This window comes from Paenibacillus sp. lzh-N1 (assembly GCF_002872435.1).
Classification (GTDB): Bacteria; Bacillota; Bacilli; order Paenibacillales; family Paenibacillaceae; genus Paenibacillus; species Paenibacillus polymyxa_C.
Map to the genome: position 1 here is coordinate 288357 of NZ_CP025696.1, position 57671 is coordinate 346027.

General features: G+C 44.8%; 56 protein-coding genes, 6 tRNA genes and 2 riboswitches (2 of these 64 cut by a window edge). Of the genes, 19 read left to right on the forward strand and 43 right to left on the reverse strand.

All coding sequences use genetic code 11. The annotated features are described in order from the left end of the window. The 4 genes from kdpB to C0638_RS01405 form a co-directional block, all read right to left on the reverse strand. Positions 1-913 carry the 5' portion of a potassium-transporting ATPase subunit KdpB gene (kdpB, locus tag C0638_RS01390; RefSeq protein WP_025679881.1) on the reverse strand. Its footprint begins 1118 nt before the window's first position, so only the first 913 of its 2031 coding nucleotides appear in the window; the start codon lies at positions 911-913; its stop codon lies off the left edge, out of view. A gap of 53 nt (positions 914-966) precedes the next feature. Further along, the gene (gene kdpA, locus C0638_RS01395) at positions 967-2643 is read right to left on the reverse strand and encodes a potassium-transporting ATPase subunit KdpA (protein WP_058711854.1); all 1677 of its coding nucleotides are present in this window, start codon (positions 2641-2643) and stop codon (positions 967-969) included. Positions 2644-2788: 145 nt separating this feature from the next. Beyond that, on the reverse strand, positions 2789-2866 hold the full coding sequence (gene kdpF, locus C0638_RS26120; RefSeq protein ID WP_080567893.1) for a K(+)-transporting ATPase subunit F: 78 nt from the start codon (positions 2864-2866) through the stop codon (positions 2789-2791). A gap of 183 nt (positions 2867-3049) precedes the next feature. Further along, complete coding sequence (locus C0638_RS01405) at positions 3050-3445, reverse strand: hypothetical protein (protein ID WP_025679877.1); 396 nt, start codon at positions 3443-3445, stop codon at positions 3050-3052. 113 nt (positions 3446-3558) lie between these two features. Continuing rightward, a riboswitch (cyclic di-AMP (ydaO/yuaA leader) is annotated at positions 3559-3730 on the reverse strand. Between the two features lie 464 nt (positions 3731-4194). Here C0638_RS01405 and C0638_RS01410 point away from each other — a divergent pair. Next, positions 4195-4680 carry a glutathione peroxidase gene (locus C0638_RS01410; RefSeq protein ID WP_025679876.1) on the forward strand — a complete coding sequence of 162 codons (486 nt, stop codon included), beginning with the start codon at positions 4195-4197 and terminating at the stop codon, positions 4678-4680. Between the two features lie 148 nt (positions 4681-4828). Here the strand turns inward: C0638_RS01410 and C0638_RS01415 are convergent. Further along, positions 4829-4911: transfer RNA gene (locus tag C0638_RS01415), tRNA-Leu, on the reverse strand. Positions 4912-5174: 263 nt separating this feature from the next. Here C0638_RS01415 and C0638_RS01420 point away from each other — a divergent pair. Next, complete coding sequence (locus C0638_RS01420; RefSeq protein WP_013369936.1) at positions 5175-5912, forward strand: urease accessory protein UreF; 738 nt, start codon at positions 5175-5177, stop codon at positions 5910-5912. Positions 5913-6203: 291 nt separating this feature from the next. Then, on the forward strand, positions 6204-6425 hold the full coding sequence (locus C0638_RS01425) for a Rha family transcriptional regulator (RefSeq protein WP_013369935.1): 222 nt from the start codon (positions 6204-6206) through the stop codon (positions 6423-6425). Between the two features lie 121 nt (positions 6426-6546). Here the strand turns inward: C0638_RS01425 and C0638_RS01430 are convergent, their stop codons facing one another. The 6 genes from C0638_RS01430 to C0638_RS01455 form a co-directional block, all read right to left on the reverse strand. Continuing rightward, positions 6547-6930 carry a helix-turn-helix domain-containing protein gene (locus C0638_RS01430; protein WP_058711855.1) on the reverse strand — a complete coding sequence of 128 codons (384 nt, stop codon included), beginning with the start codon at positions 6928-6930 and terminating at the stop codon, positions 6547-6549. 88 nt (positions 6931-7018) lie between these two features. After that, positions 7019-7393 carry a helix-turn-helix domain-containing protein gene (locus C0638_RS01435; RefSeq protein ID WP_013369933.1) on the reverse strand — a complete coding sequence of 125 codons (375 nt, stop codon included), beginning with the start codon at positions 7391-7393 and terminating at the stop codon, positions 7019-7021. 190 nt (positions 7394-7583) lie between these two features. Then, positions 7584-8039 (reverse strand): MarR family winged helix-turn-helix transcriptional regulator, encoded by a 456-nt coding sequence (locus tag C0638_RS01440; protein WP_014599548.1) that lies wholly within the window; start codon positions 8037-8039, stop codon positions 7584-7586. Positions 8040-8204: 165 nt separating this feature from the next. After that, positions 8205-8287, reverse strand: a tRNA-Leu gene (locus tag C0638_RS01445). 15 nt (positions 8288-8302) lie between these two features. Then, positions 8303-8378 (reverse strand) — tRNA-Lys (locus C0638_RS01450). A gap of 86 nt (positions 8379-8464) precedes the next feature. Next, a tRNA-Glu gene (locus C0638_RS01455) sits at positions 8465-8536 on the reverse strand. Between the two features lie 246 nt (positions 8537-8782). Here C0638_RS01455 and C0638_RS01460 point away from each other — a divergent pair. Both C0638_RS01460 and C0638_RS01465 read left to right on the forward strand, forming a co-directional pair. Beyond that, positions 8783-9544 carry a DeoR/GlpR family DNA-binding transcription regulator gene (locus C0638_RS01460; protein WP_025679874.1) on the forward strand — a complete coding sequence of 254 codons (762 nt, stop codon included), beginning with the start codon at positions 8783-8785 and terminating at the stop codon, positions 9542-9544. 74 nt (positions 9545-9618) lie between these two features. Continuing rightward, positions 9619-10494, forward strand: coding sequence for a Cof-type HAD-IIB family hydrolase (locus tag C0638_RS01465; RefSeq protein WP_013369930.1), 876 nt, complete (start codon positions 9619-9621; stop codon positions 10492-10494). A gap of 106 nt (positions 10495-10600) precedes the next feature. Here C0638_RS01465 and C0638_RS01470 read toward each other — a convergent pair. The 3 genes from C0638_RS01470 to C0638_RS01480 all read right to left on the reverse strand — a co-directional run bounded on the left by C0638_RS01470 (position 10601) and on the right by C0638_RS01480 (position 11323). Next, positions 10601-10689: transfer RNA gene (locus C0638_RS01470), tRNA-Ser, on the reverse strand. 1 nt (position 10690) lies between these two features. After that, positions 10691-10766: transfer RNA gene (locus tag C0638_RS01475), tRNA-Asn, on the reverse strand. Between the two features lie 44 nt (positions 10767-10810). Continuing rightward, positions 10811-11323, reverse strand: coding sequence for a SprT family protein (locus C0638_RS01480; RefSeq protein WP_013369929.1), 513 nt, complete (start codon positions 11321-11323; stop codon positions 10811-10813). 143 nt (positions 11324-11466) lie between these two features. Here C0638_RS01480 and cmpA point away from each other — a divergent pair, with 143 nt between their 5' ends. Then, positions 11467-11601 (forward strand): cortex morphogenetic protein CmpA, encoded by a 135-nt coding sequence (gene cmpA / locus C0638_RS01485; protein WP_013369928.1) that lies wholly within the window; start codon positions 11467-11469, stop codon positions 11599-11601. Between the two features lie 104 nt (positions 11602-11705). Here cmpA and C0638_RS01490 read toward each other — a convergent pair whose 3' ends face one another. From C0638_RS01490 to C0638_RS01515, 6 genes are all read right to left on the reverse strand, one after another. Then, entirely contained in the window at positions 11706-13922 is a 2217-nt protein-coding gene (locus tag C0638_RS01490) for a Tex family protein (RefSeq protein ID WP_199771164.1), read from the reverse strand. A gap of 178 nt (positions 13923-14100) precedes the next feature. Beyond that, positions 14101-14451 carry a type II toxin-antitoxin system PemK/MazF family toxin gene (locus C0638_RS01495; RefSeq protein ID WP_007429335.1) on the reverse strand — a complete coding sequence of 117 codons (351 nt, stop codon included), beginning with the start codon at positions 14449-14451 and terminating at the stop codon, positions 14101-14103. Positions 14452-14457: 6 nt separating this feature from the next. Continuing rightward, positions 14458-14739 (reverse strand): CopG family ribbon-helix-helix protein, encoded by a 282-nt coding sequence (locus C0638_RS01500; RefSeq protein ID WP_007429334.1) that lies wholly within the window; start codon positions 14737-14739, stop codon positions 14458-14460. Between the two features lie 293 nt (positions 14740-15032). Continuing rightward, positions 15033-16229, reverse strand: coding sequence for an alanine racemase (gene alr, locus C0638_RS01505; protein ID WP_058712319.1), 1197 nt, complete (start codon positions 16227-16229; stop codon positions 15033-15035). A 268-nt stretch (positions 16230-16497) separates the two neighbouring features. Then, a complete protein-coding gene (locus tag C0638_RS01510; protein WP_013369922.1) occupies positions 16498-17775 on the reverse strand; it encodes an outer membrane lipoprotein-sorting protein in 1278 nt (425 codons plus the stop codon). A gap of 110 nt (positions 17776-17885) precedes the next feature. Continuing rightward, positions 17886-18518, reverse strand: coding sequence for a LysE family translocator (locus C0638_RS01515; protein WP_058712320.1), 633 nt, complete (start codon positions 18516-18518; stop codon positions 17886-17888). Positions 18519-18752: 234 nt separating this feature from the next. On the opposite strand from C0638_RS01515, the gene C0638_RS01520 reads away from it, so the two are divergent. From C0638_RS01520 to C0638_RS01525, 3 genes are all read left to right on the forward strand, one after another. After that, positions 18753-19766 carry an ABC transporter substrate-binding protein gene (locus tag C0638_RS01520; protein ID WP_058712321.1) on the forward strand — a complete coding sequence of 338 codons (1014 nt, stop codon included), beginning with the start codon at positions 18753-18755 and terminating at the stop codon, positions 19764-19766. Between the two features lie 110 nt (positions 19767-19876). Further along, a complete protein-coding gene (locus C0638_RS25490; RefSeq protein WP_233902266.1) occupies positions 19877-20137 on the forward strand; it encodes a hypothetical protein in 261 nt (86 codons plus the stop codon). 55 nt (positions 20138-20192) lie between these two features. Then, a complete protein-coding gene (locus tag C0638_RS01525; protein ID WP_233902267.1) occupies positions 20193-21599 on the forward strand; it encodes a helix-turn-helix domain-containing protein in 1407 nt (468 codons plus the stop codon). A gap of 31 nt (positions 21600-21630) precedes the next feature. On the opposite strand, the gene C0638_RS01530 is transcribed toward C0638_RS01525, so the two are convergent. The 5 genes from C0638_RS01530 to C0638_RS25495 form a co-directional block, all read right to left on the reverse strand. Next, entirely contained in the window at positions 21631-23262 is a 1632-nt protein-coding gene (locus C0638_RS01530) for a formate--tetrahydrofolate ligase (RefSeq protein ID WP_058712322.1), read from the reverse strand. 254 nt (positions 23263-23516) lie between these two features. Beyond that, the gene (locus tag C0638_RS01535; protein WP_013369916.1) at positions 23517-24020 is read right to left on the reverse strand and encodes a DUF6933 domain-containing protein; all 504 of its coding nucleotides are present in this window, start codon (positions 24018-24020) and stop codon (positions 23517-23519) included. A 468-nt stretch (positions 24021-24488) separates the two neighbouring features. Beyond that, on the reverse strand, positions 24489-24713 hold the full coding sequence (locus tag C0638_RS01540; RefSeq protein ID WP_013369915.1) for a hypothetical protein: 225 nt from the start codon (positions 24711-24713) through the stop codon (positions 24489-24491). Positions 24714-24830: 117 nt separating this feature from the next. Next, positions 24831-25088, reverse strand: coding sequence for a matrixin family metalloprotease (locus tag C0638_RS26125; protein ID WP_102163316.1), 258 nt, complete (start codon positions 25086-25088; stop codon positions 24831-24833). A 146-nt stretch (positions 25089-25234) separates the two neighbouring features. After that, complete coding sequence (locus C0638_RS25495) at positions 25235-25750, reverse strand: hypothetical protein (RefSeq protein WP_025679856.1); 516 nt, start codon at positions 25748-25750, stop codon at positions 25235-25237. A gap of 1045 nt (positions 25751-26795) precedes the next feature. Between C0638_RS25495 and C0638_RS01560 the strand changes: the two genes are divergently transcribed. The 6 genes from C0638_RS01560 (at position 26796) to C0638_RS01585 (ending at position 33821) form a co-directional block, all read left to right on the forward strand. Then, positions 26796-27503 carry a response regulator transcription factor gene (locus tag C0638_RS01560; protein WP_058710876.1) on the forward strand — a complete coding sequence of 236 codons (708 nt, stop codon included), beginning with the start codon at positions 26796-26798 and terminating at the stop codon, positions 27501-27503. 1 nt (position 27504) lies between these two features. Continuing rightward, positions 27505-28449 carry a sensor histidine kinase gene (locus C0638_RS01565; RefSeq protein WP_058710875.1) on the forward strand — a complete coding sequence of 315 codons (945 nt, stop codon included), beginning with the start codon at positions 27505-27507 and terminating at the stop codon, positions 28447-28449. Between the two features lie 102 nt (positions 28450-28551). Beyond that, entirely contained in the window at positions 28552-29475 is a 924-nt protein-coding gene (locus tag C0638_RS01570) for an ABC transporter ATP-binding protein (protein WP_058710874.1), read from the forward strand. Then, a complete protein-coding gene (locus C0638_RS01575; protein ID WP_058710873.1) occupies positions 29468-30160 on the forward strand; it encodes an ABC transporter permease in 693 nt (230 codons plus the stop codon). Before C0638_RS01570 ends, C0638_RS01575 begins: the two co-directional genes overlap by 8 nt. Before the next feature lie 124 nt (positions 30161-30284). Then, positions 30285-30429, forward strand: a riboswitch (FMN riboswitch). A gap of 170 nt (positions 30430-30599) precedes the next feature. Then, a complete protein-coding gene (locus tag C0638_RS01580) occupies positions 30600-31547 on the forward strand; it encodes a DMT family transporter (protein ID WP_058710872.1) in 948 nt (315 codons plus the stop codon). Between the two features lie 243 nt (positions 31548-31790). Continuing rightward, on the forward strand, positions 31791-33821 hold the full coding sequence (locus C0638_RS01585; RefSeq protein WP_058710871.1) for a methyl-accepting chemotaxis protein: 2031 nt from the start codon (positions 31791-31793) through the stop codon (positions 33819-33821). A gap of 139 nt (positions 33822-33960) precedes the next feature. On the opposite strand, the gene C0638_RS01590 is transcribed toward C0638_RS01585, so the two are convergent. Continuing rightward, positions 33961-35442: a carboxylesterase/lipase family protein gene (locus tag C0638_RS01590; RefSeq protein WP_058710870.1), complete on the reverse strand. Its 1482-nt coding sequence runs from the start codon at positions 35440-35442 to the stop codon at positions 33961-33963. 152 nt (positions 35443-35594) lie between these two features. Next, complete coding sequence (locus C0638_RS01595; RefSeq protein ID WP_013369906.1) at positions 35595-36158, reverse strand: GbsR/MarR family transcriptional regulator; 564 nt, start codon at positions 36156-36158, stop codon at positions 35595-35597. A 514-nt stretch (positions 36159-36672) separates the two neighbouring features. On the opposite strand from C0638_RS01595, the gene C0638_RS01600 reads away from it, so the two are divergent. Both C0638_RS01600 and C0638_RS01605 read left to right on the forward strand, forming a co-directional pair. After that, entirely contained in the window at positions 36673-37896 is a 1224-nt protein-coding gene (locus tag C0638_RS01600) for a quaternary amine ABC transporter ATP-binding protein (RefSeq protein WP_014599546.1), read from the forward strand. Then, entirely contained in the window at positions 37871-40462 is a 2592-nt protein-coding gene (locus tag C0638_RS01605; RefSeq protein ID WP_058710869.1) for a glycine betaine ABC transporter substrate-binding protein, read from the forward strand. Before C0638_RS01600 ends, C0638_RS01605 begins: the two co-directional genes overlap by 26 nt. 83 nt (positions 40463-40545) lie before the next feature. Here the strand turns inward: C0638_RS01605 and C0638_RS01610 are convergent, their stop codons facing one another. The 6 genes from C0638_RS01610 to C0638_RS01635 all read right to left on the reverse strand — a co-directional run bounded on the left by C0638_RS01610 (position 40546) and on the right by C0638_RS01635 (position 47269). Continuing rightward, entirely contained in the window at positions 40546-41769 is a 1224-nt protein-coding gene (locus C0638_RS01610) for an ABC transporter permease (RefSeq protein WP_013369903.1), read from the reverse strand. Between the two features lies 1 nt (position 41770). After that, entirely contained in the window at positions 41771-43135 is a 1365-nt protein-coding gene (locus tag C0638_RS01615; RefSeq protein ID WP_058710868.1) for an HlyD family secretion protein, read from the reverse strand. 28 nt (positions 43136-43163) lie between these two features. After that, entirely contained in the window at positions 43164-43748 is a 585-nt protein-coding gene (locus C0638_RS01620) for a TetR/AcrR family transcriptional regulator (protein ID WP_013369901.1), read from the reverse strand. 255 nt (positions 43749-44003) lie between these two features. Continuing rightward, positions 44004-45368, reverse strand: a complete 1365-nt coding sequence (locus C0638_RS01625; RefSeq protein ID WP_058710879.1) for an ABC transporter substrate-binding protein — start codon at positions 45366-45368, stop codon at positions 44004-44006. Positions 45369-45485: 117 nt separating this feature from the next. Next, positions 45486-46307 (reverse strand): carbohydrate ABC transporter permease, encoded by an 822-nt coding sequence (locus C0638_RS01630; protein WP_013369899.1) that lies wholly within the window; start codon positions 46305-46307, stop codon positions 45486-45488. Continuing rightward, the gene (locus tag C0638_RS01635; protein ID WP_040101879.1) at positions 46304-47269 is read right to left on the reverse strand and encodes a carbohydrate ABC transporter permease; all 966 of its coding nucleotides are present in this window, start codon (positions 47267-47269) and stop codon (positions 46304-46306) included. The genes C0638_RS01630 and C0638_RS01635 overlap by 4 nt, the downstream gene beginning before the upstream one ends. 193 nt (positions 47270-47462) lie before the next feature. On the opposite strand from C0638_RS01635, the gene C0638_RS01640 reads away from it, so the two are divergent. Continuing rightward, positions 47463-47783 carry a hypothetical protein gene (locus tag C0638_RS01640; RefSeq protein WP_040101880.1) on the forward strand — a complete coding sequence of 107 codons (321 nt, stop codon included), beginning with the start codon at positions 47463-47465 and terminating at the stop codon, positions 47781-47783. Between the two features lie 113 nt (positions 47784-47896). Here C0638_RS01640 and C0638_RS01645 read toward each other — a convergent pair whose 3' ends face one another. Next, positions 47897-48274, reverse strand: coding sequence for a PH domain-containing protein (locus C0638_RS01645; RefSeq protein ID WP_058710867.1), 378 nt, complete (start codon positions 48272-48274; stop codon positions 47897-47899). 299 nt (positions 48275-48573) lie between these two features. On the opposite strand from C0638_RS01645, the gene C0638_RS01650 reads away from it, so the two are divergent. Continuing rightward, complete coding sequence (locus tag C0638_RS01650; RefSeq protein ID WP_058710866.1) at positions 48574-49362, forward strand: polysaccharide deacetylase family protein; 789 nt, start codon at positions 48574-48576, stop codon at positions 49360-49362. Positions 49363-49525: 163 nt separating this feature from the next. On the opposite strand, the gene C0638_RS01655 is transcribed toward C0638_RS01650, so the two are convergent. The 9 genes from C0638_RS01655 to tatC all read right to left on the reverse strand — a co-directional run. After that, positions 49526-50857 (reverse strand): prolyl oligopeptidase family serine peptidase, encoded by a 1332-nt coding sequence (locus tag C0638_RS01655; RefSeq protein ID WP_058710865.1) that lies wholly within the window; start codon positions 50855-50857, stop codon positions 49526-49528. Between the two features lie 100 nt (positions 50858-50957). Continuing rightward, on the reverse strand, positions 50958-51839 hold the full coding sequence (locus tag C0638_RS01660) for an AraC family transcriptional regulator (RefSeq protein WP_058710864.1): 882 nt from the start codon (positions 51837-51839) through the stop codon (positions 50958-50960). 261 nt (positions 51840-52100) lie between these two features. Further along, a complete protein-coding gene (locus C0638_RS01665; protein WP_324912059.1) occupies positions 52101-52286 on the reverse strand; it encodes a LysE family transporter in 186 nt (61 codons plus the stop codon). A gap of 173 nt (positions 52287-52459) precedes the next feature. Next, positions 52460-52588: a phage terminase small subunit-related protein gene (locus C0638_RS25500; protein WP_267893736.1), complete on the reverse strand. Its 129-nt coding sequence runs from the start codon at positions 52586-52588 to the stop codon at positions 52460-52462. 161 nt (positions 52589-52749) lie between these two features. Beyond that, entirely contained in the window at positions 52750-53511 is a 762-nt protein-coding gene (locus C0638_RS01675; RefSeq protein WP_058710863.1) for an adhesin, read from the reverse strand. A 346-nt stretch (positions 53512-53857) separates the two neighbouring features. After that, complete coding sequence (locus tag C0638_RS01685) at positions 53858-54481, reverse strand: LysE family translocator (RefSeq protein ID WP_058710862.1); 624 nt, start codon at positions 54479-54481, stop codon at positions 53858-53860. Positions 54482-54802: 321 nt separating this feature from the next. Then, positions 54803-56431, reverse strand: coding sequence for a chaperonin GroEL (gene groL, locus C0638_RS01690; protein ID WP_013369880.1), 1629 nt, complete (start codon positions 56429-56431; stop codon positions 54803-54805). Positions 56432-56504: 73 nt separating this feature from the next. Continuing rightward, the gene (gene groES / locus C0638_RS01695; protein ID WP_007429271.1) at positions 56505-56786 is read right to left on the reverse strand and encodes a co-chaperone GroES; all 282 of its coding nucleotides are present in this window, start codon (positions 56784-56786) and stop codon (positions 56505-56507) included. A 291-nt stretch (positions 56787-57077) separates the two neighbouring features. Then, positions 57078-57671, reverse strand: partial view of a twin-arginine translocase subunit TatC gene (tatC, locus tag C0638_RS01700; RefSeq protein ID WP_058710861.1) — the 3' portion only. Its footprint extends 174 nt past the window's final position; the window shows 594 of its 768 coding nt (coding positions 175-768); its start codon lies beyond the right edge, outside the window; it ends in the stop codon at positions 57078-57080.

Sequence of the window (57671 nt, forward strand, 5' to 3'; positions counted from 1 at the left end):
TTTTATCGAGAATCATCGTGTTGATGTCCCCGGATGCTTCTACCGCCTTGCCTGACATGGCCAGCACGTTAAACTGGGTAACCCGGTCCATACCGGCAATCCCAATAGCCGACAAAAGCCCGCCAATCGTGGTCGGAATCAGACAGACTAACAACGAAATCAGCACGGGAACAGGCAAATCAATCTTAAAATGACGGGCTATCGGAGCCAGCGTCACCACCACAATTAGAAAAATAATCGTCAAACTAATCAGCAATGTATTCAGTGCAATTTCATTTGGCGTTTTTTGCCGCTGTGCACCTTCCACGAGCGAAATCATTTTATCAATAAACGTCTCACCCGGCTCAGTTGTAATCCGCACCTTAATACGGTCACTGACTACCCGCGTCCCACCGGTTACCGAGCAAAAATCACCGCCCGATTCCTTAATGACCGGAGCTGATTCTCCCGTAATCGCAGATTCATCCACCGAAGCCAGACCTTCAATGACCTCACCATCACTTGGAATCATTTCGCCCTGAGAGACGATTACCACGTCACCTTTACGCAATGCTGTGGAGCTGACCACCTGAATCTCATTCCCGACGAGCTTATTAGCTTGCGAGTCCTGCTTGGATTTTTTCAAGGAAGCAGCTTGTGCCTTCCCCCGTCCCTCCGCGAGCGCTTCGGCAAAGTTAGCAAAAAGCAGCGTGAACAACAGAATAATAAATACAGCCAAGTTAAAGCCCATTTCCTTGCCGACTCCAAAATAACCGGGAAGCAGCAGCATGAGCAACACAACCAATGTACCGATCTCTACGACGAACATGACAGGATTTTTCATCATGATCATCGGATTTAATTTTATAAAGCTATCCTTTACCGCCTGCTTCAAGATGCTTCTATCCAGCATGCGTTTGCGTTCTTCCTTCATGATCAAGCACCCCGTTCATCCATTCTCATTTTCTTCTTCATGCTCATTCTTCATTACATGGTCAAAAATTCAGCTACAGGTCCTAATACGATCACTGGTAAAAAGGTTAACGCACCAATCAACAGAACAACCCCGATGAGGATGGCTCCAAACAGCTTGTTGTCCGTGCGCAGTGTACCCGTCGTCACCGGGGTCGGTGCTTTGGCATTCAATGAAGCCGCTACAGCCAGCAATGCAATCATGGATACATATCGTCCAAAGAACATAACTGCTCCGGTCGTTACGTTCCAAAACACGTTGTTATCTGCAAGACCTTCAAACCCCGAACCGTTATTTGCCGCAGATGATGCATATTCATAAAGCACCTGAGTCAACCCGTGGTATCCGGGATTAGAGACTGCATCGTATCCCCAATGGCTCATAAACGCAAGCGCAGTTGGAGCGAGAATGAGAAACGGATGTACCAAAATGGCAAGCGCAATCAGCTTCATTTCCTTGCCTTCAATTTTCCTGCCCATAAATTCCGGGGTTCTTCCAACCATCAGTCCACATATAAACACCCCCAGAATCGCATACATCAGCATATTCATCAGCCCGACGCCCTTGCCGCCAAAAATGACGTTTAGCATCATTTCTCCCAAAGCAGCCATACCACCTAGCGGGGTCAGTGTATCATGCATATTATTGACCGAACCTGTCGTTGCCGCCGTTGTGACCGTAGTGAACAATGCCGATTGTCCAATGCCGAAACGAACCTCTTTCCCTTCCATGCTTCCCTGAGATGCATCCATCCCTAGTGCCTGGATTAACGGATTACCTGTCTTCTCCGACACATATGTAATGGATAGAAAAATAAGAAACAATACTATCATCGAGCTGAAAATAATCCAGCCCTGCTTACGATTACGGGCAAACAATCCAAAAGTATACGGCAGCGAAGCCGGCATTACCCACATTGCCAGAATTTCCAGTACGTTCGTCCAAGGACTTGGATTCTCAAAAGGGTGTGCAGAATTAGCTCCCGCAAAACCGCCCCCGTTCGTGCCCAAATGCTTGATGGATTCCAATGAGGCAATAGGTCCCATAGCAATCTGCTGCTGTGTACCGCTTAAAGTCGTAATATCCGCTGTAGGCTGTAGCGTCTGTGGTACTTTTAGTCCCACCAGCACCAGCGTAAGTATAAAGGCAAGCGGCAGGAAAATCCGTATGTTGGCTTTAATAAAATCTTGAAAAAAATTACCCAGCCCTTCACCGCGCCGCGTCAATCCCCTCATAAAAGCCGCAGCAACCGAAAACCCCGAAGCAGCCGAAGTAAACATCATCATCGTGATGAACGCCATCTGTGTCAGATACGTAAGCCCGCTCTCACCGCTATAATGTTGGAGATTCGTATTGGTCATAAAGCTGATTACCGTATTAAAGGCCAGTGTTGCTTCCATATTACTGTTTCCAACCGGATTGCCCGGGAGTATCGCCTGCAAGCGCAATAGCAGGTAGCTGATCCCCACAAGCACCACATTGGTTGCAATGAAACTCATAGCATACGTGGTCCAACGCATGCTGTCCTGTTTCTTCAAGCCTACAGCCTTATAAATCAGCTTTTCCGTCCCACCAAAAATCCGATCCGTCCGATTCGGTTCATTCGAAAATACGTGATACATATAGGTACCCACTGGCTTAACCAAGAGCAGCAATATGACGATCACAATTCCAATTTGCAGTAGCTCCATCCTCTATTCCTCCTTAAAATGCTCCTGCATTTGGAACAACAGACCTGCTTCAGACCATCCATTGAGTGCACACGTTTGCGAAAATGTGCCCCTCTGATGCTTCATTCTTGATCTGCTGTTCCCGCCTGCTCGATCCTATAGTTGACTAGAACTTTTCAGGATTCAGGAGTGCGTAGATTAAATACACGAACACAATAACCGTGAGCCCTAGCACAACGATCATCTTCTTCGCCCTCCTTTTGAGGTCTGCGCATCACACCAGCGTATAAACAGTAATATCACTCCATAACTCACAGCCATTACGAGCAGCATGTATAAATCCATCATGTTCCTATCCTCCGTATCGCTCCTCAGATTGTCCTTTTGATTCCATCATAAAATCATAAACCAGCTATGTTATAAGTGCTTATCCGTTCAGCAGGAAACCCACCTCTCCGTTCAATGTGTAGATCACATGGTCCGCTCCCAATCCCCGATAAATTCCTTGCGGATTACAGCCGTGCGTAATAACATAGATCGATTCTGATGTTAGTGGCCGACATATTTGCAGGAAACGGCAAGTCAAATTCAAGCTGTTTTCGAACAAATACACACTCCCAATTTCTTTACTAGGAAAATTCCATTTTCCCGCTTGCATCGTATTGATGCGCACAATGTGCTCCACACCCATTTTTTTGAGCTGTCGTTCCTCCTGAGTGCTATTTGTGAGAACTGCAAACGCCAATTTTTTGAACATAAGCAATTTCACAAAACTTCTGCCCGCTTCATTCGGTGCAGTGACAATAATTAACCGACCTTCCATCAGTAGCTCCTCTCCCGGTATAAAAAGACAACAAAAAGAAGCCGAAGGAAAAAGGCTTCCTCCGGCTTCATACATTCCATGATAAAATAAACCATGGCTGCACACGGCGGTTTGTTGCCTCTCCCTGTACGCTTACGAGGTTAGCTGTCGGATTCGGACGTGAGAGTCGCCCTATTTACGGCACTTGACCGGAAAATTCACCCCATGAGACACACGGCTTTCAAAGCCGTACATACTCGTTGGTTCCCCCGTTTTTGCAACTGCAAAATTCAGCGCTTTAGACAATTCGTTGTTGCTTCATTGGTGTTAATTTGAAATTACGTCTTGAATCATACACCCGTGCAAGGAAGACTGTAAAGCTCAACGGCGGGGCTATAAACCACCCTTTAGAGCATAGGAGATTAAGAATAACGCTTACAAGGCATCTATGCTTCTCGTATCTCTTTAAAACTCTGTATTTCACCCCTTTTTGAAAATGAAAGGCATGTCAATATTGGCGTAGGGTATGGCTTAGTTACTCCTTATTTGCAAAAAGGAAAGAAAATACGCTATACGTGCCAGATAATTACCGATTGAACCCGTTTTTATGAGAAGAAACACCTCAATTAGCTCCATTTGAAGTGCGATTTACCGTTTTGAACAAAAGACGATTTTACAATGGTCCAATGCCCGTATACTCTTCCGGACTTGCAACCCCTTGTTGAGTTGCTTACAATTTAATTGCAGAATATTGAATGAGGAGGGATATCATGAGCGTATATAAATATGATGCACAGACCCTACAAGGGGTACAAATTCCGTTATCCACATACGAAGGGAAAGTTCTACTTATCGTGAATACTGCCAGCAAATGTGGGTTAACCCCCCAGTACAAGGCGCTACAAGAGCTATATGACCAGTATCATGAACAGGGGCTCGAAATTTTGGGATTTCCCAGCAACCAGTTCGCCAAACAAGAGCCGGGCTCCAGCGAGGAGATCTCTGAGTTTTGCCAAATCAATTACGGTGTGACCTTCCCCATGTTCGCCAAGACAGATGTCAACGGTGATCAGGCACATCCTCTATTTCGCTACCTGACCCACACTGCTCCGGGAGTATTAGGCTCCAAAGCGATCAAATGGAATTTCACTAAATTCTTAATTACACGAGAAGGTAACGTATTTAAGCGTTATGCGCCGCAAACCACTCCAGATAAGCTTATAGGAGATATAGAGAAGCTTTTGCGGAAAAACTGACATCTTTCTTCATTACAGTTAACGAGCGGTCCGCTGTCCATATGACCGCTTCTGTAACAGAATGATATAACGAAAAATATTTAACAAAAAAAGCACCCCTTCACGTAAAACGTGTCAGGATGCTTTTTCAACTGGGTATTACACATAATGCGGTCGAGAGGACTCGAACCTCCACGGGCGTACGCCCACTACCCCCTCAAGATAGCGTGTCTGCCATTCCACCACGACCGCATGTCATAATGTATTGAGGCAACAGATTTATTATACTCTCTCAGCAACAATTTGTAAACAATAATATTATAATTATTTTTAGTGTAACTTTATATAACATATAGAAGCAATAAAATTATTTAATTTGACATGAAAGAGCTCAAAGTGTAAATATATATTACATAAATAATTGAATTATTATTATATAAATAAGATTAGAGTCAAATAAACTGACACAAATATTCACCTCAAGGAGGCGAACCATCCTGCATAAAGGTAACCGATTGCTAAACTACGCATTGTTGTTGGACCCTTCCCTACCCATTGGTGGTTTTACCCGTTTCTACGGACTGGATGAACGTTTCCGTAACGGAAACTTGAACAGTCTACAGGATCTGAAACATTTTATGCGAGACGATTGGTATCCTCAAATTACAACCCTTGACGGCATGGCCATCAAAAGTCTGTATGCAGCCATCCAGCAGAATGACGGTTGGCGGATCGCCCTTATTGATAAAATGCTGTACACCCAACATCCTTCCTCGCAGTATGTGAAAAAATCGCGACTTTCTGGCCAGCGTCTGCTCAAGCTCACCAAGGCTCTTTATCCTTGGCTTGCATTTGACCAACTGGAAGACACACTCACTCAATACAATGCAATTGGCACACTCGCTACTGTCCACACTTGGATTAACTTCCTTCTCGGAACCGATATAGAACAGACCATTCACGGCTATTTTGCCACAGCGGTATCCTTCTGTATCGAAGATGCCTTCAGACTGCTCAATCCTCCTTACGAGGAGAAGAATCCTCTTATCGATCACATGACCAGCGAGTTGCTCACCACCTGGAAGAAATTTAACGAACCTACGCCAAGCTTATTTCAGCCTCACCTTTTCCATAGCCATCAGACCAGTTCCTACATCACTCAGCCACCCTATATGAGCCATAGTAGCCAATTGAATGCATCCAGGCCCTTTTCCTCCTCCATCCTATTCAAACGCCTTCCAGCCTCCCTCTGATGCGTCGTTTTACCAGTCTAGCAGTCACAATAAAAATACTCTGCCCTTTTCTCAAGCGGCAGAGTATTTTTAATTCATGTATCCAAATTCATACCACTCACAGACTATAGTCGGATTATTTTCACTTTTTGCACTTAATTAAGTAATTATTTTAATAAAATAACGCATTTAAGATTGTATAAACACGTATAAAAGTGTATCATAGTTTTAGATGGTTAATTCTAACATGTTTACTGATGATTATTATATCACACCAATTATTCTGCAAGAATCCGTAAGGGGCGATTTCTCTTGAACAACAAAATGCCTGTCACCTCCTTCGGGTGGGCCATCAAACAAAGGCTTGTCGAGCTTCGACTGGATCAGAAAACATTTTGCGAGACACACAATATCCCGCCTTCACGCTTGTCCAATCTGATTCACGGCACCCGTAAAGCACAAAGGTACAGAAAACAAGTTGCTGCAATTCTGAATATCGACGATAACGATTATAAGGAGGCGACACCACACTAAACCCAACAACAAGCATTCCAGCATCCGACGCGCCGCCATATTATCAGGAAATCAAATAAACCCGTAAACCGAACCCCTTAGTCCGTTTTACGGGTTATCCACCCAGGCGTTTAGCCATAGATTATTCAAGTTTCGCTTTGTTCTTCTCCCTTTTTTGCTTACGGTATTTCGCAAATTCAACATATTCTAAAATAAAGTTCTGTTCTTCTGTCTCAAGATCTTCAGCCTGGCAATTCAATGGCCCCATCACCCCAAAAAAATAAGCAGCCTTCTGCTCCTGAAGCACGCCTTCCCCCGGCTTAATTCCTTTCATCAACCAGTCGAGCGATACATTAAAAAAGTCCGAAATCTGAATCAAATGGGCGGTACCTGGCGTTGTTTTTCCTCTTCTCCAATCACCGAGATTCCCTGAGCTGATTTTAAGCTTTTCACAAAATGCCTTCTTGGTCATTCCCCGATCCTTAATTAAAGCTTCAATCCGCTGATAAATAGTTTGATCTCCCAAAACGTTTCCCCTCCGACACTGTAGCTTTTTTCTAATTATTTTTCAATTGTACACATTAGAACATCCTTATCAAACCTCACAGCAAACATTAATCAGTAGTTGAATTATGCTGGTTTTTCTCTTTACGAAAGCGGGTAAATTCAATATACTCAAGTATAAAATCTCTTTCCGCCTCACTTAGCGATTCCCCCTGGCAATTCAGTTGCCCTGAAGCTCCAAAAAAATAAGGGTCCTGCGACTCCTTTAGTACTTTACTCTGCACATCTCGACCCAGCATAATCCAATCCAGACTAGCATTAAAAAACGAAGCGATTTCAATGAGTTTATTCGTGCCCGGTGTCGTTTTTCCTCTTTTCCAATCTCCAAAGTTTCCTGTACTAATGCCCAACTGCTGGCAAAACGCCTTTTTCGTCATACCTCGTTCCTTAATGAGCTCCTCAATGCGTTGGTAAATAGATTGCATAGAAGTTCCTTCCTCCCTAGCAGGCTCTCCAAATAACGATATCATGTACCCTGTTCCCATTTCAAAGATCACGTATGCTAAAATTACCGAATTATGTATGTTGGTTTTCATTATACCACAATATGCAACAAAAACCGCCTGTTTTCCGAAGAAAGGGCGGTCTTTAAGTCAGTTCGCTTACGCCAATCAATCACGTAGCAGAGTTGTCGATTTTAAGTAAAATCTGCTTCAATTCGTTCAACGTTTCACTCAAGTGCAATAATTCTTCTTCTGGCAGATACACCAGTCTCTCTTGAATTTTATTAGAGAAGGTATGAAATACCTGTTCACAAAAAGCGTCGCCTTCTTCTGTAATGGCTACGTTCACGACTCTACGATCCGAGTCACACGATTGGCGGTCAGCCAACCCATGCTCCACCAGCTTATCCAGAAGAGGAGTCATATTCGGGCGTGAGACATTAAGTTGTTTGGACAAATCGGATACTGTAGACGAACGCACTTCACGCAGAAGCATGAGCACCTGAAAGTTATTAGGCGACAAATGCAATGGAAAATCAAGCGGACCGTAGGTGAAAAATTTCTTCTTCACAATCGGAAACAAGCCCAAAATATTTTCTGATATATTTCCTAACAGTTGAGTGTCCATATTTTTCACCGTCACTTCATAAGTTTATATATTTATTATTCTATAACATTATGGCGTCATATTATACTATGGAATCATTATTTCATCATAATCATTGTTTAATTGCATCAATGCACAAATAAAAAAAGCCTCTAACGCGAGAGACTTTTCCGTTTATTCCATTGATGCGGTCGAGAGGACTCGAACCTCCACGAGCGTACGCTCACTACCCCCTCAAGATAGCGTGTCTGCCATTCCACCACGACCGCATAACAAAATATAAATGGTGAGCCATGAAGGACTCGAACCTTCGACACCCTGATTAAAAGTCAGGTGCTCTACCAACTGAGCTAATGGCTCATGCTATTCATCCAAGCTGTCCGCCATTAGACCAGACCTCAGGAATTCCCCTTAAGCATGCAACATGTAGTCTATAAAGACAACAATGACCCGTAGGGGATTCGAACCCCTGTTACCTCCGTGAAAGGGAGGTGTCTTAACCCCTTGACCAACGGGCCTTATTAATGTACACCAACTTGGCGACAAGAAAGAGTATATCAAATAGAATAGTAAATGGCAATACTTATTTTTAAAAATTTTAAAAAAGCTATTTTATATAATTATAAAATGCATGTTCACTTACATTAACTTATCTATAATCATCTAACCCCTGAAAAATCATGATAAATGATTGCAATATCACTTATATTTACTTATAATCACTTACGAGATACCGAAATGATTATATATCAGAGGAGCTTTCTATGTATCAGGAAGAACGAATGTTAAAAATCGTTGATTACTTACAGCTTCACAAGCGTATTTCGGTGGATGATATTTGTGAAATTTTTAATGTTTCACGGGATACGGCCCGTCGAGACCTGGTAAAACTTGAAGAGCATCAAAAAATTATTCGCACCCGCGGCGGCGCCCTACTCCCTAAACTGCATCACGATCCAATTGGAAATTATAACGAAAGACTACTTACTGTATCAGAGGAGAAACAAGTGATCGGACAACTGGCTGCCAGCATGGTACGAAATAGGGATCGTATTATATTAGATTCCTCGACCACCGTACAGGCGTGTGCAGAAAGACTGAATGTGCAGGAATGTTCGGTTATCACCAATTCAATTAATCAGGCTGACGTACTATCTGGAAAAGACGGTGTCTCCATTCATCTGTTGGGAGGCCGCCTGCAAAAAGAGCACCGATATGTATATGGCTCGTCCGTAATCGCCACTTTGTCTCACTATTTTGTAGACAAAGCTTTTATCGGGATTGGAGGCATATCAGCTCACGGACTAAGCCTGATTCATGAAGAAGACGGTATGCTGAAGCATCAGATGATGAAACAGGCGGATCAGGTGATCATCCTTGCGGACCATTCGAAATTCGGAATCAATTTCCCCTATCGTTTTGCTGATTTGTCTGAAGTTAATATCGTGATCACCGATCGCTTGCCAGAACCAGCAATGCTGGAAATTTTGCAACATCATGATATTGAAGTTGTTGTCCCCTCATAAATTTGAAGCCAATTGCTCTAACTAGAAGCAATATTTGTATAAGAGAGAGATCAAAAGACAGGAGCTGGAGAGAAATGAAACTGTTTGCGATTGATATGGATGGAACGCTACTGAACGAGGAAGGAAAAATAAGCAAAGCAAATGCAGAGGCAATCCGCAAGGCACAGCAGCAAGGTGTTCAAGTGACAATTGCCACTGGCAGAGCCGCTTATGACGCCTGGACAAAGTTAGAGGAAGCAGAGCTGGTTACTCCCGTCATTGGAGCAAACGGCGCCACTGTACACGATGCGCATCGTCGCCAGTTAACCTCTACTCCTATGGGCCGGAGCGAAACATTTGAAGTGCTGAGCTGGCTCGAGGGTAACGACTTCTACTATGAGGTCATGACAGACCGGGCCATTTATTCTCCACAAAAGGGACATCAGCTACTTGCTGTTGAAATGGACCGTTTGCTGAGCGCCAACCCAGATATTTCACTGGATACTTTATTACATGCAGCTGAAAAGCAATATGAACAGACCGGGCATACCCGCATCGCTTCATATGAGCAGATTCCACTGGATGTAGAGATATATAATGTGCTCTGTTTCTCCTTTGATCAAGCCAAATTGGAATGGGGGCGTGAACGTTACCGAGATTTTCAAGGTCTGAACATGGTCATTTCCTCAGATCGTAACTTTGAAGTCGAGCATAAGGATGCGTCTAAAGGTAATGCATTGCGCTATCTCGCGAATCATCTGAGCATCCCCATGCAGGAAGCGGTAGCGATCGGAGACAGCTATAACGATATTTCCATGCTGACGATGGCTGGGAGAGGTATCGCCATGGGCAATGCAAAAGACGATATAAAGGCAGTCTGCTCCGACGTTACCCTGACCAATGTGGAAGATGGCGTTGCTCATGCTCTGTTGAACTTACTCAAAACCGTCAAGGCTGACACTGTGAAATAGAAGGGATTGGCTGCTACGTTACTTAAAAAGCAGATCTAAACGAAAAGGACGCTCGCAAGCATCATTACCATGCATACGAGCGTCCTTATTCTACTTAAAATACCAACGGAGAGAGAGGGATTCGAACCCTCGCACCGCTTACGCAGTCTAACCCCTTAGCAGAGGGTCCCCTTATAGCCACTTGGGTATCTCTCCATGGCTCCCCGAACAGGACTCGAACCTGTGACAACTCGATTAACAGTCGAGTGCTCTACCAACTGAGCTATCAGGGAACATTACTGTAAATTATCATACAGTATGGTTAATTTACCATGAATCAGGGGGTTACGTCAAGTGTCAACAAGCGAAGTTTACCTCCACATTTTCCACAGCGATATCGCTGTGGGTTCATTTTACGCTTGCGCATATACTCCTGTTGACAGGAAACACACACCAGCTTGTAACGATAAGGCTGAGGTTTTCTTCCCACTCTTCCCGGCAGAGTCTGACAATGCCTGCTCCCTCCTACACGGGCCAGCCATGCTTTGAAATCAGCATCACGATGCTGATAGCCCATTCCGCGCAGATGTAGATGATAATGGCACAGCTCATGCTTTATTATTTTTTCCACTTCAGAGCGTCCATAAGCGGCGAGTTGATGTGGATTAATTTCAATATGATGACTTTTCATAAAATATCGACCGCCTGTAGAAGACAGGCGCGAGTTAAAGGTGGCTTGATGCTGAAACGGCACGCCAAAGCTCTCCAGCGAGATGCGCTCTACCCATTCTTGAAGTTCTTTATTACTCATGGAAGGGTTCATTGAATTGCTCAGAGACTCGGACTCCATCTTTATGGTTTCCCTCCTTTGCTCCATACTGACAAGCATATTATAAAATAACGGCCGAAGTCTAACCCTGGTTCATTAAGCACACTTTAGGTATCCACCCCATATGCTAAACATACAGATGTAACGCAGAGGAGGAGATCGGCTTGCCTCAATGGCTTAGTAACCAGCTCATGCGGGCCTTTTACAAGAAGGACCGACGCCAAATTAGACTGTTGAATGATTGTTGGTTTTTTTATCATAAAGCACCTGGTATAGAATTTGATGCCAACAACGGATAGAATCAGAAACATCCAGAAATGGAAAACCGGAGTCTCCGATATGATTCGGAGATTCCGGCTTTTTTTATACCCTCACAAAATGTCATATAGCTTTATTTATAGCACTATGCCTGTGCATCTGCGGGAGGTTTCATGGTCAGACCTACCCTGCCTTTTTTCAAATCAACATTCAACACCCACACCGTTACGTTATCACCAACAGATACAACATCCATCGGATGCTTAACAAAACCACTGCGCAGCTGTGAAATATGAACCAGACCGTCACTTTTAATACCGATATCAACAAACGCACCAAAATCAATGACATTGCGGACAGTTCCTTGAAGTTCCATACCCGGTGCCAGATCCTCGATCTTCAACACGTCCTTGCGGAATACAGGCAATGGCAGCTCGTCACGCGGGTCACGCCCCGGCCGCTGGAGGCTGTCCAAAATATCCCGCAATGTTGGCACACCAACTTCCAGCTTCGCTGCCAACTGCTCAATATTAGACACATTCAGCGCTTCTGTCGCAGCTTTCGAACCCAGATCATGGGCACTGATGCCCAGTTCCGCCAGCAGGCGGTCTACGACAGCATACGATTCAGGGTGGATCGGCGTGCGATCCAGTGGATTTTCGCCACCTGGTATACGGATAAAACCAATGGATTGCTCGTAGGTTTTTGCACCAAGACGCGGCACCTTCTGCAACTGACGACGGTTGCTGAATTTACCGTTTTCCTCACGGTACTTAACGATGTTCTTAGCAATGGTCGCGTTGATCCCTGCTACGTAGGACAGCAGCGCCGAAGAAGCTGTGTTCACATCCACACCAACGTGGTTAACAGCCGATTCTACAACGTCCTTCAAACTTTCATCCAGATGTTTCTGCGACACATCATGCTGGTATTGGCCTACACCAATGGCTTTCGGCTCAATTTTGACAAGCTCAGCCAGCGGGTCCTGCACACGACGCGCAATAGACGCCGCACTTCGCTCAGCTACGTCCAAATCAGGGAATTCTTCCTGTGCCAGCTTGGAGGCAGAGTATACGCTCGCACCTGCCTCATTGACGATCAGATACGCGAGACTGCTGTCACCAATATCCGCGATAACTTCGGCTACGAATTGCTCTGTCTCACGTGATGCAGTTCCGTTACCAATGACAATCAACTCGATATCGTATTTGGCAATCAGCTGTTTGAACGTTTCTGCAGCTTCACGTTTCTTGTTGTTTGGCGGTGTCGGATACGTCACAGCCACTTCCAGCAGCTTGCCTGTGTCATCGACAACAGCCAGCTTGCAGCCTGTCCGATAGGCTGGATCGACTCCAAGCACACGACGCCCCTTAATCGGAGCCTGTAGCAACAGGCTGCGCAAATTGCCTGCAAAGATAGAGATGGCCTGCTGCTCGCCCTTCTCTGTCATTTCAGCACGCACTTCACGTTCGATAGATGGCGCGATAAGCCTTTTGTATGCATCCTCAATGACACTGCGCAGCAGGTCTTCCACCACAGACGATCCTTTAATCACTTGACCTGCCACATAAGTGTAAATGGAATCTGGCGCTACCTCCAAACCAACCTTAAGAATACCTTCCCGCTCCCCGCGATTAATCGCCAGAATACGGTGAGGTGGCATTTTCTTAGCCAGCTCACGATAGCTGTAGTAATTTTCATACACAGACTCTTGCTCGGTGTCCTTTGCTTCAGAGGTCAACATTCCATGATCCAGCGTATATCGGCGCACCCATTGGCGAATAGCCGCATCATCAGCTATATTTTCGGCCAAAATATCCATGGCTCCTTGGATGGCGGACTCAGGGGTTTCGACTCCCAGCTCAGCATTCACATAGGATTCAGCTTCTTTCAAAGCATCACCCTGCTTCGGCTGACCCCAAATCCAGATGGACAGCGGCTCCAACCCCCGTTCCTTTGCCACACTGGCGCGAGTCTTGCGCTTTTGCCGATATGGACGGTACAGATCCTCCACTTCCTGAAGCTTAACCGCAGAAGTGATAGCAGCCTGCAGCTCTTCAGTCAGCTTGCCCTGTTCATCAATAATGCGGATGACCTCTACCTTACGATCCTCCAGATTACGTAAATACAGCACACGATCTTCAATTTCACGCAGCTGATTTTCATCCAGCTCTCCTGTCATTTCCTTACGATAACGCGCGATAAAAGGAATGGTATTTCCTTCATCCAATAAACTGATCGTTGTCCGGATTTGCTTGAGTGCCAGCGACAGCTCTCTCGCCACTTGTTTGACAATCCGTTCTTGGCGTTCTGCTTCGTTCCGCTCCTGCCCAATTTCCGTCTTCATTTCCTCGTTAGACAAACCTATCCCTTCTTCCTCACAGCTCTTGTCATACATCATGTCTTTTATTATCACAAAAAATGATTCAAAGCGCCAGCAGGTGACGTAAAAGCAAGCCCTACCTGTACTTTTCTTCGGACATGCAAAAGGACAGCGCTAGAGCGCTGTCCTTTCCCGTTTCACTCGTCGTTCCATCATACTAAAAATCAATCAAACCGAGACTGATCTGTAGCGAGTCGCTCACTTTGCGCATGGTTTCTTCATCCAAATGGGTGATTTTGTCGGTAAGCCTTTGCTTGTCGATTGTCCGGATTTGCTCCAGAAGAACAACAGAATCACGATCAAAGCCATGCGTCGCCGCGTCGATTTCCACGTGTGTAGGCAGCTTTGCCTTCTGAATCTGTGCAGTGATGGCTGCTACGATCACGGTAGGGCTAAACCGGTTGCCGATATCATTTTGAATGATCAGCACAGGTCTGACGCCACCTTGCTCGGAACCGACTACGGGTGAAAGGTCTGCAAAAAAAACGTCGCCGCGCTTTACGATCAATATGGATTACACCCCGCTAACTGTACGGCCCAAGGTGCTGTTTGCATCTTCCTCCGCGTGAAAGGCTTCGGATGCCATGGTCAGGTTAATTTTAGCCATTTCCATGTATCCACGCTGCATAGCTTCACGAATGTAACGTTTTTTACGTTCACCTACATAAAGCTTCATTGCCTGCCTGATAAATTCACTGCGGTTGGAATTTTCCATAGCTACGATCCCGTCCACTTCCTGCAAGAGATGATCTGGCAAACTGATCATTATTCTTTTGGTGTTCTGCAAATTGGCCAACTTCTCTTCCACCCCCAAAACCTTGTCGCCATTGTACCATTATAACGTTATTCCCGGTAATTTATTCAAACGGAATATAAGAGAATGTATATGATATTCGTATATCATCTATGCTGCATTCCATTATAAACTACGCAGTTCGTTTTCGTACAGGCGTTTGATCCCCGAAATACAAGTGTCAGCGGAGCCTAATGCGTCTTTTGACAGTTATAGCGCTCTTTTCTTTCCTTTGTACATATTTCGGGACGTTATACGAAAACTCCTGCTTTTATCCGGTAATTTGCGTTATGAAATTAATTCCAGCGGGTTGGAAGAAGTGAGTTCACCCGAACGACAGGCACATGATTTCGCATGTAAACACGCGGTACCCTGTTTGCGATCATGCAGATCACCTCGTAGTGGATCGTACCAAGCTTGGATGCCAGCTCGTCCGCCGCAATCATTTCGCCGGACTGCTGGCCGATGAGAACAACCTCTTCGCCGTTTTGAATTTCTTCCGCATCCTCTGCGAAAGATTGTAAGGATACCATACACTGGTCCATGCAGATCGTACCGAGTACAGGGACGCGACGACCGCGTATCAACACTTCAACCTTCCCACTTAGCATGCGAGAATATCCATCCGCATAACCGATTGGCAGTGTGCCGATCCGCTCTTCACTAGAGGTCACATACCGGGTACCATAACTAACTCCCCATCCAGGAGGAAGCGTCTTGGTATAAACCACCGCCGTCTTTAATGACAATACAGGCAACAGTTCAATGACTTGCCGGTTAACCTCATCAGACGGATACAAACCGTATATACTGATGCCAATCCGCACCATATTGGGGGAAAGGGAAGGGGTATCAATGGTGGCCGCGCTGTTGCCCGTATGTATAATGGGAATAGTAATACCTTGTTCCCTTAGCGCATCCGCCACGCCCCGAAACCGATCATATTGTAGCAGTGTATAGCTTTTATCTTCTTCATCCGCGCGGGCAAAATGGGTGTACATGCCTTCCAGCAGCACCTGCTCTAATTCGTGAGCCTGCCGGACAAAAGCCAAAGCCGCTTCTCCAGGCAGCAAACCGAGTCTTCCCATGCCGCTGTCTATTTTGATGTGCACCTTCAGCTTGCGTTCGCTTCCTTGGCGGTCCAATCTGCGGATACCTTCCAGCACTTCCTCACTAAACACAGTCAATGAGATATCATGCTCCCAAGCTGTTTGGACAGCTTCAGGCGAGGTATAGCCGAGTACAAGGATCGGCAGTTCAATCCCCGCATGACGAAGCTCAAGAGCCTCATCCAGAAAAGCGACGCTCAAATAATCCGCACCAAGGCGTTCCATTTCCTTTGAAATTTCTACGGCACCGTGCCCGTAGGCATTAGCCTTGACACAGACCAGTATCAGCTTATCCGCAGGCAATACCTTGCGAAAGGCTTCATAGTTGGCGCCAAGGTGATCCAGGTTGATTTCGGCCCGGGTCGATCTGTATTGTGCTTGCAAAATCCAGTCACCTTCTTCAATTGTTAGCCTCTAACATAACCTTTTACCATTCGAATGTAGCAAATTCCTTGCTTCCAAAGGTTAATGGTAATGTTCAGAGACGTGGCTGTCAATGGCAGGGGGACTTTGCCAGCCTCCTCTACCATATCTACAATAGAACAGGATATACAAGCGATGCACATCTTAGACTGCGAATGAATAAAAAGACGGATACGGGCGGCAGCAGAGCATTTTACACTCTAGACCGTCTGCATCCGTCTATAAAATTTTATTTACCCGATTGATCCTGTATAGAAGCGGCAATTTGTATCATTTCGCTCACAGGCAGGTCAGCACTGGTGATTCTGAACTCTATTCCATCATTCATCCAGGTCATCGTCTGCTGTTCGCTTCCTGTCAGAACGGCAAAGCTTCCTCCAATATCAACCAGTTCTCCTGCGGAAAGTGCGACCGCCCGATCTTTTGGACGCGCCTCCACAATGGTATAGTTATACGTTCCGCTATACCGCAGCATCACTGCATGTGTACCATTATCCTCCAACTCCGGCGTATCCTTAATCTGTACTCCGGCTGGCGTGTAGGACGGTTCAATCAAGCCGAATTCACCCAATACAGCTTCTGCGGCATCCGTTCCTGCTGACGTTCCGGTTGCACCATCCGCTGTGCTCGGTGTTTGTTGCTGCGCCTCTGCGTTAGCTGCTGCTTCCGGCTTGGACGTATCGCCTGTGACAGCTCCGTCGCTCTTCGCTTCACCAGACGGTTGCTGAACATCGTTGCCTACGGTTCCCTGCTCTTGTCCAGATCCACTGGATGTCACGCCAGTCGTCCCTTCTAACGTACCGGAAGAATCGGGCAAACCGCTGGAATCGACTGCCCCTGAAGATGGCGATCCCTCGCTACCAGCACTCGTTTTTCCGGAAGCCATATTCCGTTCCATATCAAAGGAATCTTTGTCAAACTTCGTATCAAAAGCGAATTGATCGAATTTCAGATCGACAACCACCTTGGCATTCGCATCAGATACCTGTACCTGAGTAGGGGCATAGTTGTTTTTGGATAGCCAAATCTTTTGCCTTACCAGCGCATGACTGTTGTAGTTCGCGGCCACATCAAACACATAGGATTTATCATCGGTAGCCAGCTGACGGGAGGCATCACCGATAATGCTGCGAACCAGCGTTTCATATAAATATACCTGACCCTGATTGTTTGGCCAGTCGCTTTTGAAACGGAAACTCTTGTTCAGGCTGGGGGTCAGTACAAATACACCCTCATCATTACGAAGCACAATTTGTGTAACATCCTTTTTCTCGTTCGTCATGGCAATGCGGTAATAGGACGGCTTGCGGTAGGAAATATCGACCTTGTATTCCTGCGGCGTGTCGCCGGTATGCAGCGTCATCAAAGCTGTACCGTGGTAGCTGTTCAGGTCGCTCACCACGTCACTCAAATCTTTAACCACATCGTCTGCGCTCTTCTTGCCGCACCCGGCCAGCAGCAACGTTACACACATGACCATGGCAAGCATCCATGAAATCCGGCGCATGTCATCAACCCCTTCAGCACATGTTTTAAATGAATTAGTACATGTCTATGAAGGACTTGTTCGATTTATGCAGACTGGCATGACAAGCTTGAGCGTATCCTTGTGTAATGCTATAAAATCTTTTGGAGACTAACCATAAATTCATATAGGAAATAAACCGAAAAACCAATCAAAACTACGCCGGCACAGATCGTAACCCACTTGATGGCAGTTCGGTTCATGGCTTTTCGTGTTGTTGCTACGAGGGTCATTAAGCCTAAATCATGGACAAGAATACCAAACAAAATACCTAAGCCAACAATCAAAAATTGACTTGTATTAGAACGATCAAACGAACTTGCCAGCACAGTCCCAAAAACACTTACCCAGAACACTAAATTCCCTGGTGAAACAGCTACAAGCAGCCCATTTTTATAGGAAGAAAATAATGACTTTGTCTTTTTCTCTCCTTCTAGCGCAATATCATGATCCGCATTTTTAATGCTGTCGTACCCTACGTAGCACAAAAATATGGCTCCAACCAGCCACATGATCACCTGTACAACAGGTAAGGACAGAACAGAGGCCAGACCAAAATATAAACCAATAATTAATAACAAATCGATGGTCATCCCCCCAAGCCCAACAATCCATCCATGCATGAATCCATTCTTTAGCCCTTGCTTCGTCATTTCAACCGTGATGGTACCTACAGGTAAGGCTATAGAGAAACCTAGTAAAACATATGTAATAAACAATGCCATTCCAAAACCCCTTTCAAATGTATAAAAACGTTATTCTATACCATAAAAAATGACAAATCAATAAAATTTGAAGTATAAAATGAGCTAGTAACACATGAGACTTATTTTGTACAAAATCGGATGCATTGACCAAGTTTGTCCATTGAGTATTGAGGGTTCAGCGCTTATCATTGCTTTTGTGATAATAATTCTCATTTGCAATATTATGAATCATTCTATTATACGGAGGTTGCTATGATCAACAAGAATTCTACGATTAACAAGAATTCTACGATTAACAAAAAACCTACTCGACAATACACTTCTCTGATCTGTCTATTCTCTCTTATGGGGGCATTGCTGCTGGGGTGCGGCGCATCAGACAACAATCAGACTGCAAACAGCAACACAGCAGCATCAACAAAAACATCGGAAGCAGCCACAACTCGCGCCTACACAGACTATAAGGGACATACAGTAGACATTCCCACGACTCCTGGGCGCATTGCTTACTTCGGAGAAAACTATGGGGATCTATTGGTTTTAGGCGTACAGGCTGTTGGTACATCGACTTCTATGATCGAGGGAAAGATATATGAAAAAAAAGTTCAGAATGTATCGGACCTAGGATTTCCCATTGATTTAGAAAAAACATTGGCTCTACAACCAGACCTAATCATCACCGCCGATACGGACGAAAAACAATACGCAGCGTTATCAAAAATTGCACCTACAATTATGTTCGATACCTTTGCTCCGCTGAACGAGCGTTTGGTACATCTCGGAGACATTGTGAACAAGAAAAAGACTGCTGAAGACTGGCTTGCCCAATATAAAATCAAGGAAGCAGAGATGTGGAGCAAACTTCAGGCGAAAGGTGTAAAACCGGGTGAAACAGCTTCGGTCTTTACCTACTATCCTGGTGACCGTTTGTTCGTCATGGCACGGACAGGCTTGTCGCAAATACTGTATGAAAAAAATGGTCTCAAGCCTACTCCTCTTATTCAGAAAGCACTGGATGAGGACAAAGGATTCGTGCAATTATCACAGGAAGTAATCGGACAATACGCTGGAGATCGGATTTTCATACTGAACAGTCCAAGCTCAGAAGCCCGCCAATCTACCGAACAGTTAATGAAAAGCAAGCTGTGGCTCCAGCTGCCTGCCGTCCAACAGGGACATGTGTACATGCAGGACATTGGTAAAACCGAAAGTGATGCTTCTACTCGAGAATGGCTGCTGGAGGAATTGCCCAAGCTCATAAAATAAGCTCGAAGAAGCTTATCGACATTTGTTGATAGGCTTCTTTTTTGTTGAACCTAAAGGAGGTATACTTATGCATATATGATAACCATTCTCAATAAAAGGAGTATTACACCGTGAATCAGCCTTCTTCGTCTGTAAATTCACCCCCGCCCAACTCACTGCTTTTTCATTTTAAGGAAATTGTGTTGGCTAGTGAGTCCAGTGATGGACTAACATCTCGTCCAAGTTCAGATCACTGTCTGCTTATGTTCATCGGCGGGGCTGGAAGGGTGGATATTGGTCAAGAACAATATGTCTTCCATTCAGGTCATGGGTATTGGTTAACTCCTGGGGGAATCCTATCGCATCGCCCCCTTGGATGGAACTGTACCTGAATACTACAAAATCACGTTCAGAGTCATCGCTATGTCGTTGGAGACACAATCAGACATGACCTTGGCTGAAAACGCAACGGGCATGCCATCCATTTATCTTGGCTCCGTCCTGCCAGAACCGCGTGAATACGTCGTTTCCTCTTCCTCCAAGCCTATTCAGTTGGCTGAAGAGTTATTTTATAGCACCCAACAAACAATACAGCCGCATAGACAAACCACTGCATTGCGTCAGCAAATCATGTTTCAAGAGCTGCTCTTACTGTGGCAGGAAGCCCACGTCCCTATTAAGCATAACGAGGGCTTTAATCCGACATTGCCTGCATCGGTGGAAAGCACCCTTACATATATGGAAAACAACTACGAAAAGCCTATTACCGTCAAGCAGCTTGCCGAACAGGCCAACGTTTCCATATGGCAATACTCCCAGCTGTTTCGCAAAATAACGGGCAAAAAGCCGTTGCATTACCTCACTGAGCTGCGCTTGAACCATGCCAAGCGGCTGCTGCTGGAATGCAAACGGCCTTTACGTGAAATTGCCCGTCAGGTGGGTTTCTCTGACGAATATTATTTTAATCGGCGTTTTAGACAAATGACCGGGGTTCCCCCTGGCCAATATGCGCTATCCGCTCCCGGTTCTATGTGCGTTAAGGATTGGACAGGCCACCAAATTCATATCCCGCGCCAAGCGAGCCGTATCATCTATCATGGAGAAACGATGGGCGATCTGCTCGCGTTAGGAGCCAAAGCCATCGGCGGAAGTCTGCGGCTTAGTGAATCCAGCGTCTATAAACATCGTCTTGGGAACGTGACTGATGTAGGACTTCCGCTAGATACCCGCTTGATCAGCGCTCTTGATCCTGATCTGATTATCATCGCCAACTCGGATGAACAGGAATATGAGCGCGTTGCAAGCATCGCGCCCACCGTCACCTTTAACTCCTTTGCCGCCCTGGAGGAACGGCTGCGTACACTTGGCGCCTGGCTCGGTAAGGAACGAGAGGCCGAACGCTGGTTAGCTACCTTTGCCGCTCGTAATCTGGCAATGTGGAACCAACTCAGTGCGCATATCACAGCCGGAGAAACCGCCTCTGTCTTTATTTTCGATCATGGCGATCGGCTCTTTGTCATGGGCATGTCCGGATTCTCATCGTCCCTTTACCACCCGCACGGCTTCCAACCCGCAGAGCCAATTCGTAAGGTGCTTGACGAGGGACTAGGCTTCGCAGAAATTGATCCGAATGAATTGCCTGATTACGCCGGAGACCGCATTTTTATGCTCGTCCCTACAGTACCAGACTCCAAGCATGCGCTGGAATGCATGCTCAACAGCCCTCTCTGGCTCAGCCTCCCTGCTGTATGTCAAGGCCGGGTATATTTCGTAGAAGCAGACCGCTGGAACTGGAGTGATGCCATGACTCGGCAAAAGCTGCTCACTGCACTGCCCAAACTGCTCATTCATTGATACTGAAATGCTGCTATTTTTTCTAAAAATGCTACATGAGTCCTTGAATACTCCCATCTGCCTCCAGCGACATATGCTCAGCTGCTGGAGATTTGGGCAGTCCTGGCATCGTCATGGTATTACCTGTTTCCACGACTACAAAGCCTGCGCCTGCAGACAATGATACGCTGGACACGTGAATGGTGAACCCCTCTGGCGCACCTAGCAAGGAAGGTTGATCTGAGAAAGAATACGGCGTTTTGGCCATGCATACAGGCAGTTGTCCAAAACCAAGCTGCTCCATACCCGCCAACGCCCGTTTGGCCGCAGGCGTGTAAGCCACCTCTGCCGCACCGTAAAGCTCCTTGGCAATGACACTAATTTTCGCTTGCAAATCAAGCGTATGATCATATAGCGGTGCAAAATGTGCTTTGTCCTCCTGAAGTAAGTTCAGCAGGCTTTGGGCCAATTTTTCTCCCCCTTGGCTTCCCTGCGCCCATACTTGTGAAAGCTCTGCGGGTACACCCAGCTTGCGGCATTCCGAGAAAATCAAATCCAACTCGGCTTCGCTGTCTGTTACAAAATGGTTAATCGCCACCAGTACAGGCACACCAAACTTTTGCAAATTCCGTACATGTCGGCTCATATTGGCTAATCCGAGTTGCAATTGCTCCAGATTTTCCGCATCCACCTCATGTTTAGCTACACCGCCGTTATATTTCAGCGCTTTGGCGGTTACAACCAGCACAGCCGCATCCGGCTGCAAGCCGGACTGGCGGCACTTGATGTCAAAGAACTTTTCCGCTCCCAGCTCAGCCCCAAATCCCGCCTCTGTGACGACGACCTCTCCCAGCTTCAACGCCAGCTTTGTCCCCATCAGGCTGCTACATCCATGGGCAATATTAGCAAAAGGTCCACCATGCACAATAACCGGAGTGCCCTCCAACGTCTGCACCAGATTAGGCTTTAATGCTTCCCGAAGCAGCACAGCCATAGCTTCCACCGCGTGCAGCTCCTCTGCTGTTACCGCCTCACCGGCTTCGTTATATCCAATCACCATTCGACCCAACCGTACTTTAAGATCGTCCATATTTTCACTTAAGCATAGTACCGCCATGACTTCGGAGGCCGAGGTGATCAGAAAGCCGCTTTCTCTTACCGCTCCATTCCCCGTTCCCAATCCAGTTACAATACTTCGCAAGCTCCGATCATTCATATCGACTGCCCGTTTCCACACAATTCGGTCTGGCTTCAGCCGCAAAGCATTTCCATGGAACAAATGGTTATCAATCATCGCTGACAGCAAATTATGCGCAGCTGAAATGGCATGTATATCCCCTGTAAAATGCAGATTAATGTCTTCCGCCGGAACAATCTGGGCCTGTCCTCCCCCGGTTGCTCCCCCTTTCATCCCAAAGCAAGGCCCAAGAGACGGCTCACGCAGTGCAGCAACGGTTTTATGCCCCATCGTATTTAGGGCCTGTGCCAGCCCGATGGTTGTCAGTGTTTTTCCTTCTCCAGCCGGAGTGGGATTCATCGCCGTAACCAGCACCAGCTTTCCATTCGGACGATCCTTTAACTGCTCCCATAGAGATGGATTCAGCTTCGCTTTATATTTGCCATACGTCTCCAGATGCTCTTCTTCAATTCCTGCTTCTTTGGCAACATCAATAATCCTCTTCATCCTTCGTTATGTACCCCCCGTTTTATAAGTCTGAACAATGGTGTCAAACCCTTTATCATTTCATTCTACCAAAGTGTACCGTTTATTGCGCTATGATTCATTTCATCGCAAGCGGTTGCTATCCTGTGAGTTATAAAAAAAGGCATCCTCAGCCCGCATGAACTTTGAGGATACTCTTTTGGCATATCCTAATCAGCATAAATCCTCTAAAGGTCAGGACAGCTTGGGACTACAAACCATCCATATGTAAACGCTCAACTACTCTCTACTTTATAATGCTTTTCTAGCAGTTCCTTAAAAACATCAATCGGGTACTTGTATTGATCCGTTTTGAACACAATTCGGTTATTCCATTGATTCTTTTCCAGCTCGCATCCATGCTCCATATCCAGTTCCTTCATAATAAATATAATCTCATCTAAGGTTACCATCACACTATGTCTGTTCGTTGTAGTCGCCAGCATCTGCTCGCCTTCCTGTATGTATGCCTTAACGATCTGTTCATCAAACCCTTCGCTGATCATTAATTCCTTCAAAGTTTGTACAAAAAGAGCTGGAAGATTTTTGTACTGCGATTTTTTAATTCCAAACAGCGTGACGCTTAAGCGGGAAATATCATGCATAAACACAATATTTTTTCTGCGATTTAGTAAGAACAATCTGGCATGCCAACTATTCAAAGGCGGATAAATATCAACTTGAAGTGGTTCAGTCTCCCATTCCTTCAGCAGTTTTTCTGTTCCTCGTATAACAAACATCATTGCTCTCCTTTATTGACGGTCCTGTACCGTAGCTCATGATCTGGCATACCTAGTCTCTCACATCAGGCATACCCCGGATATTATAACTCCGTATTCCAAACATCGGATTATAGACTATTTCAGTATGATATAGGAAGGCGGTGAATTTCCAGTAGCTTAATTACATCTTACGCTGGGGATGGAGAAAAAAATCTACTTGAGTGCCTTCAGGTTGAGAATATTAATAGTAACTTTGGAGAAAGCCTTGCTTCTACAAGGTTTTCTCTTTTATCTAAAAAAGAATAACTGAGTAAAGAATATAGTAGAGTTAAGTCACATGTCAGCAGATTAACTGTTCTGAGCCAAAATCGTAAGAACATCTGTATTAAAAAGCTGACTTCTTGGGATAAGAAGTCAGCTTTTTACAATTTAGGCCAAAGCCTTTTCTAATTATTCACAAATGTATTGCGGTTTAAATAGAGTTTTTTATTCTTGTCTACTAACTATACTTTTAATATTTTCTTTAAATGTACTTAGTTTTTGCCCATCAATATATGGATTGTTTTCTGCGTCAATACTATTAAGACTAGCTTGTTCTTTTAACGCCTGATTGACCGCATAAACGTTTCCGTTTTTAATGTCAAATTTACCTTGATATTCACCAGCCACAAAGTAAATTGGATTAATTTTAGGATCTTGTCCCTTTTTCAAAAATAAAACGAGTTCATCGCCTTGCTTAAGGTAGGGATTGTCTGTTTTTTCAACAATATTGTCTGTTTTTATTCCTAATTGGGTAATAACAATATTTTTTTCTGATTCTGTTCCTTATTAATAAAGATCATTAATACCAAACACATCTTCGCTAGGCTGTGGAGTGTAAATTCTCCAATTATCATAGCATTGTGGTGTAGTTGGATACATCAAGCATTTACTAAAGTCTTCATCTAGTCCTAAGACATGTCCTAGCTCATGAGCAGCTACTGATTGTGCCTTCTGAGAAGAATAACAAATAACATTATTGGACTGAGCAGAAAGATTCTGAAAACAAGAACTTGATTGAATTGGGATGCGAGTTAGCAGAATCATAGGACCATGCAAAAAACCGAAAGACCTTCCTACATAGGAAGGTCTTCATAGGCCCTCTCGTACCCTGCCGGATCGGCAGATTGTATAAAAGGGGGCGGTGGATACGATTTTAACCTAACGTTTTTTCTCCTTACAAAAACAGCATTTTATTTACTGATTTTCTCTATCACTTCAAGTTCTTGCGTGGAATAATATTCCTTATCATATTCTGTTAAGTAAAATGCTTTTGGTTCCTCTGAAACTCTTAACACAATAGATCGAAAATCATGCTCGTGAAATTGAGTATAATTTTTATTATAAAAATAATCACTCTGTCTTAAATCGTGATTGATATGATATGGGTATAATTCGTGTTCCTTTTTACTGATTTTCTCTATCACTTCAAGTTCTTGCGTGGAATAATATTTCTTATCATCTTCTGTTAAGTAAAATGCTTCTGGTTCCTCTGAAACTCTTAACACAATAGATTGAAAATCATGCTCGTGAAATTGAGTGTAATTTTTATTATAAAAATAATCACTCTGTCTTAAATCGTGATTGATATGATATGGGTATAATCCGTGTTCCTTAGAAGCAAACCAAACGTTTTCCAACGTCATGCCCTTTTTTGTAGCTTGTCCATTTTGTTCTTTTTCCGTTTTCATTTGATCCTTCATATCCATTCCTAACACTCTCCTATTCTAAGCTATCGTCTATTCCTTTGGACTATTTCCCGAGCTTGGTCAATCGTGTAACCCTTACGAATATAATAATTCTCCTCCACATACTCCATGTGTCGATCAACCTTTTCTGGCATTGTTTCAGGACTCCAACCTTCTTGGATAGCCCTACGAAGAAAATTTAATGGTGACTTAACTGGACGTGGTGACTGTCTCATAATAAGTAATAATTCCAATACTCGTTCAAAAGGTAACGGTCTTAGTCGTCCGTCCATTTGCTTGCTTAAAAGTTACATTTACGTATACGTAAATGTAATCGTATATGTATACGTAAATGTTTATAATTGAGAAACAGACCGCCCCAGGTCAAAGGAGACGGTCTGCCCCATAAAGCCCATCTTGTAAGCCGCCGCCTTTATTTAAAGCGACTGCCCGAGAGCCGTGTTACCAGCACGGTTCTCCTGAAACAAGTATAACACCTCGCTCAAATGTAATAAATTCCTTTTGTGGGCGTTCATTTCAAATAAGGATTTGGATGAAATAGGTTTTGCATACACGCCCTAATAAATAAAAGAGGCTATCTGCGATCCACGCAGATTGTGTTACGAACCCTATCCCAAGTATCAGGAAGAAACTGTTTACATATAATTGACTTAGCTAAAATACCATCAATTAAGCATTGGTTTGATCCAATGTTTCAATAGAAGTAAAGCTATTCAGAATCTCTTTAGCTATCAGCAATCCAAAGCAGAAAACAATCTCTTATAAAATTGTTACAAAAGTAGGACGCTTACCATGGTACAGCTGATTTTTCAAGAAATATAGCTAGCCTCCAAACAAGATGATGGACACAGGATAACTATTTTAGGTTTTTCAACTTTTCATCATGTTGGAGAGCTTGGAAACAAACAGCCTTTAACGCTCCTCCAAAAATTCCCCTATTCAAATTCGTTGGATTTTTTTTATGGAAATCCCCTCCACCACTCTATATAATTCAGATACAGTTCGCCACACGAGCTAATCTAAAAATTAGGGGTGTTCCACACCTATGCCACAGCATATTTTACTTATTGAAGACGATCTATCTATTGCTGAAATGCTGCTTAAAGCACTCACCAAGGAGGGCTACAATTTAACCACCGCTTCTGACGGGGAAGAAGGGCTTAATGCCTTTGAACGTCATACTTACGATCTGATCCTCGTGGATTTGATGATGCCGAAGGTTGACGGTATGGAGGTAATCCGGCAAATTCGTACCCGCAGCGCCGTGCCGATTCTGATTATGTCGGCTAAGGACAGCGATGTGGATAAAGCGCTTGGACTAGGCTTCGGGGCAGACGATTATGTTGCCAAACCTTTTTCAATGCTTGAGATGACAGCTCGTATTCAGTCCGCAATCCGCAGATCGACTACATATGCCCGTCTGCAACAGCAGGAGGAACAGCCGCAAGCACAAGTTTTGACCTATGGAAATCTACGCATTGATTTTGATCATTTTACAGTCATACGCGATGGAAATGAAATTCAGCTAACAGCCAAAGAAACCGATATTCTGAAGCTGTTTGCATCCAATCCGAACCGAGTATTTACGAAAGCTCAATTATACGGGTTTATTTGGAAAGACGATTATATGGGTGATGAGAATGTGATTAACGTCCATATTCGCCGCCTACGTGAAAAAATTGAAGAAGATCCCTCTCACCCTGTCCATATTAAAACGCTGTGGGGCATCGGCTACAAATGGGAGAATGGCTGATATGATCATCGAAACTATTTTTGAATGGATTGTCATCCTCATAATGTCCGTCGTTATCCTATGGCTTTGGCGGGAACGTGTAGCCCATAAGCGTAAAATCAAGAATGTCCGAACCCTACTTGAGCGGATCGTGACCGTGAATCATGCGGAAAAGCTGCTATATGTCACAGGTGACGTTGAACTGCAGCGACTCATGACGGAAATTAACCGACTACTAGACTTAAATCTGAGGGTATCAGCCGATTACAACCGGGGCCAAATCGCTATGCGCAAAATGATTTCAAATATTTCTCACGATCTCAAGACCCCGCTTACCGTTGTGCTTGGTTATGCCGAGATGCTGGATGGCGATCCAGATATTTCGCCAGAAGAACGTATAAAGCTGCTATCCAGAATTCATCAAAAGACAAGCGAAGCGATTGAGTTGATCGGAAGCTTTTTTAGTTTGGCGAAGCTGGAAGCCAACGATACGGATATTCCACTGACCCGACTGGAGATAGGAGAACTGTGCAGACGCAGCATTTTGGAGTTTTATGATCTGCTGACGGCTCAGGGTTTTACGGTACATATTGACATCCCGGAGCATCCCATACATGCCTTGGGGAACGAAGGAGCCATTGGGCGGGTGCTGAGCAATCTGATTTCAAATGCCATTCGCTACGGGGCAGAGGGTCGAACGCTAGGCCTGACGCTGTCAGAACAGCAGGATACAGTGCGTATAGAAGTGTGGGATCGTGGAAAAGGCATACAGGAGCCGGAGCAGGATAAGGTTTTTGAACGCATGTACACACTTGAGGATTCCCGTAATAAGGCGGTACAGGGCAGTGGACTGGGTCTTACGATTGCCAAGCGCCTGGTTGAATGCATGAATGGAGAGATGCAATTGACCAGCAAGCCTTATGAGCAGACCGTCTTCTCTTTTACCTTGAAGAAGATCAACTATTAAGCGAACTGCTCAACTTAATAAATTTGTAAGGATTGCGAAAGAAAAATGAACATTTCGCCCTTTATTCTTGAATTATCAACAGCACACGAAGGGAGAACACCCATGACTTACATATTACGTACACATCAGCTGACCAAAGCCATGAAGGGCAATGAAATTGTAGCAGGGGTCAGTATGAATGTGCGCAAGGGGGAAACCTATGGCTTTCTCGGTCCCAATGGAGCGGGTAAGACGACGGTGATGAAAATGATTACCAACCTGCTCAAGCCGACCTTGGGCGAGATTGAATTGTTCGGTGAAAAGCTAACGCCACAGTCTTATCATCTGCTCGGACGGATGGGTTCGATTATTGAATATCCGATTTTTTATGAAAGGCTGACAGCTCAGCAAAATCTCGAACTTCATTGTGAATACATGGGCTATTATAATAAGCAGGCTGTCCGGGATGCACTGGAATTAGTGAATTTGCGGAATGCAGATGACAAGCCGGTAAAAGACTTTTCACTCGGAATGAAGCAGCGTCTCGGGATTGCCCGAGCCATTGCGACCAAGCCTGAGCTACTCATTTTAGATGAACCGATTAACGGTCTGGACCCGGTGGGAATCAAGGAAATTCGGCAGTTATTCCATATGCTATGCAAGGAATATGGGATGACGCTGCTCGTGTCCAGTCATATATTAGCGGAAATTGAGCAGATTGCGGATACAATAGGCGTGATTAATCACGGACGGCTGATTGAGGAAGTTTCGATGGAACAGGTACGGGATACCAATACGGAATATATCGAATTTACGACCAATGATTGTAAAAAAGCAGCCTACATCCTCTCCCACCATCTGAGTCTGAATAATATAAGGGTGCTTAATGAACAGAGTATACGTATTTACGATACTAGTGTACCGCAGAAGCAAATTACGAAAACGCTCATTTTAAATGATGTAGAGGTCGATTCCATTCATCAGAAGAGCAGTACGCTGGAAGACTACTTTTTACGTCTGTTACATGGAGGGGATCACAATGCTTAAATTGATACAGTTGGAGATGAAAAAGCTTCATCTGGTGGGTTATATCCGTTCAGCGCTGATCGCCAACGCTTGCATTCTAGGGTTGCTCAGTACTATTGCACTGGACAGCCAAAATGAAGGAGTACCCGAATTTACACAGTACGCTCAGCTTCTCGATCTTATGGACAATATGGTGAGGGCAACGTTTATTGTATTTGCCTCCGTTCTACTGTGCCGTTTTATCGTAGGAGAATTTAAATCCAAATCGATTACAATCTTGTTCATGTATCCGATTCATCGTCAAAGGCTAATGATCGCCAAGCTCTTGATTGTGCTGCTGTTTACATTCTTGTCTATTGTAATCTCGGAAATCATCATTACGGCTGCGATCCATTTGCTCAACCAGTTTGTCATAATTGTACCGGATAAGCTCACTCTTTCCATACTAGCCGAGCAATCAGCGCGCACGCTAATCAATGCCGTGGCCGCCAGTTTTATGGGATTGGTTCCGCTGTATATGGGAATGCGAAGATACTCTGTACCCACGACCATTGTGACCTCGATTCTGATTGTAGCATTGCTTTTCTCCAATAATAACGGTGCTACCCTTAGCTCCATTGCCCCCGTGCAAATCAGCTTCTCTGTGCTGGGAATGCTTGTGGCTTATGCGGCAATTCGGCGCATTGAGTATAAGGATATTGCCTAGTAAAAGGATTAAACATAGAACGCTTTCATAAAAAGATGAAAATCCTTGCTTGATATACACACATTTTTCACTGGACTTCATTCCAAAACAGGTATATCCTATAGGAGAAATTAAAAAACGGAATAAGGATCTTCGGGGTAGGGTGAGATTCCCAACCGGCGGTATGGCTCATGGAGCTAAGCCCGCGACTCTGTATCTGGCAACAAGATACGGACTGATTTGGTGAGATGCCAAAGCCGACGGTAAAGTCCGGATGGAAGAAGATCGAAATATGAACATGCCGCAAAGTCGATGAATACTGCATTATGGTTGTGCAGTGACTTCATTTAACTTGCATCAAACGGCAAGTTTATTTGATCAACCCCCGTCTTGCATGGCCTTCGCCATGGACGGGGGTTTTTGTGCCACCGGTCCTGTATTCGCAAGGAGCTAAATAAGTATGAGTCAATCATCAACTGTACTAACATCCAAGGATTTTGATCGTAGCTCCCACATGAAAAGCGGTTTTTGGCTAGTCGCGATTGGAGCGGCCTTGTGGGGCGCAGACCCGCTGTTTCGTATTATTTTGTTAAAATCATTTACCTCAACACAAATCGTACTGATGGAGCATGCGCTACTCTTTATCGCTCTGACGCCGATGCTGTGGAAGCATCGCGAGGAGCTTAAAACGATACGATTTCGTCAGGTTTTCGCTATTTTGTTTGTCTCATGGGGTGGCTCGGCACTGGCCAGTGTGATTTTCACCATGGCACTCAGCAACGGTGATCTGAATGCCGTACTTTTACTTCAGAAGCTTCAACCTTTGGTTGCTATTATTCTGGCCCGCGTGATATTGAAGGAAATGTTACCGCGTCATTTTGGAATATTAATTGTCATCGCTCTGTTCGGGACGTATCTTCTGACCTTCGGTTGGTCGCTTCCCTTTGGACATGTTCATGATTTTGTTCAAGTTGGTAGTCTGCTTGCACTGGGTGCAGCGATTCTGTGGGGCGGTTCGACCGTTATGGGCAGCTACTTGCTCCGTTCGATGAAATATGAAACGGTAACCTCCCTTCGCTTCATGGTGGCGCTCCCTCTGCTCATTGTTCTCACCTCTGTGGAGCATGCTCCGTGGAATATGCCTACAGGTACATGGGCGGGCGCAGCTGTAATTATCAACTTGCTGCTGCAGGCATTGCTTCCGGGTCTTCTCAGCTTATTACTGTATTACAAAGGCTTAAGTACAACCAAAGCTTCTTATGCTACGATGGCAGAATTGAGCTTTCCTATGGTAGGTGTTGTGATTAACTGGATCGCTTTCCAACAAATCGTTACCGTAGCGCAATTAACTGGTTTTATGCTTATCTGGGTTACACTCTTTATGATTTCTCGTCAGCAAAAAAATTAACAGATCCATTTGCTTTATACTCACCTCAAGCCTCAAGCCAAATCATGAAGGTGCTTTTGCATCTCTGATTTGGCTTTTTATGTATGCATATTCATACCGTGATTAGCCCTTAAGAACTATTTTTAAAAAAATGTACCTAAAACATGCCTTGATTCATCATTTTTTAAGATTACATCTATAAAATTAGTCGATTTCTGTCGAATAAAACAATGTAGTGACCATCAGACACAGAGGAGAAAAAACATGACTAAAGAAAAACAAACAGTTCCGTGGTGGAACAGGTTTCTCAAGCAGTTTTATTTAATGAGGACAAAATTAATCATTTCTTTTTTGGCTGTGTTATTGATTCCGAGCTTACTTATTGGATACTTTTCTTATCAGGGGGCTACGACACAGCTCAGTCAGCAAATGGCTAATTCCGTATACACGAATCTGTATCTGATCCAAAGCAATGTCAATCAGTATGTATCCCCGATCATGAAGGACGTGGACGTCCTTACCAGTGAAATCCAAGCTGATTCCATTGGTTCCGATCAAGAAGCCCTTCAGAAAAAATTGGATGACATCGTCAAAGCTCATCCTGAGTTAGATGCCGCGCTCCTTGGCAATGCGAAAGGAGAATATATCCGTTCTCCGCTAAAAAAGGAGGCTGATTATGATCCTAGGGAGAGAAAATGGTACAAAAATGCGATGCTACATAAGGGCAACATATTTGTCGGTGTTCCAGTTGCCAGCGTTACGACAGGGAACCTAGTAGTTAATGTATCGGCAACGCTGAAGAACGGTGAAGGGGCTGTTGCATTGGCTTTGAATCTGGACAAGATGGGGGACAGTCTGCAGTCTGTTAAGATAGGCGAACGCGGAGGACTCATCATTGTTGATTCTGATCATAAAGTTGTATCTGGAGCTGGAACAGCCTTTGACAAGACTGGCAAAAAACCGGCTGACACTATGGAGGGACTTCCCAAAGTGGCGGCAACCGGAGAAAATGATACTCCTTCCGTGTCGCAAATTAAATTTATGAATCGGGATGTGCTGGCCTTTACACTTAAGGACCCTCTCACTGGATGGAATATTGTTGCATTATCGGATCTGGAGGATTACAGTGATGCAGCCCAACCGATTCTGAGGCAAAGCCTGATTGTAATTGTTATTTCCATACTGGCCGCTGCGATCATCATAGTGCTAATGATCCGCTCATTCCTGATCCCTCTCAAGAAGCTGCAAGCAGGGACACGGATCGTCCGTGATGGAAATCTGACCGAACGTGTAAATCTGTCTAGGAAGGACGAGTTCGGCGAGCTGGCACAGAATTTTGACCAGATGACACATTCCTTGCATTCGATGGTCTCCGAGGTCAACCAAACGTCCTCCCGACTTGCATCCTCTTCCCTGATAATCAAGGAGAGCACAGAGCAAACGACGGAGTCCGTACAACACGTAGCGGAAACGGTTATGGAATCCGCAGAAAATGCAGCAACCAGCGCCGAGGCATCCGAGCAAACTGCCAATGCTGTTGAAGAAATGGCGAAGGGTGTCAGCACGATTGCCGAATCGGCAAGCTCCATCGTGGATTCAGCAGGACAAACCGAGCAGGACGTAGCTCAAGGCAGTCAAATGATTAGCCATGTGCGGACACAGATGGACCGCATTCTGGAAGCTGTAAGTCAAACGGCTAGCCTGATGGATGAGCTATCCCAACTCTCGGACGATGCGAAGCAAATGAATGCGGCTATAGCTGCCATTGCCAAGCAAACTAATTTGTTGTCCCTGAACGCATCTATTGAAGCCTCCAGAGCAGGCGAAGCTGGGCGTGGATTTGCCGTAGTCGCTATTGAGGTACGCAAACTGTCTGAACAGTCCAAGGAAAGCGCTGATTCCATCAGTCAGATCATTACGCAGATGCTCGATTTGATTCAACGCTCTACCGCCACGATGAATGGCAATGTTCGTAATCAGGTTGGTGAAGGATTACGAATTAGCCAAGATGCAGAAGGTGCATTTACAAATATTGAACGCTCTACTTCTCATATCGTGGAACAAATTCAAAGTGTGTCCGCTGCTGCTGAACAAATCTCAGCCAGCACGGAGGAGGTTTCCGCCACTGTTACCCATTTGGCAAGCCTATCCCGCAATTCGGCGGACAGTTCGCAGACAACCTCCGCTGCCGCTCAAGAGCAGATGGCAGCCATGGAGGAAATCGCATCTTCCTCACAAGAGTTGTCCAACATGGCACAGGATCTGCAAGAGCTGGTTAAGCGATTTAAGATTTAGCTTCCACAGCTATTTTTGAAATTTCATCAACAAAAGCTCAACAGCGCTTTATCTGTTTACTAACAAAAGCCTTCGTCCGCATACAAAATACGGGCGAAGGCTTTTTCGTTGAATCCTTGAAACAATGTCTCGTATTTACCTATATGCTCATCTGCCCCGCTAGTTGGCGGCGTCTATCCCCTTCTGGATCATGTTCCACCATAATATTCTGATGAAAAATGGCTGTAGCTCGCTGTTGCTTGTCGTACATCGGCCATGCCGTCTCAGGCAGCATGGGCTTCCCTTCACGTGCAAAAGCAATCCATGCCTGCTGCATATCATGAGCAAGCTTCTGCATCGAAGGCTGAATCTCTAATCCCAGCTTGCCCAGCAGCTTCAGATTATCGAAAACAAAAGCAATTTCTGCACCGTGCACCGCTTGTTCAAAGGTAGGATGTCCCGGCAGGGTCCAATCAAAACGATACATCCATACCGATGCATACGCCGACTGTGCAGCGGCAAGAGCCAACGCGGGACGCCAAAAAATGAGATCGGTCAACATTTGCGCCTGTCCCTCAATGGTAACTGGAAAAGGTTCTATCAGGTCGCCAATGTCGGACATGCCTGTCATCATTTCTAATGCCTGACGTGCTGTTGGCTTGTTCATTAGATGGGATTCTTTGCGGATGAAATAGTTCCCCTCATGCAAGTTCGTTCCAATCATAACAGATACCTGTTTGGCTGAGCCTTGGGCGATTGCAGACAGGGGTACATCCGGCAAGGTCACCCCGTCTACAACGGGTTGATAAATCATCGCCATCCCTGGTCCGATGACTTCATGTGTTTTTGCCATAGCGAGCATCAACGCATCTGTCGGCAACGTAAACAATCGCTCAGGATGCTGAGTGTCTACACCCAGTTGCTGTAAATACACAGCCGCCACTTGCTCGGCCTGTGCAGTTGGCAACACCTGCGATGCCCCGCTCTGCAAAATTGCACGCTGGAACAGCCCCTCAGCGGCTGGCATCGCCAATAAAGCGGCAATACTCATCGCGCCTGCCGATTCACCGAACACCGTTACTTCATCCGGGTTGCCGCCAAAGGCAGAAATATGATCTCTAACCCATTTCAGCGCAGCGATTTGATCCAACAGTCCGGCATTTGAGGTCAGCCCATTTCCCTTTGGAGTCAAATGCAAAAATCCTAACGGCCCTAACCGATAATTGATCGTAACTACAACAACATCGCCATTCTTCGCCATGCGTTCCCCGTCATATAAAGGTATAATCCCAGATCCAGTGACAAAGGCACCACCATGAATCCACACCATCACCGGACGTCCCTTCTCAGGAGCCTTCGAAGCTGGTGTCCAAATGTTCAGGTACAAGCAATCCTCGGACTGCTCTGGCGGTTCCACCAGATTTCCAGTCATACTTTCAGCGGAGGGCATGGGTTGCGGACAGATGGGTCCGAAACTCGTCGCAGTCCGTACACCCTCCCACGGCTCCAAAGGCTGTGGCCCATGAAAACGTAGTTTTCCAACAGGAGGCTGTGCATATGGAACACCTTTCCACACATGATATCCATTCTCTGTTTCTCCACGTAATTGACCTAGACGAGTATGTACTGTATTACTTTCCATAATGAACCCTCCTTTATCTCGTATGTTCAACATAACGGTATAATATCAATCTTTACATATCTCTATTATACCCTTTGTGCAGGACCAAACCAAAAAATACCGGAAGCGCTTTTGCGCTCCGGCATTTTGTAAACAGGATGGGCGGATCGTGATTAGTCCCGAACCTCTTCTTTCGGAATCAGCTTGTAAATTTCTTCGCTTTCCATTGAATCAATCAATCGGTCTAGCCACTTGTAATAAGCCACAGCCTGCTTCATTTTCATACGGTCTTGCTGAAGAATCGCCTTAAATTCCTCGTATTCTTCACCCTGCGCCATCAATTTGTCCAGTTCATCGATGGCTTTGCGTAGGACGAGTAAATTTGTTTCTACTGCTTTTCTCCACTTAATAGCGAAGAAGTCAGTAAATGTTTGATACCAATCATACTCGACTTCATACAAGTCCTTGCGTGAGCCCTTGCTCCATACCTTGTTCACCATTTTCAGATCCAACAACGTTCGAACTCCTGTACTCATGCTCGTTTTGCTCATTTCCATTTCACGGCCCATCTCATCCAGCGTCATCGGTTTATCCGCAAAAAAAAGCAAACCGTACAAATGCCCCGCGGACAGAGTGATCCCATATAGGTCCATGTTTTTACCTATAGCTTCTATGACACGTTTGCGAATTTTTTGCAGCGATGCCTGCTGCTCATCACCTAACTGGTACAAGCTCATGCTTGCAACCTCCTAATTTTAGAGCATTTTGCACAACCTAGTATGAACGACTGACCCGTAAAGGATTAGCTTTGACGCAATATATGAAATCTTTCAATACTGAATGAAATGTTTCAAAAGCAAAGCTTCTGTCTATATTACAACAGCATGATCGTTCAAAATCATAATTCGCAAAATTGCTAATGATAGTAAACTTTTAAAATTATGGATATACATAAATCTTTTTCTTATGGTCATATTTCATTGTCTATTTTAAAAAAAGCACTATCAGTTGTAAAGTTCCGAATGTTTGAGCATTCTAAAGAACGAAGGAGTATATCGAAGGAAAGTTTGTACAGTTTTTTCTGTATGTACTTTACGAACAGTTTTTTTGTTTGAAATGTAAGCAATGCTTCTGTTACAATTAATTTTGTCATTAACCGTTCAGGATGTACAGAATTATGATTTTTATACTCAATCCATCATGCAACATGGGGTTAATACCAAGCAAAGTATAGAAAGAAGAGGTGTATGTATGACGATTTTGGAAGTCAAAAATGTCAGCAAACTCTTTGGTCCTCACGCAGAGCAAGGTGTTCCGCTCCTGGAGCAAGGCTGGGGCAAGGAAAAGCTGGCCAAAGAAAAACAGATTACTGTTGGTGTTAATAAGGCCAACATGGAAATTAAGCAAGGTGAAATTTTCGTAATTATGGGGTTATCAGGTAGCGGCAAGTCCACTTTGGTGCGAATGCTAAATCGCTTGATTGAGCCTACCTCCGGTGAAATTCTGGTCCACGGCAAAGATCTCCGTAAGATGAACAAAGAACAACTCCGCGAAGTTCGTCGAAAAACCATCAGTATGGTTTTTCAAAAGTTCGCCCTGTTCCCACATCGGACTGTATTGGAAAATGTAGAATACGGTCTTGAAATTCAAAAGGTAGATAAAGCACAACGCCAGGAAAAGGCACAACAAGCGCTGGAACTGGTTGGTCTTAAAAACTGGGGTGATAAGATGCCCGATGAGTTAAGTGGCGGTATGCAGCAGCGTGTCGGTCTAGCACGGGCACTCGCGAATGACCCTGAAGTTCTCCTGATGGATGAAGCATTCAGCGCATTGGATCCTCTCATTCGCCGTGACATGCAAGATGAGCTGCTGGAGCTTCAAGATAAAATGAAGAAAACAATTGTCTTTATCACCCATGATCTGGATGAAGCGCTGCGGATTGGTGACCGGATTGCATTGATGCGGGACGGAGTGGTCGTACAAATTGGTACACCGGAAGAAATTATGATCCAACCAGCTAACTCTTATGTAGCCCGCTTCGTCGAGGATGTGGATCTGTCCAAAGTATTGACGGCTGCTCATGTCATGCTTCGTCCAGAAACCATCACTATGGACCGCGGTCCGCGTGTAGCTCTAGAATTGATGCGAGAGCGTGGGATTTCCAATCTATTCGTCATTGATCGCACCAAAAAGCTACTGGGTGTTATTAATGCCGAGGATGCTGTTCATGCTCTGCGCAACAATCTGAAGATTGAAGATATTTTGATCACTGACGGACCGCAGGTTACTGCTGAAACTGTCATTAATGATCTGTTTGAAATTACAAGCTCGTCCAAGGTGCCACTGGCTGTCGTCGATGACAAGCAGAAGTTGCTGGGCGTTATCGTCCGTGGAGCTTTACTGGGTGCACTAAGTGGAGATGTACCTACTACAAAGGAGGTGAATGCCCATGATACCGAAACTGCCAATCGCTGAGTGGATTCAATCCATTGTAGACTGGATGGGTATTCATCTGGCTGGATTGTTTAATGTTATTTCTTCGGTTATAGAAGCCGTAGTTGGCTTCTTCTCTGGCTTGTTTATGCTTCCGCACCCTCTGGTGTTCATCGTGATCATCGGGATTATCGCCTTTATGATTGGGCGGGTACAGCTTACACTGTTTACTGTCATCGGCTTCCTGCTGATTGATAATCTCGGCTATTGGAGTGAAACGATGAATACGCTCGGACTAGTCATCACGTCTGCGCTTGTATCCATTGTTATCGGGATTCCGATCGGAATCTGGTGTGCATACAGTAAATCAGCATCACGCATTATCACGCCTTTACTTGATTTTATGCAGACGATGCCTGCGTTCGTGTACTTGCTCCCGGCGGTTACCTTTTTCAGCTTGGGTGTTGTACCAGGTGTTATCGCATCAGTTATCTTTGCGATCCCCCCAACCATTCGCATGACCAACTTGGGGATTATGCAAGTATCGGATGAGCTGGTTGAAGCCTCTGATGCATTTGGTTCAACATCGGCGCAAAAGCTGTTTAAAGTACAGCTGCCACTGGCATTGCCTACCTTAATGGCTGGTATTAATCAGACGATTATGCTGTCACTGTCCATGGTTGTTATTGCTTCCATGATCGGTGCGGAAGGCATCGGTGCAGTTGTGTATCGTGCTGTGACCCAGCTGCAAATTGGTAAAGGTTTTGAAGCCGGCTTGGCTGTGGTCGTTCTGGCTATTGTGCTTGACCGCTTTACACAAAACCTGTTTAAACCGACGAAAAAAAGCAAAAGTCGTGTATCCAGCAAGCAAAAAGTATGGATCACTTCAGCAGTTACAGCAGTTATTCTGATCGCTGGCGCATCTCAATATTTTGTTGGAACTGATCATTCCGCTGCTGGTAAAGGTAATGCTGCCAATCCGATTGGCGCAGAGGTTGATTATAAAATTATTGGTATTGATGCCGGGGCAGGCATTATGAAGTCGACGGCTAAAGCAATTCAAGACTACAATTTGTCTGATTGGAAGCTAGTCGAAGGTTCTGGTGCGGCCATGACAGCCACACTGGACAAAGCCATTAAAGCGAAAAAACCGATCATTATTACCGGTTGGACTCCTCACTGGATGTTCAACAAGTATGATCTCAAATATTTGGAAGACCCTAAAAAGTCTTATGGTGAAGCTGAGGGTATTCATACGATTGCCCGTAAAGGTTTGCAGCAGGATGCTCCTACTGCTTATGAGTTTCTAAAACGTTTCAAATGGACAGCGGAAGATATGGGTGAAATGATGGTTGCTATCCAAGGCGGAACCAGTCCAGAGCAAGCTGCCAAGGATTGGGCAGAGAAACATGCCGACAAGGTTCAGGAATGGACTCAAGGACTGCAAACTGTCAATGGCGATACCTTTAAGCTAAGCTATGTAGCTTGGGATTCGGAAATTGCGAGTACGAATTTGCTGAAATATATAATGGAAAACAAATTGGGTTATAAAGTAACCGCACTGCAAGTTGAAGCAGGTCCTATGTGGACGGGTGTCGCTAGTGGTGATGTAGATGCCTCCCCGGCTGCATGGCTGCCGTTAACGCATGCGGATTACTGGACTAAATACAAAGATAAGCTCGACGACCTAGGTGCGAATATGACTGGTGTTAAAACCGGGTTGGTCGTTCCAGCTTACATGAATGTTAAATCAATTACTGAATTGCAGGGGAACGGAGCCGAAGCGGCTCCGGCTTCCGCCGCTACTGGGGACTTTGGCAAGGAGGTCGGCTACCGTATTGTCGGTACCGACCCTGGCGCCGGACTGATGAAGCTGACTGCTAAAGCTATCAGTGACTATGGATTGTCTGACTGGAAACTGCTTGAAAGCTCTGGAGCTGCTATGACCGCTACACTGGATAAAGCTATCAAAGCCAAGCAGCCTATCGTTGTAACCGGTTGGACTCCTCACTGGATGTTTAACAAGTATGATTTGAAATACTTAAAAGACCCTAAAAAAGCATACGGTGATAAAGAAGAAATTCATACCATTGCCCGCAAAGGCTTGAAACAGGATGCTCCTGTGGCTTATGAATTTCTAAGCCGTTTCAAGTGGACTGCTGATGATATGGGTGAAGTGATGATCGCAATTCAAGATGGTACTCCCCCACAGCAGGCTGCCAAGAACTGGGCTGATAAGCATCCTGATAAGGTACAGGAATGGATCAAGGGCTTGCAGCCCGTCAACGGCGATCCCCTGAAGCTGAGCTACGCTGCTTGGGATTCTGAAATTGCCAGTACGAACGTATTGAAATATGTATTGGAACAAAAATTAGGCTATAAAGTAACAGCGCTGCAAGTGGAAATCGGTCCTATGTGGACAGGCGTGGCTGGCGGAAGTGTAGATGCTACTGCAGCCGCCTGGCTTCCATTGACGCATGCTGATTATTGGGCTCAATATAAGGATAAAGTAGATGACATCGGAACCAGCATGACTGGCGTTATGTCCGGACTTGTCGTTCCATCCTATGTACCGATTGATTCTATTGAGGATCTTAAAACGCAATAATACTTTTCCACTTTTAAATTATACTAATAAATAAAAGGCAGATCAGGGTTACTCCTGATCTGCCTTTTTGATTAAAATTGCTCTCAGCCTTTAAGTGTAAATCCTTCTTGTACGGGCATATCGGCATGCTGTGCTGTCGTCTGATGCTGCCTAAAGAATAACGGATAGATCACGAAGGCCACCAGCAGACTCACACAACCAATGACGCCCAGAGCAATCAAATCCTTAAAGATGTAGGTGATATCCAGTCCCTTGAGAGTAATGTTCCGTACAGCGTCCAAATAATACGTTAATGGCAATATTTCAGCAAGTCCTCGCAAGAAGCCGGGCATTGCTTCCAATGGCCACGTATAGCCTGACAGCATAAAGGAAGGAACAGCAATGAGCATCAGAGTTTGTGTCGCATCCACTCTGGTCTTGGAAAAGAGACTGAACAGGAACCCTAATCCACACAAAGCAAAGTTAAAGACCAACGACACCAAAATCAATGGTAGTACCTGTCCCCTAAACGGAATATCGAAGCATAGAGCGCTAATACTGAATACAGTCAGCACATTGAAAGCTCCCGCCGCATAATAGGGTGCCAGCTTGGCAATAGCCAAGCGCCACGGGGTATTTTTCCATGCGCCAAATCTTCCCCAAGTCCCTGCTTCCTTATCCCGCGTGCAAGACAACGCAATACCTAGCAGCAAACACTGCTGGAGAGCCGCAGAAATAACCCCCAACGGCATGAAAAGCTTATAATCATATACCGGGTTAAATAGCACTCTGGATCGGAACGGGATGGTAGTCAGCGTCGAGGCAGCCTGATCGGCGTTCATCCCTTTTTGCTTCATGGAATTAAGCGATACTCCCGCGCTCACGCTACTAATGACCTGATTGGCAATCCGACTGGCACTATTGGAATACATCATATTACTGCCGTCAATCAGCGTAAGCACAGGTGGATTTTCCCCATGCTTAAGCCGAGTGGTAAAGTTGTCGGGAATGACAATTCCGACCTTAGCTTCCCCAGTCTCCACCTGGCGGACTACATCATCCTGATTGGTCACTTGCCGTGTAACGGCAAATGAATCAGTCGCATCGAACGCCTGAATAATCTGGCGACTAAGCTGCGAATTATCTCCGTCATACACTGTGACAGGCATCTCGGTAATCCGCTGATGTGAATACAGGAAGCCGAATAGTATCGTATACACTATTGGCGTAATCAGCAGAATAGCCATAAAACGGCGGTCCCGGAAGATACTCAGCCATTCCTCGCGAAACACATCGCGGATACGAAGTCTTTCCTGTGAATCCTGCATATTACTGCGCCCCTTTGCCTGTAAACAGAACCGTGGAGCCTGTTGGAACCGAAGCCGCAAGATCTGGTAATGCTACCTTCACACCAAAGGAACGGACATCCTTATCACCAGAACTTTGGCTCGGTTTTTGAATGGCAAAGTCCGCAGCCGATTCTAACAGAATGACTTTACCCTTCAGCTCCTTGCCACCTGACAGTAATTTAATTTGAACTGTATCCCCTGCTTGAAGACCGTTCAGAGACGTTTCCGGTACATAGAATTTAGCCCAACGCTGTGTGGATGTTTCAATGGTATACACCGGGAATCCTGCGCTAGCCATCTCACCCAAGCTAAGCGACTTGGATTTTATAATCCCATCCTCAGACGCACGCAGCGTAGTATAGCTCAAATAGGTCTGAGCCTCCTGAAGTGCAGCTTCCGCTTGGGCTACCTGTGCATTGGCACCTTCAACCGCAGATTGTGCCTGCTCTACCGTCGATTGCGCCGCCTTCACAGCGGATTGCGCTTGCTCTACTGAAGCCTGAGCAGCTTTGACATCTTCCTGTTGCACAGCAACTTTGCCTGCTCCTGCCTGTGCTTCCTTCACTGCAGCCAAGGCTTGACGGTATTGAGCTTCAGCTGCCGTAATTTCCTCCTTACGGCTTCCCTCCCGTGCCATATCCAATTTTTGCGACTCTGCATTATACTTGGCCACTGCCTGTTGATGTTCCAATGTCGCTTGATCCAACGAGGCCTGAGTTGCTGCACCGGCTTCTTGAAGCTTTTTGGCACGCTCCAGATTTTTAACGGTCAGGTCCAGCGTTTCCTTAGCTACCTTCACAGATGCTTGCAATTGCTCAAGCTCCTGTGGTCTTGCCCCGCTCTTGAGGGCATCCAGTTTTGCTTTGGCGGCGTTAGAAGCTGCTTTGGCCTGTTCAATCTGGCTGGAGGAAGCCTCAGCGGTCACACTGACCGCTGTCGTGCCTTGGCTCTTCTTGGCCTGAGCGGCGCTCACGGTAGCCTGCGCCTGACCTACTCCTGCTTGAGCCTGCAATACGCTGGCTTTCGCTTTGGACACATTGCTCTTGGCTGCCAGCAATGCAGCCTGTGCTTGCTTCACCTTATCTTCCAGCTCACGGCTTTCCAAATGGGCTAGCACTTGCCCTTTTTTTACCTTGTCGCCCTCATTCACCAGCATCTGATCAATACGTCCTGCCATCTTAAAGCTGGCATTGAGCGTATCTGATTCTACATAAGCCGTTGGGATTGAAGAAGACTCATCTGCGGACAGGCTACTGCTCCCTCGTGGGAAGGCAGTCAAAGCATAGATTCCTACAGCGATTAAAATAATGAGTACGATATAAATCGCATATTTTTTAGCTTTCATGTTCTCATCACTCCACTTATCTATTTATTTAATGTTGCATACCCAGCGCGTTACATACAAATACTTCGATACTTTCGCGAACTTCCTGCGGATTCATCGTTTCGCCCCATACCATCGACCGCATCGGAGTAAAAATGTAAATGCCAAATAAACAATTTGCAGTCGTTTTTGCATCCAACTTACTCGAAATTTTCCCATAGAACTTGCCGGAATCAATCTCTGCCTCCATAAAATCAAAATAGTCTGCCAGCACTTGCCTAATATTAAAATGCTGTTCCTGCGAGACCCATCCCTTACTGACTAATAGACGGCAAAAATCCGGCTCTCTCCCAATGAACTCAATATGTACTTGGATCAGCTTGTGAACCCTCACTTCTACCTGATCCATAGGAATCTGAGCCATCGCTTCATGGATATCCTGGACAAAACGCTCCATCCCCATCTTCAAAATGTAAATGTACAATTCTTGCTTGTTTTTAAAATTGTAGTACAGGGTTCCTTTGGCTATGCCACATACCTTGGCAATTTCCTCCATATTTGTTTCATTAAAACCTCGTTCGGAAAAAGCCTTGAGTGCGCCGTTAAAAATAATTTCCTTCGTTTGCTGTTTCATGCTTCCTCCTTTTTTGAACTGACCGTCCAGTACAAAAATTATGTATTTATTATAAGCCCATTTTCAGTTATCCAGCAATAGGAAATGTGTAAAAATGACTATTTTAGACACTTCGTCTAAACGATCATTCTAAAACAGGAATGCAAAAACGGATCGAATAAGTGAGGGGGTCACTCATTCGATCCGTTATTTCATAAAATCGGCTAATAAGGGGGCACATTTACGAATTATCAGCCGATTTTAAGGGAGGGCCGACTATTTCTTCACCGTTTGATTGTATTGTGCGATTTTGCCTGTAATTTCTTGTGCAGCTTGGTCCAGCGCCTGTTTTGGCTGCTGCTGGCCACTCAGAATAGCTTCGATCGCACCTTCGACGATTTGACGCGCTTCTGGGAATACGCCCATTACTGCGCCTTGTGTAGCAGTGGATTGTGCCGATGCGTGCAATTGGTCAACGGCCGTCTGGAATTGCGGATATTTTACCATGTTATCTTTGAGTACCTTCTCGTCATAAGCTGCTTTCGTAATCGGGAAGTACCCTGTGTTCACACTCCATTGTGCCTGTACTGCTGGAGAAGCGACGAATTTAATGAACTCCCATGCTGCCTTTTGCTGGGCTTCGGGCTTGTTGTTCATGATGTATAAGCTCGCGCCACCTACAACCACGCCGCCTTCTTTTGCTTCATTGGCTCTTGGCAGGAATCCTGTGCCTACTTCGAATTTATCGCCAACCTGCTCCACAATATTACGCAGCGAAGCGGTGGAATCCAGCGTCATTGCAATTTGTCCTGCGGAAAAAGCTTTCGCCGTATCGTCCGAGTTACGTCCTAAATTGGATACGACCTTTTCATCAATCATTTTCTTCCACCATGTCAGTGTTTTTACACCGGCATCCGAATTCAGCAAGGATTCTGTAGCTGCTTGCTCGCGTCCATTGCCATTATTCACATAGTCCGCGTTCTGATTGGCAAACAGTTGCTCCATAAACCAGCCGTAGATAGCAATGGATGCACCGGATTTACCATCCTTACTCAAGGCTTTGGCAGCTTTCTCGAATTCATCATACGTTTTCGGAGGATTAGCTGGGTCAAGTCCTGCGGCTTTGAAAGCATCCTTGTTGTAATATAAAATCGGGTTTGACGTATTGAACGGCATCGCGTTCAATTTACCATCAATCGTGTAGTATCGTGTAATATTCGGTTCAAGCTGCGACAAATCGAACTTATCTGCATCAATAAATTGTTGTACAGGCGTGATCATTTTAGAGTCGATCATGAATTTACTACCGATTTCGTATACTTGAATGATGTCCGGTCCGCTATTAGAACCCAGCGACGCTTTCAGCTTGTTCAAGCTGTCATCATATTTACCTTGATATACTGGCTCTACCTGAATGTCCTTATGACTAGCGTTAAAGTCAGCAGCGATCTGCTTGATCGCCTTTTCACCGTTGCCGGACATTGAATGCCACCAAGTCAGTTTTATAGGTGAAGCCGCTGCAGCCCCATCATTACCATTACTCGGCTTCTCCGCCGCTGTATTGTTGCTACAACCTGCTGCAACTACCATAGCAGTCAGAATAAGCAGGGTCAAAGCACTTTTCAAACGAAAAAATCTCATAATCTCTCTTCTCTCCCTTTGATTAAATGATTCTTGAATGAAATGTTCGTACTCTTGTGCGTTAAAGCTTTGTATATAGGCTGCTTGCGCAGGTGTTGCTGTCTTTTGCATCTATGATTAGCCTTTAAGCGCACCCGCTGCCATTCCACGCACCAGCTGTTTGAGTCCAAAGATCAGCAGGAGCAGAGACGGTAAAATGACAAGTGCTGTACCCGCAAACACCAGATTCCATGAAGTCGATTCCTGAAACTCCAGCATGGATATGCCGATCTGTACGGTACGCATATTCTCGCTATTTGTGACCAGTAAAGGCCAGAGATATGAATTGTACATGTTCAGGAACGAATACACAGCCAGTGTTCCGAGTGCAGGGCGCGATAACGGAAGCACATGGAACAGGAAATATCGGATATGTCCGCACCCATCCATACGAGCAGCCTCGAACAGTTCCTTGGGAAGCTGGAGGAAAAATTGTCTTAGCAGAAATGTTCCGAATGCCGTCGCCAGAAATGGAACCGTCAACCCTTGATATGTATCAAGCCAGTTCCAGCTTCGCACCGTCAGATAGTTAGGAATAATGGTAACTTCCCAAGGGATCATCATTGTCGCGACAAACATGCTAAAAATGAAGTTTTTTCCCTTGAATTCCATTTTGGCAAAGGCATAGGCCGCCAAGCTGGCTGTAATCAGTTGTCCGATCATCGTCAGACCCGAAATGAGAAAGGTGTTGCCGATAAAGGCTGCAATCGGAACGATTTCAAACACTTCAGTGAAATTGGCCATATGAAAGGAATGCGGGAAAAAGCTTGGTGGGTAAGCGCTCGCTTCCTCCGGTGACATGACCGCCATAAAAAATGTATAAATCACCGGATACAAAATCAGAGCGGCTGCAATCGTAAGCAGCACATACAGTAATGTTGAATTCAGGTGTTGTTTCATTGGTAATGCACCTTTCTTTCCACCCATTTAAACTGAATCATCGTAAGCACCAAAATGACGGCGAACAAGACAATCGCCTGCGCACTCCCTGTTCCGAACCGGAAATTAACGAAAGCTTCCTGATAAATGGAATATACAAATACATTTGTACTGTTCACCGGACCGCCTTTGGTCAAGATATTAATTTGGGCAAAAGACTGGAAGGCACCAATGATAGAAACTACAGTCACAAAAAAGATCGTCGGTGATAGCAGCGGCATAGAGATACGCCAGAACGTGACCAACGGTCCGGCTCCGTCCATTTTGGCACTTTCGTACATGTCGTCTGGAATCCCTTGAAGTCCGCTCGATAAGATAATGTAATTGAAGCCAAGATTCATCCAGATGGTCATTATGGCTACGGAGAACAGCGCCCAATCCGGGCTGGTCAACCACGGAACCGGATTGATATGTAACAGGGAAAGCACATAGTTGAACATTCCCAGTGTGGGATGGAAAAGAAATTTCCAAATGACCGCAGATGAACCCACCGACAACACCATCGGTAGCGAGAAGGCAAATTGGAAGATACGCATCCCACGTAACTTACTGTGTGTAAGGGCAGCTAGTACCAGCGCCAGTAAAATACCCACAGGTACCGTCAATACCGCAAAAAGCAGCGTGACCTTAATCCCCTGTAGAAACTGACCTGAGCTGAAAAGCATAGCAAAGTTATCGAACCCCACATAATCTGCAACGTTTCCTGCGGGATCTGTAGAATGCAAGCTAAGATAAACGGACTTTATCATCGGATAAAACATAAATACAGCAAACAAAATAAGCGATGGAGCCAAAAAGGTATACGCCAGCGCGTTTTCGCGCAGTCTTTGAATTTTTAGCGAACCCGTGCGTATGCGAGCTTTAGACGATGTCCGTTGCTGGCTCCTCGTCCCCAGTCCCAAAGATTTGTTAAGTTCACCCAAAACGGAACGCCCCTTTCTTTTAAACCAACCTCAGTAAGTGTATCGTTTTGATGTAAAGGGAACATCAAGTGGACTGGAGTAAAATGTTAATGTTTTTACTCTTTGTAAAACCAATCCTAATTGGGTACTCGCACAAGGGCACAGGCTCCTGCATACGATATATCATTATTATGAGTATGGAGGTCAGAGGCGAATGTCGTACAATACCGTCAGTCCGCAAACTTTATATCAAGCTAGACCGGAATTCCAACAAGAACTTAAAAAAGTTCGCGATCAATTGCATTATCAATTGAGCCCCTACATGAATCACACGGTTAGGGTACAAACGATGGATCATCATGTGTATGAAGGAACGATTGTGCACATGGATGCGGATCATTTGTATCTGAGAGTCCCTCAGCAGTATCACTCACCCTCCTCAGGCATTCCGGCCCCTGATCGTTCCTATGCCTACAACAATGTCATTCTGCCGCTGGTGCTATTTAATTTGTTGGTTATAGTCCTGTTGAGCTAGCGTTTAATCCATGCAATCTGTCTAACTAAAAGACAAAAAACCTCCAAATCCGTAAGGAGCCTACCCTTGGCACATTACGAAGTTGGAGGTTTTAGTTATTTGTATTCTTATAATCATTTGTTCTCACAGGAGATGCCTGCTTCCTGCTCTAGTACAGCTACAAAACGCTCTATACGATCTTCATTCGGCAGGTGGCAGAACACCTCATTTACACCCTGATTGATCAACAGGATGCTCCCCTTAGTATCTGACAAATCCTTTTCCATCTTAGCCTGCGAAATATGGTGATAATTAATGAACTTGACCCAAGGAATACCCATAGTGCAGGAATAAAAGATGATTCGTTGGGACGTTACGGCCAGCATTCCACAAAGCGGTATCTTCTCAGAGCTTTGCTGCAAATCATACGTACACCTAATACAGGATCGGATATGTTCGCCAGCTTCCAACGTTAGACTAATGGCTCGCAGCTCTTTTTCATCTGTTTTCATCCCGTCTCATCTCCTGTTCGAAGTTCAGGAACGAGTCGCAGCTCCATGAAACTTCAAATCAGCTTTAGCGGCTTATCTCGTTGACCTCTTCCATTTTTCGTCAGATTAAGAACTGGACAATGACCGATCTTCACTGCACATTAAAACCAAGGATGGATATGTACAACTTAACATGGGCACAGGATGTTATCAACAAGCAAGCTAGCACTGTTATTGAGCAAAATTCAGAAATGAGGAATGGTATACGCTTCTTCTTGGCAAGCTAATGTGAGAATACGTCAGAACGGAGAAGAAGCCTGATGAAATATAACCGTTTGCTATGCGCTGGAATCGCTGTTTCTTTGGTGTGTATCAGTTCTTGCCCCACTCCATATACGAATGCACAAAACACATCATATGCCTCCCCCGCTCCTACAAAGGGAAGAGCCTATTACGAAGAACGGGGCGACATTGTATGGGAAGTTCCTACCCATCGTAAGCTTATCGCTCTCACATTCGATGACGGACCGGACGAAAGCAATACGCCTGCCATTCTCGATTTACTTCAAAAATATGATGCGAAAGCGACCTTTTTTGTCGTTGGTAGTCGTGTAGAAAAGCTGCCACACCTTGTAAAACGGGAACGAGAGGAAGGACATGAAGTTGGCAACCATACCTTCCTTCATTCATCCTTTCAATATATCTCCCGCAACAAAGCTCTGTCCGAATTGGACCAAGGTCAGACGAGCATCGTTCAGGCAACTGGTGCGGGGACCCATCTATTTAGACCACCAGGCGGCTCCTATAACGATTCACTCGTCAAGCTATCCAAGGAGAAGGGGCTAAAAATTATTTTATGGTCCTGGCATCAGGATACCCTAGATTGGCGAAAGCCTGGTGTACACCGTATCGCAGATAAGGTGCTTCGTAACGCCCGTAACGGCGACATTGTCCTCATGCACGATTATGTACATCAAAGTACACAAACCGTTGAAGCCTTGAAGATTATTCTCCCTGAGCTCAAGAAAAGAGGTTATTCCTTCGTCACTGTATCTGAATTACTCTCTAATCGAGAAAAGCCGGATGGGCTGATTGAGGTGAATAAGTGAAAGAGCAAGGAAAGTGGGCTCGCCGTTGACTATGCAAAAAGTATGCAGGAACGAAATTGGAATGAGGTAATACAAGAGACCTCTCACAAGTTTATTTAACTTGTGAGAGGATAAATCCCAACCTCAATAGTGAGCACCACATCTTATTTTACAGCTATACCGTTCAGTTCAATGTTTTGGAGGCCAGCCATTGCATCATCGTTGTTTTCTTTCCGTTAATCACCTTCGATACTTCGTTGTTATACACGTAAATCCAGGACCAGTGGCCATTGTATTCATACGGTGTTTTATCACTCTTTTTGTACAAACCAGAAGTATCCACTACGTTATCAAACAACGACATATGGACATCCTTTGCTCCGGCATTCACTAAACGGTTGTAGGTCGGAATCATATAATCGTTGGGTGGAACCACAGTATCGGTTTTGGCAGCCACAAACCAGATCGGCAGATCCTTCAAATCGTTAATTTGTTCGTCAGTGATTAGGCTATCCTTTAAGGCTTCACACGCCACCACAGCTGCTGCAAAATAGTCTTTATAATCACGGATCAGCAACATAGTCATATATCCGCCGTTGGAGTCTCCACCAATGTAGATTCGATCTGTATCAATGTCTTTGTTTTTGGCCACGTATTCCTTAATTAAGGACATCAATGCTTGCTCATACTTCGAGGTTCCGTCTCCAAAGCCTGTAAAACCATCCATCCAGTAGGTCGGAGTCTGAGGTGCCAGCACATAAGCCCCGCCAAAATACGATTGAATATCCTTAGAAGCAAAATTCGCTGCTTTATTACCCGAAATCGGAATCGTCGGATCTGTACCTCCCTCTCCCATACCGTGCAGCCAAATCACCAAAGGGTTTTTCACCTTGTCTTTTGCCGGTGCATAGCTCGCGTAGGTTAAAGTAACCCCATCAGAAGTAGCTTTACCAGTTGTAAATTGATCAACCAGCTGCCGTATCTCGCCTGCAGAGGTATCAATCTTCAAGCCGGAAATCGTGCCTGATTTGGTTTTTATAGCTTTTTGCTGCGTGATCGTATATTTGTTATCATTCCATGCGTTAAACCCCGAACCCGCCGCATCATAATGAATGGCAGAGCTTAGAGTTACGGCTGGACCAATTTCCATTTCCAACACAACGTAGCTTCCTGTTTTACTTACAGGGTTGCCACTTTTGTCCGATACATAGGCCTTGGTGACCTTCCGGTTGCCTTTCCCAACAAAGGAATTTACCAACCTATTGTCGCTTCTTTCCACATATACCTTAAATGTATCCTTTGTTATCGCATCTTTGGGTACCGGCTTACCCAGATTAACAATGATCTTCGTAATGGTTGCTCCCCAATCCTTCACCTCCGCAACAGTCCGGTATGAAGTAGGCTGCATCTTGGCATCCTTGGCAGCCCATGCACCGTTGCTGAATACAAGGGTCGTACTGACAGCTAAAGTGAATAACATAGTTGTTTTAGCAACCTTTTTAAACTGTTTAAACATGATGTCTTACCTCCCAGATCCATTGATAAAACGCTTACATTATTAATTTTAATGATTTTTTTATTTTCATCCTGCCTTTTATTAGCCTAATTCAGGTCAATTACTGACTCCTTGCTTCAGAACGCCTCTTGTGCTTTTTACGATATTGATGCGGTGTCGCTTGATAAACCTTTTTAAATACCCTGGCAAAAGACTTCTCGTTTGGAAATCCGTGTTCCAGCGCAATTTGTATAATAGAATGGTCCGTATTCATAAGAACACGGAAAGATTTCTCCAGACGGATGGCATTGATATATTGAAATAGCGTCATACCTACATGCTTTACAAAAAAACGGGACAAATATTCGGGAGACAATCCAAAAACCTGAGCTATGGAATCCAGGGATAGACTCTGATCGTAATTTTCTTTGATATAATCGGTTATCAACGTCAGTCGCTCCAAATATTTATGAGTGTTAAAGCCAGGGATCGATTCGTTGTCAATTTTAAAATGCATTAATAAAAGGTACACCAGTTTATAAGATAGCGACGTTAGATGGATATGTACCAAAGGGTCATTGTGCTGGTTGAGGTAAGCTACAAATAATGTGTTTAACAGATCACGCAGCTCCTTAAAATGCTGTAATCTCTGCTCATTGGTTTCAAAAATGGATATACAATCGAATGAAATGGGATTACTGTCCTTAGTATTTTCTCGAATAAATCCAGAAGGAATCAAAACGGTTATAGCCTCTCTACCTTTGCCCTTAGCCACAGAAAAGGAATGAATAGCATTCGAATTAATGAGCACAATATCTCCTTCTTGGGAGCTATAATTCATGCCATCTATATAGATATTGTCAATTCTCCCTGAGAGTACATAAGATATTTCGATGCTATCGTGCCAATGCCTAGGTATGTATGCTGGTTCATTGGAGGAATGAACTATAATTTTTAATGGAAAATGATTGTCTGCCTGGACCAGCTCATATTTGTATTCCAAGTTTGTCGCTCCTCTCAGATGTGAACATAATACCTCCCTGTCTCCATAAACAAAAAAAACCTAAGATAACAAAATACATAAGATCCTTGGATCTTAACATTTTGTTCCTTAGGTTTTGCCTGCGTAACAGTAACAATCCTAGTGCTATTCATTCTCATTTAACTAAGCTAAGTATATAGAGGGTTGAAATTCATGTCAACGCTTTCATTCAAGGCGTTCAACCTCCCAACAAAAAAGAACGAGCTTCTATAGCCCGTCCCTTTATTTATGATCCTGTTTTTTGAACTTTGAAGATATATTTAAACCAAATCCAATCAGCACGAGTCCCGTGGCCTTATCGATAATATTCTGAACTTTGGGTGACATTAACCATTTTCTTATGTAATTTAACAATAATACGATTGTAGTAAACCATAAAATCGAAAGTAGAGCGTAAAGAGAACCCATCAGTAAAAACTGCAAACTGGGATTATAACCTGGTATTACACCCGCATATTTGACTACTTCAAATGCTACGGCTGACTTTATTAATATGAAAGAAAGCCATCAGCCATATTTCAATACCTAACATTCATCCTTTTGAAGCTAATGTGCAATTCGATATCACTGTTGTATCCGACTCAAAAGGATGCTCCCAATAAAACTGGCGCGGATGCCATGGTAATGTTCTTCCATTTGCGGACCCGACTTTCAGGAACAGAAAGAGCAGCGGTGATATCCTTAAATCGCATCGTCCCGCTGCTCTCCAACTACATGTGTCTGACTTTGTCCCGTTCAGGACTTCTCTCTCTAGACATTCTGCATTTCACTATCTCTATAGCTTAGGTCTCTGAATAATTAGACAAACTGACTGGATAAAAGACATAAACCTTAAGCCATTTGCTGAATAAGCTACTACTAAGTAACAATATTAAGGCGTCAACTTTAATATTGTCATAGTTGTATTAATATTATTGTGCAACTGAGCAGGAGTTGCGTTGGCATTTACCAGTTGTATTGTAGTTGGAACTGTTGTAACGGTTACAATAACTTCAGCTGCGGTAGGCCCCCCACCATTACCTGAGAAAGGTAAAGGTGTTATAGGAGTTCCGTTAACAGTGAGATTGAAGTCAGCATCACCTTGGTTATGAATAGAAAATGAGATGAAGTAGCTCCCCGTTTCGTTAATTGTTATCGTTGGGGATGGAGGAGTGAAAGTAAATGCACCTCCAACATTCGCTAAAACCCCAGTAAAGGTAATTGGTGTGTTACCCGGAACTGTGTCAGTCCCCGTGCCAGGATCTGCTCGGAAAACACTTAAGAAATCTGATATCCCGAAGCCAGCAGGCCCTGCTGGTCCTGCTGGCCCCGTTGCTCCCGCTGGTCCTGCTGGTCCTATTGCTCCTGCCGGTCCTGCTGGTCCTACTGCTCCTGCCGGTCCCGTTACTCCTACTGGCCCTGCAGGACCGGGAATTCCTTGAAAACCTTGTAGTCCTTGCTGACCTTGAGCACCTGGAACTCCCTGTGGACCTGGCAGTCCTTGGGGTCCCTGCGGTCCTTGAGGTCCTTGAGGTCCTTGAGGTCCTCTAATCCCTTTAACAATGACCTTCGGCAAAACTTTGACCTTTTTAACTGCACATCTTCTAAATTTTCTCCGATGCATTCTCTTTTGCCAACAATAATGTCGAAACATAATTAATGGTCACCTCCAAAGTCTAGTCAAATTAGCTTATTGTGCAATTAACCAAAAAGATTGGGCTGTTGACTTCATCTAGGAAAAGATAGGCATAGGCCTGTCCGTATGCTCCAACTCGTTGACCATGATCTTGTACCGTTGGTGACCGTCCACTATGTTCCCGGTGCGTTCGTTTCAAATGATTGAGTCGATGTAACCAAACCGCACAATGGACAGCTTTAGCTTCTCTTATTCAACATCACCCAGCTAAAGGTCAACCCGTGGGTTGTATGCTTTTTCAACAAAAAAAGAACTAGCTCAACAGCTAGTCCTTAATGATTGGTTTGAAAAATACTACCTTCTATTATTTTTGGGTAAATGCGATTTTTAATCCGATAAGTGTAAATAACGAGCCTTGAATATAATTGATTTTTTTAGAAAAGGATGGATTTCTCCGTAGAAAGGAGCCTACTTTTCCAGCAAAAATACTTATCAAAATAAAAAGCACTAAAGTTTGCATTAAAAATACTACTCCAAGAACTAGCATTTGAGTAGAAACATTACCACTTTCTTGGTTTACAAACTGAGGGAGAAAAGCCAAGAAAAAAAGTGATATTTTTGGATTCAATACATTCATGATAACACCTTTTTTATACAATGACTTGTAATTTAAGGTATCTCCACTCTTAAGTTCAAAACTCGTATCTTTTGCTCTAAATGACTTATACGCCAAAAATAATAGATAAGCTGCTCCAGCGTATTTGATTACTGCAAACGCCAAGGAAGATTGATAAATTATTGCCGCAAGGCCGAAGGTTGCTGCAAAAATATGAACCAACAATCCCGTGCAAAGGCCTAAAGTAGTAAATATCCCTGCATTCCTACCTTTTGCTATGCTCTGTGTCAGTGTGAACACGTTGTCGGGGCCCGGCATAATGGTGAGAACAATTGCTGCTCCCAAAAAAGCTAATATAGTTTGAAGCTCCACAAAACTTCCCCCTTTGGATAATTTGAATATATACTACACCACAATAAAGGGATCTGACAATTGAGTTGATCGCAAAAGGACGCGCCCATTGTTGTATTCTCTGGATTCGGGTTGGAGTCATATACAAAGCATACATGTTCGTGTTGTTAGGCTTTTGTGTATGTATAGAAACTATTAGAGCAAATGATCGAACGTAAACTGCCGAATTACATAAAATCTGCTGTAAGTTGCTTGAGCACTCATGGTGTAGCAAAGGTATAAAAAAGGGCTCCCTCTCGGGAGCCCTTTAAATAGCGGTATTACAGGGTTTTGAGACCCTTATTACATCATGCCGCCCATGCCGCCCATGCCGCCCATGTCAGGCATTGCAGCCTTTTCTGGTTCTGGCTTGTCAGCGATCACTGCTTCAGTAGTCAGGAACATAGCCGCTACGGAAGCTGCGTTTTGCAATGCATAACGAGTTACTTTCGCAGGGTCTACGATACCAGCTTCAATCATATTTACCCAGTCGCCAGTAGCTGCGTTAAAGCCTACGCCAACTTCTTCGCGTTTCAGACGCTCAACAATAACAGAGCCTTCTTCACCTGCGTTAGCAGCGATGGTACGGATTGGAGCTTCCAGAGCACGCAACACAATGTTTACGCCTGTTTGCTCGTCGCCTTGCAGTTCAACAGCTGCAACTGCTTTGTATACGTTCAGGAGCGCTACACCACCACCGGATACGATACCTTCTTCAACCGCAGCACGGGTTGCGTTCAGGGCATCTTCGATGCGCAGTTTGCGTTCTTTCAATTCTGTTTCAGTAGCCGCACCGACTTTGATTACTGCTACGCCGCCAGACAATTTAGCCAGACGCTCTTGCAGTTTCTCTTTGTCGAACTCGGAAGTAGTTTCTTCCAGTTGCGTACGGATTTGGCTAACACGAGCGTCGATGTCGGCTTTGTTTCCAGCACCGTCAACCACAATCGTGTTTTCTTTTGTAATACGCACTTGACGTGCTGTACCCAGTTGGTCCACGGAAGCTGTTTTCAGGTCCAGACCCAGTTCTTCTGTGATTACTTGACCGCCTGTCAGGGCAGCGATATCTTGCAGCATTGCTTTACGACGGTCACCAAAGCCTGGAGCTTTAACAGCTACAGCGTTGAATGTACCACGCAGTTTGTTGACAACGAGCATAGCCAGCGCTTCGCCTTCGATGTCTTCAGCGATCAGAACTAGTGGCTTGCCTTGTTGTACGATTTTTTCAAGCAATGGCAAGATTTCTTGTGTGTTTGTGATTTTTTTGTCAGTGATCAAGATATACGGATTGTCCAGAACAGCTTCCATTTTGTCCGTATCTGTAATCATGTACGGAGAAATGTAGCCACGGTCAAACTGCATACCTTCAACTACTTCCAGTTCTGTTGCAAAACCGCGGGATTCTTCAACTGTGATTACACCGTCTTTGCCCACTTTTTCCATAGCTTCAGCGATCAATTCGCCTACTTCATCATCAGCAGCGGAAATACCAGCTACTTGAGCAATGGATTGTTTGCTTTCGATTGGTTTGGAGATAGCTTGCAGTTCAGCAACAGCTGCTTTAACTGCTTTGTCGATCCCTTTACGGATACCGATTGGGCTTGCGCCAGCAGTTACGTTTTTCAAACCTTCAGTGATGAGGGCTTGAGCCAAAACAGTAGCCGTAGTAGTACCGTCACCAGCTACATCGTTCGTTTTGGTTGCTACTTCTTTAACCAGTTGAGCGCCCATGTTTTCGAACGCGTCTTCCAGCTCGATTTCTTTTGCAATCGTTACACCGTCATTAGTGATGAGCGGGCTACCGAATTTTTTCTCCAGTACAACGTTACGGCCTTTCGGTCCGAGTGTTACTTTAACAGCGTTAGCCAATGCATCTACCCCGCGCAGCATGGAGCGGCGAGCGTCTTCACTGAATTTAATGTCTTTAGCCATTTGTGATAAACCTCCCTATGGATTATGAATGATTTGTTTCAATTCCTATATTTAGGTCTTGTCCGGGTTCCGGTTAACCGATGATCGCGTGGATATCGCTTTCTTTCATAATCAAATATTCTTTACCTTCATATTTGATTTCCGTTCCAGCGTATTTGGAGAAAATGACACGGTCGCCTTCTTTTACTTCCAGAGGAATACGGGCACCGTCTTTCAATGCGCCTGCGCCAACCGCGATAATTTTGCCTTCTTGCGGCTTTTCCTTGGCAGAGTCAGGAAGTACGATTCCGAAGGAAGTCGTTGTTTCTTGCTCAATTGCTTCCACCAATACGCGTTCACCCAAAGGTTTGATCATGAAAAAATAGCCTCCTTATTAAGTGTTTTATCCTGTAATTTGGTTGTTATGTTGTATGTATTAGCACTCAACAGTGGTCAGTGCTAACAACCAACTTTATGATACTCAACTTGAGATTGAATTTCAAGTCCCTAATGTATTTTTTATGGGAATTTTTATGGGCAACCATTCTCGATTATATCCACCTATCTTAAAAATAACCGTTAACTCAAGGCTAATGGTTATTTTTAAGATAGCTATACTGATCAATTTTAGAGAAATTAGTTGTTGAGCCATTCAGGTCCTGTCTAATTATTCCGCAGCTACACGCAATTGGGCCTCCCGTTCCTCCTGTGCACGCAATTGCTTGCGATACACGACTGATGACAAATATACACTCGCTTCATACAGCACCAGCAACGGAATCGCCACCAAAAAATCGGATATAAAATCCGGCGGAGTGATAACAACGGCAACAAAAACAAGCAGGAAATAAGAAATCTTCCGCCATTTGCGAAGCCTCATCGGGGTTAATACACGAATCCCTGTCAGAAACATGATCAGCAGGGGGAGTTCAAACAGCAACGCTACAGGCAACACAATATTAAACATAAAGGTGAAATATTGCGCAATACCGTACGTTTCCTGCAATCCCATACTTTTGGTGACGGACGATGTAAACTGAATCGCCATCGGGAAAATAATGAAATAAGCAAAAGCTGCGCCAATCATAAACAAAAGCAGCACATAAGGCACATATCGCAAGGTTGCGCTCCGTTCTTGCGGCCTTAATCCCGGGCTGACAAACTTCCACAATTGGTAGCAAGCAAACGGTAACGCCACTGCAATCCCAATGATCATGGCGATCTTCATGTAGATGCCGATTCCGTCCCAAAAGGAAAATGC

Coding starts and splice junctions, on each gene's coding strand:
- kdpA (WP_058711854.1), bottom strand. CDS start 2,643: ATGGAGCTACTGCAAATTGGAATTGTGATCGTCATATTGCTGCTCTTG.
- kdpF (WP_080567893.1), bottom strand. CDS start 2,866: ATGATCGTTGTGCTAGGGCTCACGGTTATTGTGTTCGTGTATTTAATC.
- C0638_RS01405 (WP_025679877.1), bottom strand. CDS start 3,445: ATGGAAGGTCGGTTAATTATTGTCACTGCACCGAATGAAGCGGGCAGA.
- C0638_RS01410 (WP_025679876.1), top strand. CDS start 4,195: ATGAGCGTATATAAATATGATGCACAGACCCTACAAGGGGTACAAATT.
- C0638_RS01435 (WP_013369933.1), bottom strand. CDS start 7,393: ATGCAATCTATTTACCAACGCATTGAGGAGCTCATTAAGGAACGAGGT.
- C0638_RS01440 (WP_014599548.1), bottom strand. CDS start 8,039: ATGGACACTCAACTGTTAGGAAATATATCAGAAAATATTTTGGGCTTG.
- C0638_RS01460 (WP_025679874.1), top strand. CDS start 8,783: ATGTATCAGGAAGAACGAATGTTAAAAATCGTTGATTACTTACAGCTT.
- C0638_RS01465 (WP_013369930.1), top strand. CDS start 9,619: ATGAAACTGTTTGCGATTGATATGGATGGAACGCTACTGAACGAGGAA.
- C0638_RS01480 (WP_013369929.1), bottom strand. CDS start 11,323: ATGGAGTCCGAGTCTCTGAGCAATTCAATGAACCCTTCCATGAGTAAT.
- C0638_RS01510 (WP_013369922.1), bottom strand. CDS start 17,775: ATGCGCCGGATTTCATGGATGCTTGCCATGGTCATGTGTGTAACGTTG.
- C0638_RS01515 (WP_058712320.1), bottom strand. CDS start 18,518: ATGGCATTGTTTATTACATATGTTTTACTAGGTTTCTCTATAGCCTTA.
- C0638_RS01520 (WP_058712321.1), top strand. CDS start 18,753: ATGATCAACAAGAATTCTACGATTAACAAGAATTCTACGATTAACAAA.
- C0638_RS01525 (WP_233902267.1), top strand. CDS start 20,193: ATGACCTTGGCTGAAAACGCAACGGGCATGCCATCCATTTATCTTGGC.
- C0638_RS01530 (WP_058712322.1), bottom strand. CDS start 23,262: ATGAAGAGGATTATTGATGTTGCCAAAGAAGCAGGAATTGAAGAAGAG.
- C0638_RS01535 (WP_013369916.1), bottom strand. CDS start 24,020: ATGTTTGTTATACGAGGAACAGAAAAACTGCTGAAGGAATGGGAGACT.
- C0638_RS26125 (WP_102163316.1), bottom strand. CDS start 25,088: ATGATTCTGCTAACTCGCATCCCAATTCAATCAAGTTCTTGTTTTCAG.
- C0638_RS25495 (WP_025679856.1), bottom strand. CDS start 25,750: ATGGATATGAAGGATCAAATGAAAACGGAAAAAGAACAAAATGGACAA.
- C0638_RS01560 (WP_058710876.1), top strand. CDS start 26,796: ATGCCACAGCATATTTTACTTATTGAAGACGATCTATCTATTGCTGAA.
- C0638_RS01565 (WP_058710875.1), top strand. CDS start 27,505: ATGATCATCGAAACTATTTTTGAATGGATTGTCATCCTCATAATGTCC.
- C0638_RS01570 (WP_058710874.1), top strand. CDS start 28,552: ATGACTTACATATTACGTACACATCAGCTGACCAAAGCCATGAAGGGC.
- C0638_RS01575 (WP_058710873.1), top strand. CDS start 29,468: ATGCTTAAATTGATACAGTTGGAGATGAAAAAGCTTCATCTGGTGGGT.
- C0638_RS01580 (WP_058710872.1), top strand. CDS start 30,600: ATGAGTCAATCATCAACTGTACTAACATCCAAGGATTTTGATCGTAGC.
- C0638_RS01585 (WP_058710871.1), top strand. CDS start 31,791: ATGACTAAAGAAAAACAAACAGTTCCGTGGTGGAACAGGTTTCTCAAG.
- C0638_RS01590 (WP_058710870.1), bottom strand. CDS start 35,442: ATGGAAAGTAATACAGTACATACTCGTCTAGGTCAATTACGTGGAGAA.
- C0638_RS01595 (WP_013369906.1), bottom strand. CDS start 36,158: ATGAGCTTGTACCAGTTAGGTGATGAGCAGCAGGCATCGCTGCAAAAA.
- C0638_RS01600 (WP_014599546.1), top strand. CDS start 36,673: ATGACGATTTTGGAAGTCAAAAATGTCAGCAAACTCTTTGGTCCTCAC.
- C0638_RS01605 (WP_058710869.1), top strand. CDS start 37,871: ATGATACCGAAACTGCCAATCGCTGAGTGGATTCAATCCATTGTAGAC.
- C0638_RS01610 (WP_013369903.1), bottom strand. CDS start 41,769: ATGCAGGATTCACAGGAAAGACTTCGTATCCGCGATGTGTTTCGCGAG.
- C0638_RS01615 (WP_058710868.1), bottom strand. CDS start 43,135: ATGAAAGCTAAAAAATATGCGATTTATATCGTACTCATTATTTTAATC.
- C0638_RS01620 (WP_013369901.1), bottom strand. CDS start 43,748: ATGAAACAGCAAACGAAGGAAATTATTTTTAACGGCGCACTCAAGGCT.
- C0638_RS01625 (WP_058710879.1), bottom strand. CDS start 45,368: ATGAGATTTTTTCGTTTGAAAAGTGCTTTGACCCTGCTTATTCTGACT.
- C0638_RS01630 (WP_013369899.1), bottom strand. CDS start 46,307: ATGAAACAACACCTGAATTCAACATTACTGTATGTGCTGCTTACGATT.
- C0638_RS01640 (WP_040101880.1), top strand. CDS start 47,463: ATGTCGTACAATACCGTCAGTCCGCAAACTTTATATCAAGCTAGACCG.
- C0638_RS01645 (WP_058710867.1), bottom strand. CDS start 48,274: ATGAAAACAGATGAAAAAGAGCTGCGAGCCATTAGTCTAACGTTGGAA.
- C0638_RS01650 (WP_058710866.1), top strand. CDS start 48,574: ATGAAATATAACCGTTTGCTATGCGCTGGAATCGCTGTTTCTTTGGTG.
- C0638_RS01655 (WP_058710865.1), bottom strand. CDS start 50,857: ATGTTTAAACAGTTTAAAAAGGTTGCTAAAACAACTATGTTATTCACT.
- C0638_RS01665 (WP_324912059.1), bottom strand. CDS start 52,286: ATGGGTTCTCTTTACGCTCTACTTTCGATTTTATGGTTTACTACAATC.
- C0638_RS01675 (WP_058710863.1), bottom strand. CDS start 53,511: ATGTTTCGACATTATTGTTGGCAAAAGAGAATGCATCGGAGAAAATTT.
- groL (WP_013369880.1), bottom strand. CDS start 56,431: ATGGCTAAAGACATTAAATTCAGTGAAGACGCTCGCCGCTCCATGCTG.
- groES (WP_007429271.1), bottom strand. CDS start 56,786: ATGATCAAACCTTTGGGTGAACGCGTATTGGTGGAAGCAATTGAGCAA.